The sequence below is a fragment of the Nosocomiicoccus ampullae genome (assembly GCF_001696685.1).
In the GTDB taxonomy this organism is placed as follows: Bacteria; Bacillota; Bacilli; order Staphylococcales; family Salinicoccaceae; genus Nosocomiicoccus; species Nosocomiicoccus ampullae_A.
Genome location: NZ_MBFG01000003.1, coordinates 1 through 57,671 on the forward strand (window position 1 = coordinate 1; position 57,671 = coordinate 57,671).

Below are 57,671 nucleotides of genomic sequence, written 5' to 3' on the forward strand. Positions count from 1 at the left end.
ATGTCAATTCTAAATTTTTTATGTATAACAGTTTTTTATCATAAGGATACAATTCATTAAAAAGTAATAAATCATTGAACGTATCTTTATTTTCTAATAAATATTCATACAATTTATCTATACTTATTTTGTTAGTAAGAAACTCATATTCATTTTCATCATAAATATTTTTCAAACTATATAATCCACTCTCATAATTTTTTAACAATGAATGTAATCTTTCTTCTAACTGCATTGAAATCACACCTTAGAACAATATTATTTAAATTATAGCATTTTTAATAAATTTATATCATGCTTTCGATCTTGATCTTCTAAATGTTCTGTGATATAATATTTAAACGTATTAAAGTACAGGTGATGAACATGAAAAAACTTAGAGTGGCAGAGCTTTTTGCTGGTGTTGGTGGTTTTAGGCTCGGTCTTGAAAATACAAATAATAATTTATTTGAAATAACATGGGCAAATCAGTGGGAGCCTAGCACGAAAGCGCAACATGCTTTTGAATGTTATACTCATCATTTTAAAACTGGCATCCATTCAAATGAGGATATTGCCGAAGTAACTGATGAAGAAATGGCGAGTACAAGTGCAGATATCGTTGTTGGTGGATTCCCTTGCCAAGATTATTCAGTTGCAAGATCTCTTAATGGTGAACTAGGTATTTCTGGTAAAAAGGGCGTTCTTTTTTGGGAAATTGCTCGTTTTATACAAAATACTTATCCAAAATATTTAATTTTAGAGAATGTTGATAGATTATTAAAATCTCCTTCTAAACAACGTGGACGAGATTTTGGAGTCATGCTATCAACGTTAAACGAACTTGGCTATGACGTCGAATGGCGAGTCATTAATGCTGCTGAATATGGGAATGCTCAGAGAAGAAGACGTGTATTCATATTTGGATATAGACGAAATATGTCTTATGCTGAGTCTCTCACTTCATTTTCCGATGATGATATTATTTTCAAAGAAGGTTTATATGCAAAGCAGTTCCCTGTAGAAAGTAAGCCGAATAAGAATCGCATAAATAAAACAGAACTATCTCATGATATCGTTAATGTCTCTGACACGTTTCAGTTCCAGTTTTGGAATTCAGGAATAATGAGAGATGGGCAGATTACAACAATCGACACTACCCCAATAAAAGAGACACCTGTTACATTAGGGGAGATCCTAGAAGAAAATTACGATAAAAAATATGTCATTACTGGTGATAAACTAGAGAAATTTAAATATCTTCGTGGAAGTAAAAAGATCGAACGTGTGACACCTACAGGTCATAAATATTATTATACTGAAGGTGGCATGAGTGAGACAGACGCACTAGACTTACCTGGTAGAACAATGTTAACAAGTGAGGGTTCTGTAAATAGAAGTACCCACATCGTTAAAACTAATAATGAAATTAGACAACTTACGCCGGTAGAAGCAGAAAGATTAAATGGATTTCCTGATAATTGGACAGACATGCTCCCAGAGAGAAGAAGATTCTTCATGATGGGAAATGCATTAGTGATTCCAATAATTACAAGAATTGGAAATAGAATTGAAGAAATCGAACAAGAGTTTGAAGAAGATGAGACTCAATTAGAATTATTTTAAGTTCAGCGTGAGCTGGACTTTTTTTATTTTATTAAAATTAAATAATGATAAAATATATATAAAAAATCTAATGTGGTGAGTGCTATGTTTAAGTATGAAACGATAGACGATTTAGTGAGTTACGCTAAAGAAGCAGAAGGTAAAACGTTAAAAGAAATTGATAAGAATGATATGTTTGAGAGCAAAAACATAAAAGGAAAAGTCGGAACAATTATAGAAGAAAGTTATTTCGGTTATCCATCGAACTCTGCAGCGGAAGCTGATTTTGCTGATGTCGGGGTTGAACTAAAAACAACGGGCGTTATTCGACAAAAAAGCGGTAAATTAGCTGCAAAAGAACGCCTCGTTTTAAATATAATCAATTACGAGACTGAAGCATTTAAAGACTTTTATACATCATCTTTCTGGCTTAAAAATAATAAACTATTAATTTTCTTTTATTCTTATGTTCGTAACGCAGATAACAAACCAGACTACCGAAACTTTGAGATTATAAAAACAATCCTTCATGAATTTAATGACACAGATTTGGAACTTATTAAAAAAGACTGGGAAATCATAAATAATAAAATAAAAGCGGGCCTTGCGCATGAACTATCAGAAGGTGACACTAACATCTTAGGCGCATGTACAAAAGGTGCAAGTGCTAAAAGTGTAAGATCGCAGCCATTTTCTGACATTGATGCGAAACAACGTGCATACTCTTTAAAACAAGGATACATGTCCGCACTAGTTAGACAATACATAGACAATGAAAAGTTAATCTCTTTCACTTCTGCTGAACAGCTTAAAAACAAATCATTCGAAGCTTTACTACATGATTATTTTGATGTTTATATTGGTTGGTCAACAAAAGACATCGCTAAAAGATTAGGTGTTGAATTATCCACAGCTAAAAATAAAAACGCGTTACTAATTAGTGATATTTTAGGTATAACTGGAACCAACCTAAATAAAATTGAAGAATTCTCGAAGTTAAATATTAAATTTAAAACAATCACTTATAGTAAAACTGGCACATTACCTGAAAGTATGTCATTTGAGAATTTAAACTTCGAAGAAATTTATAATGAAAACTTTGATGATTCATCTTTAAAAGAACAAATGGAATCTATTAAGTGGCTTTTTGTTGTTTTTCAAAAGGACGAAAATAATGACACAATTTTTAAAGGTATAAAACTTTGGAACGTTCCTGAAGAAATTATTGATAATCAAATACGTGATCTATACGATTATGTCAAACAACAAATGCTTGATAAGAATGTCGTTACTTACGATCAAAATGGAAAAGAGATAATAAACTTGCCGAAAACAGCTTTCAATGGAGTGTGTCACGTTAGACCAAAAGGTGCTAATAGAGCTAAAAGCATGATTACACTACCTAATGGAGAAAGCATACCAAATCAATGTTTTTGGTTTAATGCTGCTTTCATTAAAAATATTACACAAGAGCTGATATAAATTTATTCCAGCAATTATTAAATAATTGCTGGAATATTTTTTACTAAATTCTTTTCTCAACATAAAAAAAGCCGCATGCTTACGCATACGACTATTTCTTAAGTCTCTTCGCTTGTTCTTCCTTCACCGCTTCAAGCACCTCTCTATTCTCTAACAATTCAAGTCCTGTATTCGCGAGTGCTAATACCGCTTCTTCCATCGCTTTAAATCCGTCTTCAGTAATCGTTTGTTCTCTGAATTCTGGCGTATGTGCTTTTACTCCAGGACAGTTCATGCCGACGTATGGATGGAGTGCTGGTATTCTATGTGAGATGTCTCCAATGTCTGCACTTCCTGATGATTTTTCTTTTTTATTGATTGGACGATCTGTAAATTTCTTATGATGTTTTGTAAAAAGCTCTGACAGTGTGTCGTTTGGTATTAAGTTGTTGTAACTTAGCTCGTAGTTTGATATTACGACTTCTGTACCTGTTATTAGTGCTGCACCTTTCGCAACGTTTCTAATTTTTTCTACGACTTCATCTAAATAGTCTCTTTCGTTTGCACGAATGTAGAATTGTGCCGTTGCGTGTTCTGGGACGATGTTTGCTGCGTGTCCGCCGTTATTGATAATGCCGTGTATTCTCACGTCATCTTGGACATGTTCTCTGAGTGCGTTGATACCGCTAAATAGTTGAAGGACACCGTCTAATGCGTTGATTCCTTCTTCAGGGTTTCCTGCCGCGTGTGCTGCTTTTCCGTAGAAGTCAAATTGTAGCGCGTCCATTGCGAGCATGTCTCCACTTTCTGATGAGACGTCTGACGGGTGAACCATTAGTGCGACGTCCATATCGTCAAATATACCTTCTTCTGCCATCGGTACTTTTGCACCGTTCGTTTCTTCTGCTGGTGTTCCGACGACAACGACTTTTCCTCCTGTTTCATCTACATGTTTACTTAATAGAATACCTGCACCGATACTCATATTACCAATTAAGTTATGTCCACACGCATGTCCTAATCCTTTTAGTGCATCGTATTCAGCGAGATAACAAATTGTCGGACCTTCTTTTTCACTATCATAAGTTGCGATAAATGCTGTCGGACGATTGACGATGTTTGTTTCAATTAAAAAGCCATGCTTTTCTAATTCACTCGTTAATAAGCGCATCGCACGATATTCCTCATCCCCAAGTTCAGGATTTCTATACATATCAATCGCATTATGTTCTAAATCTTTTTTTATCGTTTCGTAATCTTTTAACCCAATCATGCTATAACTCCTTTACACAATCCATCAGTGTAAAATAACTATTCGCTAAGTACAACTTGCGCAATCAGTTGATCGATTTCACGGATGTTAATTTTCTTATCTAGTTTTATTTTAATTTTACCTACACGCGTCCATAACTCGAGTTCCGCATTTAAATCCATTAGTTTCCCTGCGTTTTCTGTAGACCACATGTATATTGAATTATATGGTAATGAATATACCTCTACTTTTTTACCAGTAATTCCTTGAGAATCTCTAAAAATAATTCTTTTTGATGTAAATGTAACACTATCTCTAAATGTTTTATATGCCACGATAAACTTTTCATTCGGTAGCATAATTTCTTGAACTTCTTTCGCTAAATCACATTTTTGAAACAGTGTAAAATCTGGTATTTGCATAATACATCCTCTTTTCATTTGTTAAATTTAATTAATTATACAACATAAAAAGTAACTGAGTATTTAAAACACAAATAAATGTGCGATTGTGACAAATATTGCTGCGAGTAAGTACTGAATAAGGATAATCGGCAGTACGAACTTCGCCCATTTTGTCCATTCAATTTTTGCGATTGCTAAACTCGCCATTAATACACCACTTGTCGGTGTAATTGCGTTTGATATACCGTCACCAAGTTGGAATGCGAGTACTGCTGTTTGTCTCGATACGTCTGTTAAATCAGATATCGACGACATAATTGGCATCGATAGTGCTGCTTGACCGCTTCCTGACGGTACTAAGAAGTTAAGTCCACTTTGAGTTAGTAACATTCCAAGTGCGGATAATAACGATGGTAATTCGTTAATTGAGTTCGCAACAGCGTTTAAAATCGTATCGATTGTCATACTTTCTTGAAGGATGACGAGTACCCCGTATGCAAATCCTACGACTAATGCTCCAGGAACTAAATCTTTACATCCATCGATAAAACTATCTGCAATTTCGTTGTAGTTCATTTTACCAATGATTCCTGCAATAACTCCAAATAATAGGAAGAGCGATGCGATCTCCATAATGTACCAACCAAATTTAGTCACACCGATTGCTAAAAATAGAATCGTGAGTGTAAATATGACGAGAATGATTTTTTGGCGTAACGTAAACTCTACATCCTTTAATGCGTACGTTTCTTCTTGGAAGTTCGATAAGTCGATTTCTTCTTCGTCTAGTTTACCGGCTTGTCTTAACTTAGCGACTTTTTTCGCTTTATACATCACCCATGCGATTGTGACACTAACCATCACAACCCACATAATCATACGGTAACCTTTACCAGAGAATAACGGTAACTCTGCGATACCTTGTGCGATACCAACTGTAAATGGGTTTAAAAATGCTGTAGTAAACCCGGCAACTGACCCTAATATTACAATCGATGCACCGATCATTGGGTTATACCCAAGACGAATTGCGAGCGGTACTAATATAAATAGAAACGGAATCGTCTCTTCACTCATTCCAAATGTCGCACCACCGAGTGCAAAGAGTACCATGATAATTGGAATGAGTAAGAACTTCTTGTCTTCCATCTTATAAACGAGTCGCTCTAATCCGTTTTCTACTGCCTGAGTTTTTGATAAAATCCCGAACGCGCCTCCGACGATAAATATAAAGAATATAATCGGAGCAGCGTTTTCCATTCCTTTAAATACCGCTTCAAATATTCCAAATAACGTCGCGTTTTCTGCTTCTACACTTTGATATGTACCTTCAACAACTAACGTTTGAACGTTACCATTTACTTCTTTTTCTACACGCTCAAAGCTACCTGACGGAATAATATAACTGACAGCTGTTGCAAGTATGATCAGTCCAAATAACAACGCAAACACGTTTGGGAATTCCCATTTTTTCTTTTTTATACTTTCATTATCCATAACCTTCACCTCTTAAGCTCTTTATATTTGTTAATTATACATGTCTTTTCATAAAAAACCATAATGACTGATAATAAAAAAATCCGCACATCTAAGATGCGCGGATTATATAGAATTTATTCATATAATTCGATTAACGATTTTACGTACTCATCTGCTGCGAGTAAAGCATTCGCCACGTCTTCTTTTGTATACTTTACACGCATCTCGTGAATCGTTTCGCCTTCTGCTGTTGCGAGCTCTCCAACTTTTAATAAATCTTCATATGACGCATCGCCTAAGTGTAATTCTTCGAGTGTCGTTGGTAATCCAAGTGTTTGATAGAGTGATACGTAGTTGTCGATTTCATCGATATCTCTATTTTCTAAAATAAGTTGTGTTAACGTACCGTATGCAACTTTTTCACCGTGAGTAAGTTCGTGAATTTTACCATCTAGTGCTGTGAATCCGTTATGGATTGCGTGTGCAGCTGCAAGTCCACCACTTTCAAATCCTAAACCACTTAATAGTGTGTTTGCTTCTACGACGTCTTCTAATGATTCTGTTACAACTTTCGCACGGTTTGCTGCAATCGCAAGTTCTGATTTTTCAAATAGTGTGTCGACACATTTTTCTGCGATTGCTTCTGCCGCGAGTGACGTTACTCCACCTGCCATCGTGTTACCTTTTGCTTCGATGACTGCACGTGCTTCAACGTATGTTGCGAGTGCATCTGCGATTCCTGAAGCGAGTAAACGCTCTGGAGCGTTCGCTACGACTGCTGTATCGACTAATACTAAATCTGGATTTTTATCATAGAAGATGTACTTTTCAAACGTTCCTTCGTCTGAGTAAATGACCGATAATGCAGATGTTGGTGCGTCTGTAGATGCGATTGTTGGTAATACCGCAACACTTACTGCCGCTTCATCTGCAACTGCTTTACCTGTGTCGATCGTCTTACCGCCACCAAGAGCGATGACAAAGTCACATTCTTCTTTCGTCACACGTTCAGAAATACGTTCGATTTCTGACGTCGATGCTTCACCGTTAAATAACTCACGTGTTACATTAAATCCATTTTCATTTAAATAATCGTGAAACTTTTTACCGACAATGTCATAAACAACGTCATCACATAATAGTAACGGTGCTTCACCAAGTGCTTCTAAATGTGTCTTACTATTTAGTAAGGCATCTTTTCCTTGAACGTATTTCGCTGGACTAATAAATACTTTTTCCATTCATACAACTTCCTTTCAAATTTTATAAATATCTTGATGTATATATTAATTTTTAATGTACAGTGTTTTATGAAACATCCTTTTCAATTTCAATCGTGCCGTCTTCGTTAAACACATACTCATCGTCTTTCGTTCTAAAACCGAACTTTTTATAAAAACGAATCGCGTTGATTAACGCACTACCGACAATTTTATCCGCTTCTTTTACGTACTCATCTTCTAACACGGTCTCCATAATTTTACGACCGAGCCCTTCACCACCGTGATCTGGGTGAACGTATACGAGTTTAAGTGTCGATACACCGTCAACCGGTTTTGAAATACCGCCACTTGCAATTAGATTTCCTTCTTTTTCAATAATATAAACATGTGTGTCTTTTGCTTCTTTTCTATAATAGTCTTCTTTTTGTTCATCTACCCACTGCTCGATTAACTCATCGGGATATGTTTCTGTATTTACTTCTCGCATCGTGATATTTACTAAATGCATTAATGATTCAATATCTTTATCTTCAAGTCGTCTGATTATCATCTGTCGACTCCTTTCTTATTAAACTTATAGACGTATCTCAATGTTTTTAAACCAAAAATTTTAGAAATAACTGTTTTTTGTTGACACAAAGTGAGTATGATGTGTATAGTGTATATAGAGTATATATACATTATTATTTTAGATTGGAGATGCAGCTATGAATATTCTCATTGACAATACGAGTAAAACTCCGATTTACGAACAAATTGTAAATCAAATTAAGGAGAGTATTATACACGGTGAGCTTAATGAAGGCGATGCGCTACCTTCAATGAGGAAACTTGCTAAAGATTTAAAAGTAAGTGTCATCACGACAAAACGTGCATACGAAGAGTTAGAAAACGAGGGATATACGTACTCCGTTGTTGGAAAGGGGTCATTTGTTAAAGAACAAAACCTCGAGCAAATCCGTGAAAGAAAATTAAAATTACTCGAGGAGATGATTGACGATGTCATTCAAAATAGTAAATCTGTCAATTTATCGAAAGATGAGTTGTTCGAGTTAATTAACATTTTATATGAGGAGTGATAATGATGAATCAAAATGCAATTGAACTTAAAAACGTAACTAAACACTACAAAGATTTTTCGATTGAAGATTTAAATTTAAATATTAAAAAAGGTTTTGTCACAGGATTTGTCGGACGAAACGGTGCTGGTAAATCGACGACGATTGAAATGATTATGAACTTAACACGACCAAATTCTGGTGAAGTTAAAGTATTTGGTTTAGATATGAAAGATAATGAAAAAGTGATAAAGAACAGAATTGGTTACGTCGATGCAGCTAATGATTATATGGAAAACTTTAAACTAAAAGATATTATCAAATACGTATCAAGAACGTATACAAACTGGGACGAAGAGGCGTGCATTCACTATATAGAGAAATTTAATTTACCTTTAAACAAAAAACTTAAAGACTTCTCTACAGGAATGCGTGCAAAAGCAACGATTGCGATTGCGTTATCTCATAATACAGAACTGTTTGTTATGGATGAACCAACGACAGGTCTCGACCCAGTTGTGAGAAGAGAAATTATAGAAACATTAAGAGAGATTATGGTAAATGAAGATAGAACTATTTTATTTTCAACGCATATTACCGAAGATCTTGAAAAGTTAGCAGACTACATCGTCATGATCGACGACGGTGAAATTATACTAAACACTTCTAAAAATGATTTAGCTGAGAATTACTTTATCGTTCATGGTAGTAACGACTTATTAGATAGAGATACAGAATCATATTTTACATCGATTAAAAAAGGTGACGTGAACTTTGAAGCTTTAACTCAATCACCAAAAGAAGTTGAAGCGGTGTTTGGTGACACTATAGTGATACAACCCGTAAAAATCGATGATGTCATCTACCACTTAAAGGGGGAGAAATAAATGTTAAATTATATGATCAGAGATATTAAAATTCAAAAGAATTACTTATATTTTTTACCTGTACTCATTGTATTTCTACTTTTCATGAAGACACCTGTAAATACGATTATCGCAGTTGCAATGGTATATATTCCGGTAAACGCGGTTTATTTACTCGCTAAGTCAAATATCAATCATTTTGATTTAACACTTCCTATTGCGAGAAAGGATATCGTGAATTATAGATATATCAGTACGATAGTATACGCAATTTTTGGTGGATCACTATTTGCTTTAATATTTAAAATTATCGGCTTTGACGTATCACTTCTAGACTTAGAGTTTGCCTTACAGTTAACGTTATGGCTTTCAATAGTGTTTTTCCCATTAAACTTTGCACTTACTACAGAGAAAGCTTTACTCATCTCAGTGTATGTCGTATTCTCATTATTTATGCTACAAGCAGTGTTCTTTGGATATGCGGTGGAAAACATACAACAACTAGATAAAAGCGATAATCCATTCACGCTCATGATACACCTCGGATTTGTTTTAGCTTGTGTACTCTTTGCTGTCACTTGGCTACTTAGCTTATTTATTATTAAAAGAAAGGATATTTAAATGTAGAAAGAGCTACTCTATACAATTAGAGCAGCTCTTTTACATAGACTTATTCATTGAGTACAGGGATTCTGTATGTTTTTTGTTCATAAATTTTCTCATAACTATTCATTTATGTAATTTATAGTTTAAAGTATAGTACAATGTTTTTTAGAGTATAATTGATAAGAGAACAGAAAAATTTATACAAAAAAAGACCGAAGAATAAATCTTCGGTCTTTTATAACGTGAATTAGTTTTCGCGTTTCTCTTTGATACGTGCTGCTTTACCACGTAAGCTACGTAAGTAGTATAATTTCGCACGACGTACGCTACCTTTACGAGTCACTTCGATTTTATCGATTTTTGGTGTGTGAACAGGGAATGTTCTTTCTACTCCAACACCGTAAGAGATTTTTCTTACTGTGAATGTTTCAGAAATTCCACCACCACGGCGACGAATAACTACACCTTCGAACACCTGGATTCTTTCACGTTCACCTTCAGTGATACGTACGTGTACTTTTACTGAGTCCCCAGCTCTAAACTCTGGTAAGTCAGTTTTAAGTTGTGACTTTGTAATGTCTTGTAATAATTGTTGTGACATTTAAATTCTCCTCTTCCTACCAACCATCTTATATAGCATCTATACAGCGGATCGTTGTGATTTTTCGTCCTCATAGACTTATTCATATTACCATATTTAATTGGTCGATTCAACTTATTTTTTATTTTTTAATAAATCTGGTCGTCTTTCTTTTGTGCGTTTTAACGATTCCTCTTCTCGCCACTCTTCGATTTTTTTATGATCTCCACTCAGTAATACGTCTGGTACTTTCATACCTCGATATTCTCTTGGTCTCGTGTAATGTGGATGCTCGAGCATACCTGTTGAAAAGCTGTCGTTTTCGTGACTTTCTTGTTGAATGACTCCAGGGATGAGACGAACGATGGCGTCTGTCATTGCCATCGACGCAATTTCTCCTCCCGTTAATACGTAGTCCCCGATTGAAACTTCATCAGTTGCGAGGCTTCGTATACGCTCATCATATCCTTCGTAATGTCCGTTTATAAAAACGATGTTTTCTTCAGTAGATAATTCTTCAGCAAACTGTTGATCGAACGGTCTCCCGGACGGACACATGAGTAATACGCGTGCGTTTTCTAAATGTAATGATTCAAACGCTTCGTATACTGGTTCTGGTTTTAAGACCATACCAGCACCACCACCGTACGGATAGTCGTCGACTTGATTATGTTTGTTGTTTGCGTAATCTCTAAAGTTAATCGTTTTATAACTCACGATACCTTTGTCATTTGCACGCTTTAAAATTGATGAACTTAAAATACCTTCATACATTTCAGGAAATAATGTTAAGTAGAATATGTTCATAAATCTAACAGCCCTTCAATCGGTTCTATTTCAATTCGTTTACGCTCGATATCAATGAGTTTAATAAAGTCGTCTACGTTTGGAATCATATACTTATCAGATACGACAAAGACGTCTTTACTACCAGTTGGGATAATTGACGTCACTTCTCCTAAAGTTTCGTTATTGTCTAAGTTTATTACTTCACAGCCGATAATATCTTCATAATGATATTGCCCTTCTGGTAGTTCAATATCAATCGCATCTAGTGCTTGATACACTGTGTGACCTTTTAAATGTTCTACGTCGTTTAAATTTGTAACTCCGTCGAACGTTAACATATGAAAGTTTTTATGTTTACGATAACGCGTGATTGTATATGTTTCGTTGTTAATCGTCACTGTTTTACCGACCGCAAATCGTTCGTTCGTAAAATCACTACTACTTAAAATTTTAACTTCACCACGGACACCGTGGAAATTTACTAATGTTCCAATATCAATCATCGTGATTCCTTTCCGAATAAAAAAACACACCCGTGTCGGATGTGTTTTTACTCTACGTCAACAAACACTCTTACTGACGGGTCATCATTTGCTGCTGTCATGATCGTACGCACTGCTTTAATGGCACGACCACCTTTACCAATGATTCTGCCAATGTCTTCTTCATGTGCATTAACAGTATAGACCACTTTTCTATCTTCAGTCGTCTCAGTAATCGTAAGACTCTCGGGATGACGAACGATAGGTTGTAAAATCGTTTGGAGTAGCTGTTTCATAATTATTTACCTTGTTTCGCGTTATGGAATTTTTCCATAAGACCACGTTTACTGAAAATAGAACGTACAGTGTCTGAAGGTTTTGCACCTGTTAACATCCACTCTAATGCTTTTTCATCATCTAATTTAACGTTGTCTTCTTCTTTTAATGGGTCAAAGTAACCAAGTTGCTCGATAATACGACCATCTCTTTTTACTCTTGAGTCCGCAACTACGATTCTGTAGAAAGGATTTCTTTTAGAACCCATACGAGTTAATCTGATTTTTGTTGCCATTTATATACACCTCTCATGTTCAAAATTACTTATATAATAATAACAGATGATTTTAACATTGTAAAGAGGTTTTCCTTTACAATTTTAAAAAGGTAATCCCATGCCGCCAAATGGGTTTTTACGCTTTCCTTTTTGATTTGTAAATTGCTTCATCATCTTTTTCATTTCGTTAAATTGTTTTAATAAACGGTTCACTTCTTGAAGTGATCGACCTGACCCTTTAGCGATACGACGCTTTCTTGAGATGTTTAATTTCTCAGGATTCTCGCGCTCTTCCATCGTCATTGAACGGATAATCGCTTGAACGTGGTCGATTTCTTTACCGCTCATTTTTACTTTATCTAACCCTTTAATTTTGTTCGCACCAGGAAGCATTTTGATTAGCTCATCAAGTGGTCCCATATTTTTCACTTGGTCCATTTGATCTAAAAAGTCGTCTAACGTAAACGAATTTTCTTTTAACTTTTGCTCGAGCTTTTCTTGCTCTTCCATGTCGACGTTTGCTTGCGCGCGGTCGATAATCGATAAAATATCTCCCATTCCGAGAATTCTGCTTGCCATACGCTCTGGATGGAACGGTTCTAGACCGTCTAGTTTTTCTGATACCCCGATAAATTTAATCGGTTTTTCAGTGACGCTACGAATTGAAAGTGCCGCACCACCACGAGTGTCCCCGTCTAACTTTGTGAGTGTCACTCCTGTGATGTCTAGTAAATCGTTAAACGATTCAGCGACGTTCACTGCGTCTTGACCTGTCATCGAGTCGACGACGAGCATAATTTCGTCTGGATTTGAAATTTCTTTAACGTTTTTTAATTCGTTCATTAAGTCTTCGTCGATGTGTAAACGACCGGCTGTATCGATGATGACTGTATCTAAATGTTCTTCTTTAGCGTACTGCATCGCGTTTTCTACGATTGTTTCGACTTTTTCTTTGTCTCCCATTGAATAGACTGGAATGTCTAATTGACGACCGATCGTTTGTAACTGATCGATCGCAGCTGGACGGTAAATGTCTCCCGCAACGAGTAATGGTTTTTTGTTATGTTGTTTACGTAACAGTAACGCGAGCTTACCCGCAGTCGTCGTTTTACCTGCCCCTTGTAATCCGACCATCATAATAACTGTCGGTGGTTTTTTTGCTAAATTGATTTTCGCATTTTCTCCACCCATTAACGCTGTAAGTTCTTCTTGTACGATTTTAATGACTTGTTGGCCTGGCGTTAATGATTTCATGACATCTGCACCTTCAGCACGCGCGGACACATCTTTAATAAACTGACGAACAACTTTAAAGTTAACGTCTGCTTCAAGAAGTGCTAAGCGTACTTCACGCATCATCGTTTTTATATCTTGTTCTGTGACTTTACCTTTACCTTTAATATCATCTAAGATACTTTGAAGCCTTGAACCTAATCCTTCAAATGCCACATTAATTCCTCCTAATCGAGTGATTCGAGTTCTTCTATTATATTAAGTGCTTGTTGTTTATCGTCGAGCGATGTTTTTAACGCATCGTATAATTGTTGACGTTTTAAATAACGCGCGTACATACCGAGGTTTTCTTCGTATGCTTCGAGTACTTCTGTCGTACGTTTTAAATTATCATAAACCGCTTGTCGCGTCACGTTTAACTCATCTGCGATTTCCGAAAACTGTAAGTCCATTAAATAATAGAGCTTTACGTAATCTTTTTGCTTATCCGTTAATAAGCCGTTATAAAAATCATACAGATAGTTCATACGTAACGTCTTATTCAGTTCGTTCATCTTCAACAACTTCCTCTGCATTGTCAATCATATCTGCAAATAGTCCGTAAACATAGTTTTCTGCACTAAATATTTCGAGGTCATCGATCTTTTCTCCAAGACCGACGAATTTTACTGGAATACCGAGTTCGTTTTTAATCGCTAGTACGATACCACCTTTTGCAGTACCATCAAGTTTTGTTAAGACAAGCCCTGTTAACTCTGTTACTTCGTTAAATGCTTTCGCTTGTAACATCGCATTTTGACCAGTTGTAGCGTCTAATACGAGTAGCACTTCATGTGGTGCATTTTCGTCGACTCTTTGAATGACGCGTTTCATCTTTTCGAGTTCTTTCATTAAGTTCCCTTTATTTTGTAGGCGTCCTGCTGTGTCGACAATTAAAACATCCGTCCCGCGGCGCTTTGCTGCGTTTACTGCGTCGAACACTACAGCTGCTGGATCTGAACCTTCTTGGTGTTTAATGACGTCTGCACCGACTCTTTCACCCCATACTTCAAGCTGATTAATAGCCCCAGCTCTGAATGTATCTGCGGCTGCGAGTAATACGTCTTTACCTTCAGACTTATAGCGATGTGCAAGTTTACCGATTGACGTCGTTTTACCGACACCGTTTACTCCGACGACTAAAATAATCGTTAAATCGTCTTGCATGTTCATGCTTTCGTCTAAGTCACCGTTACGTTCGTATATCTCTATCATCTTTTCAACGATGACTTCACGGAGTTCTTTTGTTTCAGTAATATTTTTAAGTTTCGCATAATCTCGTAATTCATCTGTTAACTCCATCACCGTTTCAAAACCGACGTCTGCAGTAATGAGCACTTCTTCGAGCGCTTCAAAAAAGTCCTCATCTACTTTACGGTACGTCGCCATTAACTGGTTGATTTGATCTTGGAATTTCTCACGAGATTTTTCAAGTCCTTGTTTAAATTTATAACCGACTTGTTCTTGTTCCCACTCTTCAAATTCTTCAATCGATATTAAACCGTCTCCGTCTAAATCTGCATCTTTCATTTCATCAGTGACGGGCGTTTGTTCAAACTCTTCTTTATCTGCTTTACCTGAGAATTTCTTTTTTAAACGATTAAATAAACTCACTTAGTATTCCCCCTCAACTTCTCGTTCCTCGTATGTCTTTAAGTCTACACTAATTAGCTCAGAGACACCTTTTTCTTGCATCGTCACACCGAATAATCGGTCGCTTTGCTCCATCGTCTTTTTACGGTGAGTGATTACGATACACTGGCTGTAACGTGTTAAATGTCTTAAGTAATTTGAGAATCGTAACACGTTCGCCTCATCGAGTGCCGCTTCTACTTCATCTAATATTATAAACGGACTACTTCTCACTTCTAATATACTGAATAATAAACTAATCGCTGTTAACGCGCGCTCTCCCCCACTAAGTAGCGACATGCTCGTTAGCTTTTTACCTGGAGGTTGAGCGTATATGAGTAATCCAGCATTTAAATAATCACCCGGTTCTGTTAAGCGGAGTTCTGCTTCCCCACCGCCGAACATCGTCTTAAACACTTTTTTAAAGTGTTCATTAACGTTGTGATACGTCTCTTTAAAGCGTTCAGACACTTCATAGTCCATTTCTTTAATGACGTCGAGTAACGTTTCACGTGCTTGTAACAAATCGTCTTCTTCGTGTTTTAAAAACGTATAACGTTCGTTCACGACTTCAAACTCATCAATTGCGTTTAAGTTTACGTTACCGAGTTCGTCGATACTTTTTTTATTTAACTGAATTCTTTCGCGCTTCATGTCGATGTCTGTTAAGTCCGTATATTCTTTTTCTGCACGTTCAAACGTCATTTCATACGTTTCAGATAAGTAATCGATTTTTACACTTAACATTGATTCGACGCGTTCCTTTTTACCGTGCGTTTTACGTAGCGATTCAGAAAGTTTCTCTATCGTATCTAAATGCGACTGACGTAAATTCACGTCGTGCTTTGTTTCTTCACTCACTTCGTGTATCTCTTTTTTAAGTTGTGATGAAGAGTCTTGTAACACGTCTAACTGTTCGTCGAGTTCTAAAGATAACGTCTCTAACGCTTCGATATCGATCGACTCGTAATCTGAAGTCAACATTTCAATACGTGAATCGATATCTACAATTTCACGTTTCACTTTTAAAAGCCTTTCTTCGTAATCCGTTACTTGAGAACGTTTATATCGAAGTGTCGATTCTAATTCCGCTTGTTTTGTAAGAAGCGTTTGCTTTTTACTTTCGTATTCTTTTTCAGCCGCTTCAGTATCCCCTTGAGCTTTCGTGAGTAACTGAATATCTTTTTGAAGCGAATCGAGTGTTTTTGTTTTCTCTTCTATCGCTTTTATTAACGTCGATGCTTCCATAGTTTCAGTTGTAGAATCAAACGTTTCTTTTAATAACGCAATGCGTTCATTTGTTAATTTAATGTCTTGGTTCGTTTGTTCTAGTAACTGACTCTGTTCATCGTATGATTCTTTTAACTGAATGCCTTCAGTTTCTAGCGTGTTTAGAAGAGTGTCTAATTCTTTTAGACTGTCCTTTTCTTTTGAAAGTTCTTTAGTAAGCCTGTCGACTTCTAGCGTGTACGCTTTGATTTTATCGTCGAGTGCATCTTTTTCTTTTCGTAATTTAAGTGCTGAGTTGTTGTTTTGACGGCTTCCCCCACTGACCGCACCACCCGGGTTAAAAATTTCGCCGTCTTGTGTTACGATACGCGCTTTAAAATTTAACTCTCTAGATAATCGGGCACCGTCGTCATAATTTTCGACGATAATCGTCGTACTAAATAAGTGACCGATTAGTGCGTCATATTTCGTGTCGACTAAATCCTTTAATATATGATGCTCTACTGATGTCGATTCGAGTTTAAATACAACTTCTTGAGATAAAGATCTCCTTTGTATTGTGTCGAGTGGTAAAAACGTCGCGTAACCGAGGTTTTTATCTTTTAAATAATGGATTGCACGTTTAGCATCCTGTTCAGTTTTTGTCACGACACTTTGCGTTTGACTACCGAGTGCTGCGTCAAGTGCTGTCATATACGAACTGTCGATTTCGATAAGTTCCATGACGGCACCTAATACACCTGTGAGTTTGTCTTTACGTTTTAATACAGACTTTACGCCGCGGTAATATCCGTCGTAATTTGACATCATCGACTCATACATATCACGTTTAGATGTAAGTTGTGAGATGTAACGACTCGCTGTGTCGAATTGCTCTGTTAAAGACTTTGTATGAGACTGTTCGTGGTCACGTTTTGATTTCGTTTCTTTATACGCTTCACGCTTATTTTTTAATGATGATTCAAGTGTTGAGAGTGTATCTGTTAAACTTTTATTTTTTTCATTTAACGTGTCGAGAGACTCTTTTAATTCGTTCATGCGACGGTCTAACTCTTCGCGCTTGCTTGAATCGATTGCCTCTTGTTTTTCATAGTCTTTTAACTGGTTGTCTAAAGAAGTCTTTTCGACCATGATCGCATAATACTGTTCTTTTAATGCGTCAATATCGACGTCGTTACCGTCAACAAGCGATTGTAACGAAGCGTTGATTGTATCGATTTCTGCTTTTACGTTCGACTGTTCATCTTTCGTTTCATTAAAAGATGTACGTAATGCTTCGAGATCACGTTCTAACGATTCTTGTTCTTTTAATTTATTGCTTTTTTCTTCAGTTAAACTGTCATGTTGATCTGAACGACTCGTTTTACGTTCTTTAAATAATTCGATTTTACCGATTGTTTGTTCTTTTTCTCTAGATGCTTTGACGAACGCGTCGTGAATGCTACGCTCGTTTTCAGTTAACACTTCTCGCTTGTCGCGTAAGTTATTGATCGCAACGTCGAGTAAATTGACGTGATTTCTCGCGTCTTCAATTGTACGTTCATCGTTCGAATACGTCTCTTTTAACTGATGAAGTTTTGAAGACAGCTCTTTAATATCAAACACAGTAACTTCAATGTCGCTTTGCTTCATCTCGTTTAAAAGCGCTAAATACTCAGTCGCGATGGCACTTTCTTTTTCGAGCTTTTTAACGCGTGACTCGAGTTCACTCGTAATGTCGTGAATACGGCTTAAGTTGAGTAACGTATCATCGAGTTTACGTTCTGCTTCTTTTTTACGTGTTTTATATTTCATGACGCCGGCAACTTCTTCGATAATTTCACGGCGCGTTTCTGGTTTTTGATTTAAAACGTGATCAACTTCACCTTGAGAAATAATGTTGTATGCGTTTTTACCAAGACCAGAGTCCATAAAGAGTTCTGTCACGTCTTTTAATTTTGCGCGTTCTTTATTGATATAGTAGTTACTTTCACCACTTCTAAATAGCTCACGACGAATCGTGACGTTGTCGTAGTCAAAGTCTAACACGCGGTCTTTATTGTCTAAATTCAGTTGAACGACTGCACTGTTTTGCTTACTTCGTTCTGTCGTTCCGTTAAATATAACGTCTTCCATTTTAGACCCGCGAAATTGCTTAGCGCTCGTTTCACCGAGAACGAACCTGACAGCGTCGATAATGTTACTTTTACCACTACCGTTCGGTCCAACAACCGCAGTGACGCCGTCATTAAATTCGATCGTCGTTTTATCGGCAAACGATTTAAATCCTTTAGCTTCTATACTTTTTAAAAATACCATATTATCTTTCGGCCTTTTCTTTTAAATGATAAAACGCAACTTTTGCTGCGAGTTGTTCAGACTCTTTTTTAGAGCGACCACTGCCACGCCCGATTTCTTTATCGTTTAACGTCACGTTAGAAACGAAGTTTTTGTCGTGTGACGGACCTGTCTCTTCGAGTAAGTGGTAATACACTTCTTCTTTGTATGCTTTATGAACAAACTCTTGAAGTGCTGTTTTAAAGTCTGAAATTCCGAGGTAATCATCGCGTTCAATTTTCGGGAATACATTCACACTTAAAAACTTCCACACAGCGTCGTATCCTTGATCGAGATATAACGCACCTAAAAATGCCTCGAACATATCCGAGATAATCGACGGACGCTTTTTACCGCCTGTCTTTTTTTCTCCTGGACCGAGTAATAGTAACTCTTCCATTTTTAAGTCGTTCGCAAATATTACAAGTGAAGGCTCACAAACGATATTTGCACGCAACTTTGTTAAATCTCCCTCAGGGAAATCTTTAAACGCGTCAAATATATATTCTGAGACCATCAGTTCTAATACCGCGTCACCTAAAAATTCTAGACGCTCGTTCGAATGAATTCGGTCTAAATGAATGTTATACACGAACGAACTGTGCATAAATGCTTGTAAAAATAATTTGTCATTTTCATATTGAATCTGATGTTTCTTCATAAAAGAATCGAACTTTTTAAAAAAAGAATCGACGTGTCTTTTAGAGTCTTCATCTTGTTCGATTGATTGTAGTAATTTATCCATAATCTCACCCTAATATAGTTTACTAAACTTATGCGGTTTGTTGTAGCGATATAAAAGAAAAATCCACTTTATAGAAAGTGGATTTTGTCTATCAAATTATTGGTTTTCAAGCTTCTCGATGAAATCTAAAGCATCACCAACAGTAACGATTTTCTCAGCTTCCTCATCTGGAATCTCAGTATCGAACTCATCTTCTAATTCCATTACAAGTTCCGCAATGTCTAAAGAGTCCGCACCAAGGTCATCTTTGAAAGTCGCATCTTTCGTCACTTGATCCTCATCGATACCTAATTTGTCGACAATAATGTCTTTAATTTTATCAAAATTATCCATTCCTACTTCACCTCCTTAAAATAGTGGTCGTATCTCAGTTGTAGAGATGATTCTTAATCTTTATACCCAGTGAGCAGGTTTTAAATGCGTGATTATTGTGATTTACTCGAATCGACGGTGAAACCTAATTCTCGCCGACGATAACCTCCATAGCGACGGGGAGTTTTTCATCTCGCCGACGATTCCCCGAATCGACTGCGAAATGTTTTTTCACCGTCGCAGACAGGACTTTCGTCGGTGAAATTTTTATTCGCCGACGGGAATGATTGAATCGTCGGTGAATTTCGTGTTTTCCCGATTTTCGCCGACGATACTGCCTGAATCGACTGCGAAACCTAATTCTCGCCGACGATAACCTCCATAGCGACGGGGAGTTTTTCATCTCGCCGACGATTCCCCGAATCGACTGCGAAAAACTTCTTTCACCGTCGCAGATGAGACTATCAACAGAGAAACCTACCATCCGTCGCCCGACTACAACCATCTCATCACTCATTTAAAAGAATAAAAGCCACACCCCGCGAATGTTCGTGGCCGACCTTTATTTTCGGCACTGAAACTTGTGTTTATAATAACACAGCGGTTACGCCATGTACATTCCACCGTTGACGTGAATCGTTTGGCCTGTAATATAGCGCGCACGGTCTGATGCTAAAAATGATACAGCTTCTGCGATGTCTTCGACTTGACCGAACTGTTGTAGTGGAATTTGTTCAAGCATTTTGTTCTTTAAATCGTCGCTTAATACGTCTGTCATATCACTTTCGATAAATCCTGGTGCGACTGCGTTTACTGTAATATTTTTACTTGCGAGTTCTCTTGCGACACTTTTCGTTAAACCGTCGACTCCTGCTTTACTCGCAACATAGTTTGCTTGTCCAGGGTTACCAAGGGTTCCGACGATACTTGAGATGTTGATGATACGTCCAGATTTCGCACGGATCATCATACGAGAAACGTTTTGAATGACGTTAAACGCACCCTTTAAGTTGACGTTAATAACATCGTCAAACATTTCTGGCTTCATACGCATAAGTAGCGTATCTTTTGTGATCCCTGCGTTGTTCACAACAACGTCGAGTTGACCGTACGTATCTTTAATATGTGCGATCATCTCTTTCACTTCGTCATAGTTTTGAACTTGGCACTGATAACTTTCAGCGTTGCCACCTTGTTCTTTAATCTTCTCTACAACTTCTTCTGCTTTTTCTTTATTCCCTGAATAGTTGACGATAACTGTATAGCCGTCTTCACCTAAACGTAATGCGACTGCGCGTCCGATACCTCTAGATGCGCCTGTAACTAATGCTACTTTACTCATTGTATTCATCCACCTCTTTAACTGTATCGATATGTGCTGTGTCTACTGACTTCGTAATCTTTTTAAGTAAACCTGTTTGAACTTTTTTCGGTCCAACTTCGACAGATTCAGTTACACCAAGTTCGACTGCTTTTTTAACACATTCTACGAAACGAACTGGCGACGTAATTTGTTGAATTAAATTTTGTTTAATAATTTCTTTATCAGTTTCTGGTTCTGCGGAAACGTTTTGTATAACAGGAATTTCTGCATCATTAAACGTAATATCTTTTAAGAACGTTTCGAACGAATTTTGAGCGTCTTTCATTAAGTGTGAGTGGAATGCTCCTGATACTTTTAGCGGAATGACGCGTCTCGCGCCGTGTGCTTTTGCTTCATCTATAAATAAATCGACTTTCGCTGCATCTCCAGAAATCACGATTTGGTCTGGTGCGTTTATGTTTGCTGGTGAGACTTTTTCTTCGTCATCACTGAGTGACTCACATAACGCTTCGAGCTTGTCCTTATCCATACCGATGACTGCAGCCATTTTACCGTCTTTTGCTTCACTCATTAAACGTCCGCGCATGGCGACTGCTTTTACTCCATCTTCTAAAGATAAAACACCCGCATGCACTAGAGCTGGCAATTCTCCTAAACTATGTCCGATTAAGTAATCGCCTTTAATTCCCGTTGCTTTAAGCACCGCAAGTGAATGTGCAAATAATGCGGGTTGCGTGAACGCTGTATTATTGAGTCGTTCATCGTCTTCAGAAAACATGATCTCTTTTAAATCAAAATCAACGTAGCTAAAGATCGTATCGAGTAGTTCTTTTGCTGCGTCATTATGTTCATATAAATCCTTTGCCATTTCATGATACTGTGCCCCTTGCCCCGGGAACAAAACGAGTTTACTCATCTTCGAAAATTGCCTCCTTAATTTGTTCGATCGCGTCACTATTCGCCATTGTAATCGCGTTTCGAATCGCATTTTCTATTGCGAGAGCGTCACTTGAACCGTGCGCTTTTAAAACATGTCCATTTAAACCGAGTAACGGTGCACCGCCAAATTGACGGTAATCCATTAAGTCTTTTAATTGACCTAAATCTTTTTTAACGACGAGCGCAGATAACTTATTTAACATCGAAGATAAAAAGATTTTCTTCACTTCACCGAGTAGGCTACTTGCTGTTCCTTCGATCGTTTTAAGAACGATGTTACCTGTAAATCCGTCTGTGACACCGATATCGTATTTACCAGTTAATATGTCTCTCGTCTCAAAATATCCACTATAGTTTAAGTTTGAGTCTTGAAGTAACTGGTGCGTCTCTTTAGTCAGTGGTGTTCCTTTAATATCTTCACTACCGTTATTGATGAGACCGATTGAAGGATTTTTACGTCCACGAATGTTTTCCATATAAATAGACGCCATATGCGCAAACTGTAATAAGTGCTTTGGCTTATTTTCAGAGTTTGCACCGAGATCGAGTAAGAGCATGCCTTTATTATTCGTCGTCGGAATCATCGACGCGAGCGCTGGACGCTCGATTCCTTTAATACGTCCGATGACGAATAATCCAGCCGTCAGTAAGGCACCTGTGTTGCCTGCAGATACGAAAGCATCTGCTTCCCCTTCTTTCACTGCTTTTGCCGCACGTATAATCGATGAATCTTTTTTACGACGAACTGCACGTACTGGATCGTCTTCACTTGTAATGACCTCTGTCACTTCTACGAATTTCACTCTATCGTGCGTCTCAGTCCAACTACCTGCTGTTCCGAACGCTAAGATTTGAATATCTTCATATTTCTTTAATGCTGATTTAATACCATCGACAATTGCTTCTGGTGCGTGGTCTCCACCCATCAGATCGACTGCGATTGTTTTCATTCTATTTCACCTTCATTTTCAAAATGCATGACATAATGTCCAATAAATACTGTTTCATCTTTTACATATGATTCCACTAATATAAGTGCTTCATATGGTTTAATTTTTAATACGGTCGCTTTTGCGACAATCTTATCTCCGACTTTTGCCGGTTTTAAATATTTTACGTTTGCTTCCTTTGTCAGCACCTTCTTTTTACCGAGTACTGCCACAGCAAGTGAGTTTGCTTGACCAAATAGGAAGTGTCCACGAGCGATATTATAATTTAAAAATGCGTGTTCTTTTTCAACTGTAAAAAACGAAGACGCTTGTTTGTTCACTTCAATTTGTACCAGTTCACCGATGACATCTTGAAGCGGAATACTTTTAATTTCTTCAGCATTCTTTTTAGCGACTGCTTGAACTCTGACACGCAGTTCTGGAATATTTAAAACAGAACGGTCCAGACGAATCGTTTGAATCGAAACGTTCAAATCGTTTGCGAGTGTTTCATCTGTTAAAAACGGATCCTCGTCCAATCGCCTCACAATTTCTAGACGGCGTTCATCTTTCTTTAACTTTGCCACATTATCTCCCCATTTAGTAGTTGGTGCTAAAATTAGTATATAAAATTAATAGATACTTTTCAATCTTTTACATTATTTCAGATGAAAAAAATCGTGAATTTTTTGTTGCGTTAAACTAATTGAGTGGTCGTTTACAGAAATGTGCGTTGTGTAAAATTATTTTTTATTCTTTAACGTAAAAGCGATTTGCGTAAAATTGTTTTTCATCTTTTAACGTAAATGCGAGTTGCGTAAAAAGGGTTGCCGATACGTTGACGGGTAGCATCTAATCGTCAAATAAATCGAGTTGTCGTTTACACAAAGGCGATTTGCGTTAAATTGTTTTTCATCTTTTAACGCAAAAGAGATTTGCGTAAAAAGGGTTGCCGATACGTTGACGCATTCCCTCTAATCGTCAAACTAATCGATTGTCCGTTTACACAAAAGCGATTTGCGTAAAATTGTTTTTCATCTTTTAACGCAAAAGAGATTTGCGTAAAAAGAGTTGCCGATACGTTGACGCATTCCCTCTAATCGTCAAACTAATCGATCTACCTTTAACACAAAAGCGATTTGCGTAAAATTAAGCAGGATAACCGAAGTCTTCGATGCTTCTCTTCCTGAATTCTCAGATGAAAAACCTCCGGAATCTTGAGTTGCGTTAAACTAATTGAGTGGTCGTTTACGCAAACGTGCGTTGTGTAAAGTTGTTTTTTATTCTTTAACGTAAAAGCGATTTGCGTTAAAGGGTTCGCTATTACGTTGACACAAACGCTCTAATCGTCAAACTAATCGAACTACCTTTAACACAAAAGCGATTTGCGTAAAATTAAGCAGGAAAAACCGCTTCTCCTCCCGAATTTTCCGATGAAAAACTACTCGCGTATTCCATTACGCGTAAAATAACACGACCAAGCAACCAGCAAAAACAAAAAAAGTGATTCTTACGAATCACTTTTGATTTCTGCTTGGACGATGAGTCGCTTTTCAAATAGTAACGTATCTGGGTTATAGTCTTCACACGTGATGAGCGTTAATATTTGCGGGTCGCCTTCTGATTGTTGGAGTATATCGACGCGGTCTGGTGTGACTTCAAAGATGTCGGTAATTTCGTATTCTCGTTTACCGTCTCGCGTTATAATTTCTATCGTGTCACCTTTTTCTGCTCGGTCGATATAGTTAAATCGTATCCCGGCACCTTCTACTCGGTGGCCAGCGATTGGGACGTTTTGCATGTCGAGACTATCTGTTGACTCTAACATACTGACGCCATTTCGTAGTTTTTCTTCAGTTAATTCTCCGTAATAAATCGGCTCTGAAATTCCGGCAGATTCGATTTTTATAATCCCTGCCATATCGTCTTTAATTTTAACCCCTTGTTTGTCTCCAGGTTCTATTCCAGTAATAAACTTTTCTAATATATTTACATTGACGTTGTCATCACCGTTTTCGTAGGCTTCGATGATTCTATCGTTTACGATATCTGTGAAAAATGCACGGATATCTTGCCAGAAGAATAAGACAAGTGCCGTCATGATAAGTAGTACACCTAAAATTCTAGTAAATGATCTCATATCACTGCTCCTTAAATAGTTTAATGGCTTCACTTCTCGCAACTTCTAATATTCTATAGTCGTGTACGAGATCTGCAACTTTAAATTCTGGGAGCCCACTTTGTCTCACACCAAAAAAGTCTCCCGGCCCGCGCATCTCTAAATCTCTTTCAGAAAGGACAAATCCATCTGTCGTTTCTGTCATAATATTCATGCGCATTTGTGCTTGCTCAGTTTTACCCTCACTTATTAATATACAATAACTTTGTAAATCATTTCTACCTACACGACCTCGAAGTTGATGTAACGTTGATAAACCAAATCGCTCTGCGTTAAAAATCGTCATCACTGTCGCATTTTTAACGTTGATACCAACTTCAATGACCGTCGTTGATACGAGTATCGGTGTTTCAAGCGATTCAAAGCGCGCCATCGCTTTCGCTTTCTCCTCAGGTTTCATACGCCCATGGACGAGCTCGATTTTATCTTCACCGAACGTTTCTCTAAACATATGATACACTTCTTCAGTCGTCATTAAATCGAGCACTTCTGATTCTTCGATTAACGGCGCAACGACGTAAATATTACGTCCAGCATCCATTTCTTTTTTGATAAACGCGAATACTTCGTCGATTTCTTTTTCTTTTTTCCAAAATGTTTTGATCGGCAACCTACCGGCAGGCATCGTCTTTATAAGAGAGACGTCCATATCTCCGAATGCTGTGATCGATAGCGTTCTTGGGATTGGTGTTGCTGTCATATATAATACGTTTCGACTTTTGGCTTTTTTAATTAATTTCTCTCGCTGATTTACTCCGAATCGATGCTGCTCGTCGATAATGACGAGCCCTAAATCTTTAAACACGACGTCATCTTCAAAAAGTGCATGCGTACCGATAATTAAATCGATGTCTCCATTTTTTAATGCTTCTTTTATACGACGTTTTTCACTCGGTGTCGTCGTCCCTGTTAATAACTCGATTGTAAGCTCATCGTTAAACGCTTCGACTAAACTTTCATAATGCTGGTTAGCAAGCACTTCTGTCGGCACCATAATCGCACTTTGTTTATGTGCAGTTTTAAGCGCATAGACTGAAATTCCGGCAACGATCGTCTTACCGCTTCCGACGTCCCCTTGCAGCAGACGGTGCATATTAAATTCACTAAGTAAATCTCTACAAATGTCGTTCACACTTGTCTTTTGATCTTTCGTCAATTCAAACGGTAACGTACCGATAAACCGCTTCAGCTTATCAATATCATATTTTATAATTGATTCTTTTTGTGGCACGCGTTCTTGCTTACGCTTTTCGATGATTTTTACTTGGAACATAAACAGTTCATAAAACTTCATCGTACGTCTTGCTTTTTGAAGTTCATCCATATTATCCGGAAAATGGAGATGATACAGCGTTTGTTTAATCGGCATCAGTTTATATTTTTTGATTAAATACTCCGGTAAATCTTGATTAAAAATATGTGTTCGAAACACTTCTTTTACGATATTACCAAACGTCTTATTATTCATCACTTTATTTAACGCATAGCGCATATCCATCGTATCGCCGTTCGGTTTTATAATACTTCTACCTGACATCTCTTGTTTAGGCTTATTAAATTTACCGTGGACGTTTATCGTATCTCCGACTTCGATTTGTTTTTTTAAATACGCCTGATTAAAAAACGTCACTTTTATGTAGACGTTGTTCGTTTCCATATGAAAACTCATCCGGTTTAACCCTTTTCGTAAATACGTCACCGTCGGCTCCGTTTTTACGACACCACTCACTGTAATGACTTCTTCTAACTTTACGGAATTCACGTCTGTCGGATTTTGGTCGACGTACGAATTCGGCAGATGAAAAACTACATCATTCACCGTATGAATACCAATACTATTTAATTTTTCTTCGGTCTTTTTACCGACACCTTTTAACGTTCCGATAGAAGCAGATGGCGTGATCACTTCATATAGCTCTGTCATATTATGACCCGATTAACTCTTTTTTCAGTCGTTCGCCTGTCGGAGTTGCTGCGAGTCCTCCGCGACCTGTTTCACGTAAGTGTGATGGCATCGTTAATCCGATTTTAAACATCGCTTCGACGACTTCGTCTGCTGGGATTCTAGATTCTATTCCAGCGAGTGCCATATCTGCTGCTGTTAGTGCGTTAGATGCACCAGCTGCATTACGTTTAACGCACGGTACTTCAACGAGACCTGCGACTGGATCACATACGAGGCCGAGCATATTTTTAAGTGCGATAGAAAACGCATGTGTACACATTTCTGGCGTGCCTCCAGCCATTTCAGTGACTGCTGCAGCCGCCATTGCTGACGCACTCCCGACTTCTGCTTGGCATCCACCTGCAGCACCTGAAATACTCGCATTGTTCGCGACGACCATTCCAAATGCACCTGCTGTAAATAGAAACTTTACCATCTCTTCACGCGTTGTTTCTGGATATTTTTCTTTCATCGCAAATAATACACCTGGAACGACACCCGCAGACCCTGCAGTTGGTGTTGCACAAATTTGCCCCATCGCAGCGTTCACTTCATTTGTAGAAACAGCGTTCATAATCGCGTGTAGTGTTAAATTTCCACTTAACCCGCGACCCGATTCGATATAGCGTCTCATTTTTACTGCGTCTCCGCCTGTTAGACCAGTCGTACTTTCTACACCTTCAAGCCCTTCTTTTACTGCATTTTCCATCGTGTCTAAGTTGTATTCCATCTGCTTATAAATATCGTCATAGGATAGTCCTGATGTTTCCATTTCTTGAGCGATCATAATATCTGCGATTGATTTTTGTTCAGTTTCTGATCTAGAAATCAGTTGGTTAATACTATTAAACTCTTGCATCTATTACGCCTCTTTTCCTTTTAATTCTATGACACGCTCGACACCTTCTACTTGTTCAATTCTCTTCACTGTCGATTCATCACATTTTGAATCGATTTCTATCGTCATAAGCGCAGTTTGACCGACTTCTTTACGCGATACGTTCATCGTTCCGATGTTGAGTGCTTCATCTTTTAAAATACTTGTAACGTTCGCAATCGTCCCGAAGCTATCTTTATGAAATACGAGTAGCGAATGTAAATTACCAGATAAAGAAATCGGATAGTCGTTAATAGAGACGACTTGAATCATCCCACCACCAATTGACACAGCTTCAACCATTAACGTGTCGTCTCCTTTAAATAAGTGGAGAATAGCTGTATTCGGGTGACTCTTTTCTTCTGGCATCTCTATGATTTTGACGTGCATATTTGCTTTTTCGGCTTCTTCGTAAGCGTTTTTAATTCTTGAATCTTCAGTACTAAACCCGAGCACTCCTCCGATTAATGCGACGTCTGTTTTATGACCTTTATATGTTTCTTTAAATGAACCGTATAAGTATATATCGACTTTGTCTGGCTGTTGTTTAAATAAATTACGTGCTGTTTGTCCAATTTTAACTGATCCAGCCGTATGAGAACTTGATGGACCAATCATCACAGGCCCGATAATATCAAACACACTATTATATTTCATAATTTCACCTCTTATTAAAAAACCACATCGATATTATCGATGTGGCTATATTGATTACTCTACAGAAATTAAATAACTGTATACCGGTTGTTTACCGTCGTGAATTTCAAATTCAACGTCATGCGATTCTTCAAACTGTTCAGCGAGTGCTTCAACGAGTGCTTCATCGCTTCCTTCACCTGTAAAGATCGTTACGATTTCTGAATCGTCATCGATCATTGTTTCAAGTAAGTTTTCGAGTGTAACTTTGACGTCTTTATTACATGAGATAATTTTCCCATCGACGATACCCATATGTTCGTCTTTTTTAATTTCAACGTCATCGATTTTCGTATCTCTTACTGCATACGTCACTTGACCTGTTTTCACTTGGTTCATCGTGTCGATCATCGTCTCTTTGTTTTCTTCGAGACTTGCATCTCCATTAAACGTAAACATTGCAGACACACATTCAGGAATCGAACGTGTTGGAATTACAACAGCCTCGACATCTAATAGTTCAGCTGCTTGTTCTGCTGCCATGATGATATTTTTATTGTTCGGCATGATGATAACTTCTTCGACGTCGTCATCTTTAATAATATTGACGATGTCTTCAGTTGATGGGTTCATCGTTTGACCACCGCTAATTAAGTGTGTAACACCGATACTCTTAAGGAGGGTATCAATACCTTCCCCACTTGATACTGCGATAATTGCCGTTTTAATTTTTTCTTTTTTCTTTTTCGCTTCACGTTTAGCTTCTAACGCTCTAAACTGTTCGCGCATGTTTTCGATTTTAATCTTAATGATTTCACCGTACTCTGCACCGTATGATAGTGCTTCACCTGGATGGTCTGTGTGTACGTGAACTTTTACGATTTCATCATCGTTAATAACGAGTAATGAGTCACCGAACTTATCCATATCGTTTCTAAATGATGTTTCTTCGAATGGTTTTTTATCTTTACCGAAACGTACCATGAATTCTGTACAAAAGCCGAATTCGATATCGTCGACTGACATAAACTCATCAAATTCGTGTTCATCGTTTACGAACTCTTCTGTATTGACAGGCTCTCCTGAAGTGCTTGACGTCTCTTCTACGTCTTCACCTTTTAACGCTTTTAAAAATCCTTCATAAACGTATACGAGTCCTTGTCCACCTGAGTCGACAACGCCCACTTCTTTTAGAACTGATAATAGATCTGGTGTACGTTTTAAAGATTCTTTCGCTTCTTCTAAAACAGCTTCCATAATTTTAACGATATCTGTTTCGTTTTTAGCGACTTCTTCTGCTTTAGCGCCTGAGTCTTTAGCAACTGTTAAAATCGTACCTTCAACAGGTTTCATAACTGCTTTATATGCAGTTTTCACACCTGCTTGGAATGCTTCACTAAATGCATGATGATCGATTTCTGCTAACTCTTCGACGTGTTTAGAAAACCCTCTAAATAATTGAGATAAAATAACGCCTGAGTTTCCTCTTGCGCCCATTAATAACCCTTTAGAGAAATGTTTCCCAACTTCACCGACGTGGTTGCTCGTTAAGTTTTCTACTTCAGAAGCACCCGATACAATAGATAACTTCATATTCGTTCCTGTGTCTCCATCCGGTACTGGGAAGACATTCAGTGAATCAACATATTCCGCATGCTTTTTTAAATTTTTCGCACCATTTAAAATCATCTTGCGAAAGAGTTGTCCATCTATTTTATTCATTTTTAAAAATCCTCCCTAACTACTCATCCGAATCAATGATTCTGACACCTTGAACATGAATATTCACAGAATCAATTTTTAGTCCTAATGTTTTTTCTAACGTATACTTAACTGTAGATTGTACGTTCGATGCAACTTCGGAAATCTTCACACCGTAAAGTACAATAATATATAAATCAATTTTTAAATTTTCGTTTTCATTATCTACGACGACACCGCGTGCGTAGTTCTCTTTACCAAGTAATTCCGCAAAGCCATCTCTAAATGTTTTCGATGCCATACCAACAACGCCGTAACTTTCACTTACGACGCCACCAGCGATATTTGCGATTACATCTGTAGACACTTCAATCGTGCCAAGTTCATTATTAATTTTTAGTGACATAAACTCACTCCTAATTCATCATTTTATTATAGATTTAAACACACTATTTGACAACCCCTGTTCAAATCCGCATGATTAAATACAACGATATTATATTTGTTATTGTGTTTTAAACGATATTCATGTATTATATTATAGTATTCGCAGATAAGAATTATCAATTAAAAACAATGAAGGGGTGGGACGAATGGCTAAAGTATGTTACGTTACAGGTCGTCGTGCTAGATCAGGTAACAACCGTTCTCACGCACTAAACGCAAGTAAAAGAACTTTTGGTGCTAACTTACACAAAGTAAGAATTTTAGTAGATGGCAAACCTAAACGTGTTTGGGTTTCAGCTAGAGCGTTAAAATCTGGTAAAGTACAACGCGTATAATTAAAATAATAAAAGAGATTTGTGCGATAGAATCGTACAAATCTCTTTTTTTGTGTATACACATGCAAGATTTTGGGTTGGATCTGTGACTTTGGTCGGAGTAGGTTTTTAATCTTCTATATTAGTTGGATTTTTGGTTTAATTTTACCCAAATCCAATTTGTGTTAAAAGCGTTGTGCGTTCGTTGACAATTAAAGTTTTTGCGTGCAATTATCTAGGCACCCTTTGACGTATTCGAGAGTTGTGTAAAATTAAATTTATTTCGTTTACGCAACGGGCGTTTCCGTTAAAGGCACCTTCGTTAATTTAACAAGATTAAAAACCGAGTCGCTATTAAGCAGTTTTTATGCTGGAAAAGTGACGGTGGCAGGACTGTTTTCTGTTTAATTTAACGCAAATCTGATTTGTGTTAAAAGCGTTGTGCGTTCGTTGACAATTAAAGTTTTTGCGTGCAATTATCTAGGCACCCTTTGACGTATTCGAGAGTTGTGTAAAATTAAATTTATTTCGTTTACGCAACGGGCGTTTCCGTTAAAGATACCCTCGTTAATTTAACAAGATGAAAAACCGAGCTGCTGTTAAGCAGTTTTTATGCTGGAAAAGTGACGGTGGCAGGACTGTTTTCTGTTTAATTTTACGCAAATCCAATTTGTGTTAAAAGCGTTGTGCGTTCGTTTACAATTAGAGATCTTGCGTAAAATTATCGAGGTACCCTTTGACGTATTTCGCACTTGTGTAAAATTAAATTTATTTCGTTTACGCAACGGGCGTTTCCGTTAAAGGCACCTTCGTTAATTTAACAAGATGAAAAACCGAGTCGCTATTAAGCAGTTTTTATGCTGGAAAAGTGACGGTGGCAGGACTGTTTTCTGTTTAATTTTACGCAAATCCGATTTGTGTTAAAAGCGTTGTGCCTTCGTTGACAATTAGAGTTTTTGTGTAAAATTAACAACTCACCCTTTGACGTATTCGAGAGTTGTGTAAAATTAAATTTATTTCGTTTACACAAAAACTTTTTCCATCAACACCTTAGCCAATTTGTTAACAATTACCCCAACCCCAGCGCAACCCCAACACCCATGCAACCTCTCACCCGAACTATCTGTTTCACTAAATGAAAAAAGACGAACTAATATTTTAAGTTCGTCTTATCTAAAGAAACTCATGATATATATGACGATCATCGCGACAAATATCGCTGGGATCATGTTTCCGACACGTGTTTTTGTGATGTTCATCATGTTTAAACCGATCGCAAAGATAATGACTCCTCCAGTTGCGCTGACTTGTTTTGTCATCGTTTTTAATACGTCTTCTGGTATGAAGTGCGCAAATCCTTTTGCGCCGAGTGTAATGAGTCCTTCATATAAAAATGTAGGAATACCAGCAATGATGACGCCGAGTCCATATGTCGTTGTCATAACGAGTGCGATAAAGAAATCCATAAATGATTTCGTGTATAAGACTGTATTGTCACCGCGCATCCCTGCGTCTAGTGCTCCGACGATTGACATCGCTCCGATTATAAATATCATCGTTCCAGAGACGAGTCCTTGCGAGATGTTTCCTGCGTTTTTATCGCCTAGCTTAAATTCCAGCCAGTGCCCAATACCGTTTAGTTTGTCTTCTAGCTTTAAGTACTCACCGATCGTCACACCGACGATTAAACTTAACAACGTGACAATAACGTCTGTCGATGAGGAAATCATCTGAATTCCAAGCGCAATAATAACGAGTCCTTGTGCTTTTAAAATTGAATCTTTCACATGTTCGGGGATAAAAGTAAATATTAACCCGAGTGAACCACCGATAATAATGGCGAGCCCGTTGACGAGTGCACCAAGTAATATCATACTTTCATCTCCTAACTTCTGTCGTTTGAATAAATCGCGATTACTGGTTGATTCGTTTCAACCGTCGCAACGTCACTTGCAAATTCATTAGATACTGTTAAGGTACTTCCAATAGACGTAGTGACTTCTCCATCATACTTAAATCCGTCTAATTTTAAAACTGTGTCGTTAAAAATTGGTATAAAAGAAATATATTGATACCCGAGATGTTTTAGTTCACGACAACCTTCGACTTTAAATATAATATTTAAATCATTGATTAGCCTGACGTCGACATCTTTAAATTTCTCATTTAAAAGTAGCTGAATGTTCATTAACTCATGATCAATACGGTCACCTAATGCACCGTATACGTCGATTTTTTTGTAACCTTTATCGACAAGATCAAATAACGCAAGCTCGCTATCCGTATAATCCTTTTCACTATTGACTGCATGGATTTTAAGTTTTGATTCAATGAAGTCTCGTTCTTTATCATTTACTGAATCGTAATCACCGTAACAAAATTTCGGTGTAATACCAAGTTTAAGTAACTGATACACTCCGCGGTCGACCCCGACATAATCTCCAGAAATTTTTGGAACGCTCACTTCTCTCATCACTACGTTAGCTTTCATATATTAACCTCTAAGTTTATCAATCGTCTCTTTTGTATTATCTGCTTTAAATAAGTACGATCCACTCACGAGTAAATCTGCACCCGCTTCACGGCACACGCGTGCGGTTTCATCGTTCACTCCGCCGTCTACTTCAATTAAATAGTCATAATTTTCCCTCGTACGAATAGAATCGAGTTCTGCAATCTTTTTAACACCAGATTCGATAAACGACTGCCCACCAAATCCTGGATTCACTGTCATGACGAGAACGAAGTCTACGATGTCTAACAGATACTTAACATCTCTCACTGGCGTTTGTGGGTTTAAAACGATGCCTGCTTTCATGTTGTTGTTTTGGATATGCGTGATTAAGCGATGTGCGTGCGGCGTTGCTTCAATATGAAACGATAAATAATCAACACCCATATCGCGAAACTCTTCGACGAACTGCTCTGGATCTTCTGTCATTAAGTGAACGTCTAGTGGAATATTCGTTTTTTTACTAATCGCTTCACAAACAGGAATACCGTATGAAATATTCGGCACAAATTGTCCATCCATAATATCTAAATGGAAAATATCCGCACCTGCTTCTTCCATTCTCTTCATTTCACTTTCTAAATTTAAAAAATCACTCGCTAGTAATGATGGTAATACTTTAACCATTAATATCTCTCCTTGTAATTCGTCATTTCTTCGTATATTTGTAAGTAACTGTTGTAGCGACTTTCTTTTATATCACCATTATTCACAGCATCTTTTACGGCGCATTTCGGTTCGTTAATATGGACGCATCCTCTAAATTTACAGTCGTCTAGAAAAACGTTAAATTCTTTAAAATAAAAACGTAAGTCCTCTTTGTCGATATGTGTAAAATCAATCGTAGAAAATCCTGGAGTGTCTGCGATCTGACCGTTATTTTTATCGATCAGTTCAACATGACGTGTCGTATGTTTTCCGCGATTTAGCTTTTCACTAATTTCATTTGTTTCTAAGTTTAAGTTTGGAAGTAACGTATTTAATAACGTACTTTTCCCGACACCCGTTTGTCCAGCAAGGACCGATAAATTATCTGGGAATATATCTTTTAATGATTCATTTACCGTGTCTTTTTCTGTAAAGTACACGTCATACATATCATATGTTTCTTTTATTTTTTTGATTAATTCTTCATCGTCATTTAAATCGTTTTTAGTAACGATTAAAATTGGCGTAATATGATTAGATTCACTATATGCTAAAAATCGGTCTGTTAAATAAAAACTAAAGTCCGGATTTTTTATGCTCACTGTAATGAGTAGTTGATCGACGTTAGCAACTTGCGGACGGACTAAACAATTTTTACGTGGATGTATATGAGTAATCGTTCCTTCTTTTACGTTGTCCGCTTCAAAATCGACAATATCTCCAACTAACGGACTCTCTTTACGTTTACGGAATATTCCACGCGCTCTCGTTTGATATACTATGCCGTCACTTTTAACGTAATAAAAACCGGCAAGCGCTTTTACAATTTTACCTGTTTGCATAATGCCTCCTAAAATTTTCATCTAAATAAATTATAACAAACGTTTATATTTAAGAAACATAAAAAATCCCTCTAAACATTTTTGTTTAGAGGGAAATATATTAGAAACGATCCACTTTTTCTCTAACGTTGTTGATGACCATACCGCTGTTGATGTAACCAGGGATACTGTTTAAGTCGATTGTTAAGTCTTGCTCTGGAACGTCCCAAGTGATTTCGTTTGCGAAGTATTTCATAGTTTCTTCCATGATGATGATTGTGATCCACTCACCTGCACAACGGTGGTTAGTCCAGTAGTCTCCACCACCTTGTGGAATCATATCAAATGGTGATCCGTCCCAGTCTTTAAAGCGCTCTGGAATGAATTTGTTTGGTTGATCCCATAACTCTTCACTGTGTAGTGTACCGTATACATCGATAACGAGACGTTGGTCTTTAGGAATCGTTACACCTTTATGTTCCACTTCTACTTTCGTTTTACCAGGTAAGAATGGAACGAATGGGTAGAATCTTCTTACTTCTTGAGCGAACATGTACGGATAATCTTCTACCGTGCTCATTTTACGAATTGCTTCTGGGTGTTCGTAAAGTGCAAGTACACCGTATGATACGAAACGGTTAATTGCAATTAATGGACGGAACGTGTTCATGAGGTCGATACCTGCAAGACGTGAATCCATTTGATTACCTTCATAGTCTCTCCAGTGTGCTAACTCATATAATGATGAGCCTTTTGGAGGATTAATTTCACCGTTACGTGTTTTAATGATTTGATCTTCTAACCAGTCTTCAACACGTTTACGCGCATCTTTAGATGATTTGTAACCTTTGAACGCATTACCGAGACCTTTGAATGAGTCGATCATGATATCCATGTCTTCTGCGATTCTTTCGATTTCTTCTTCTGGAGCAGTTACTCCCGCCCAGCGCATACCAATACGTGTTAATAGAACGATAGATTCGTGGTAAACGTTAACGTCTCCCATCGCTTCCATACGCGCTGTGTTAGCTTTCCAGTAGTTACGTGTTAATTTACGTACATACTCTAAGTTTCCTTCAGTCATTAATGACATGAATAGCGCTTTTCTGTCGATATGTTGTTTACCAGTTGTCGTGTGGATCGCACCTTTACCGAATAAAGTGTTTACAACACGCTTAGGTAAACCACCTTCACGTTCGATTTTGTCGTTATCGTAGAATAGTTCTGCCCCTTCTTTTCCACTTAAAACGACGTAGCTTTTACCACCGAGTGCACGTGTTTCAAACACTTCTGCACCTAGGCGTTCTCTTTGATTTGTAGTATAAAGGTAGCCTTGTTTAAATACTTTTAACGTATTATCTAGACCTTTATCTCTTTTAATTTTTGCCATTGTTTTCATCCTCCAAATTGAAGTCTTCCTTTTTATTATAAATAACATTTTTTATAAACGCCAATATTTCAATAAATTTATTTAATCATTTTTGATTTTTTCTTCTAACACTTTTTTACCATCGACTTCGATACGATAACCACCTGATTCACCTTCTTCTAGGACGAGGTTAATCGTGTACGGTGTGTCTTCAAAGATCACAAACTCTTCCTCGACGTCATCGATGTTTCGTGTTTTATCTTCGATATAGACTTTTACTTTTTTCGTTCTTTCTTTCTTGTCTTTATCTTTAGAAGTATCCTCTCCAAATGGAATCGTCACTTTAAATTGATATTCTTTTGCTTCTTTTGGCGCTTTACCTTTAGACACTGTTAAATTAATTGGAGAGCCTGGTAAAAACGCACCGTAACTTGGGTCTTGAGACACTACGATCCCTTCGCCGTATTCGTCACTATGGATTTCATTCACACTGTTAATTATAAATCCGTTGCCTTCGAGTACTTGTTTCGCTTCCTCGAACGGTCTTCCGACGAAGTTCTCTATTTCTATCGGTTCAGGACCTTGAGATACCGTTAACGTAATCGATTCTTCTTTTGGAATAATTTTTGTGCCTGGTTTTATCGATTGTTCGATAACTTTATTTTTATCGATTTCACTTGAATATTCCTCTTCGATATTAACAGAATTAAATCCGAGTTCTTCTAATTTCTTTTTAACGTCATCGATTGATTTTTTCGTAAAGTCTTCCATTTCATATGGTGGTTCACCGTCAGACACATTTAAGTCGATCGTGTCACCTTCTTTTAAGATAGCACCGGATTTTGGAGACGTATTAATGACGTGATCTTTTTCAATCTTTTCGTTATGTTCACGTGTAATATCACCGATCACGAGGCCTGCTTCTTCGAATTTTTGAACTGCTTCGTCAACATGCATACCTTGAACGTCTTCGACCGTGACTTCTTTCGGTGTTGATTTTAAGAATAACGCCCCTAGCACACTTCCACCGATTAAAAGAAGTAATAAAATAACGATAATCGGCCATATACGACGTTGCTTTTTAGTCTCTTCTTTTGGTGGCTCTGTCTGTTCTGGCTTTTTGTTCTTAGGTTTTACCGGAACTGGTGCAACAGGTGCTACTTTCACTTTGTCCTTATCGACTTTTTTAGGTTCATTATTCGCTTTATACGCATGTGTCATATTTTTGTAGTCAAGTAAATCACGAATTACTTCTGACGCGTCACTATAACGGTCGTTCGGTTCCTTTTCGGTACACTTATAGACGATGTTTTTAAGTCCTAGTGGTACACCTTCACGCTTATCGTCGATGTTTGGCATTGGTGACTGTATATGTTGAAGCGCTACGGATACTTGAGTTTCAGCTTGGAACGGTAATTCTCCCGTAATCATTTCGTATAACATGATTCCAAAGCTGTAAAGGTCCGCACGTTCATCCGCATGCTTTCCTTTTGCTTGTTCTGGTGCAATGTACTGAACAGAACCCATCACTTGGTTCGTTTCAGTAAGTCTTGTTTCAGATAAAGCTTTCGCGATACCAAAGTCCGTAATTTCTAACTGACCATCTTCATCGATTAAAATATTTTGCGGCTTAATATCTCTATGGATAATTCCACGGTTATGCGCGTGTTCGATACCACGAAGCGTCATAAGTGACAGTTCTACGATTTTATCATATGGTAGCGGCTTATTTTCATCGATATATTGTTTTAAGTTCGGACCTTTAATGTATTCCGTGACAAGTACGTGGTATTCACTCGTATCATCGACGTCGATCACTGTAACGATGTTTGGGTGGTTTAATCGTGTTGTGTTTTGTACTTCACGCTGGAAGCGTTGCATCATCTTTTCTTTGTTATACGGATCTGATTTTATCAATTTTACGACGACTTCACGGTCTAATATAATATCATCGGCCAAATAAACTGAACTCATCCCACCGCCTAAATATTTTTTAAGGCGATAACGATCTGAAATGATGTTTCCTTCCATTACTATTCACCCGCCTTTAAGTCGACGACGATAACGCTGATGTTATCTTTCGAGTCATTTTTTTCAGCTTTAGCTACAATTTCATCTGCTTTACTTTCGTTTTCATATACAATTTTATGAATCGTTTCATCGTCCACGACATCTGTCACGCCGTCACTCGTTAAAACGATATAATCATACAGATGATTTTTTAAACGGAATAAATCCGGCTGAATGAGTCTTGTTGTACCGAGTGCTTTCGTTACGATATTTTTTTGAGGATGAGATTTTGCTTCTTCTTTTGTAATTTCACCTGAACTGACGAGCATATTAACAAACGTATGGTCGTTTGTGATTTGGCGTATTTCTAACTTTTTAAGTGCATACGCTCTAGAATCTCCGACGTTAAATACGTAAATCATTTCATCTAAAAATGCTGCTAAAACGAGTGTTGTTCCCATATTTTTAGACTCCGTATTTTCGTTTGAATAGTCATATAACTCGCGGTTCGTTTGAATAATTAAATCTCTTAAAAAATCTTTGCCGTCGTCTGGTTTAAAGTAGTTCGTCTCTTCGAACGCTTCTTTAATTTTAGAAGCGACAAATTTTGAAGCGACTTCACCATGCTCATGGCCACCCATACCGTCGGCAATTAACGCGATTTTTTGACCGGTTTTATTTTGAAATACGTAGGCCGTATCTTCGTTTAAATTACGGTAACTCCCACAAATACTTTTCTCATAAAATTTCATAGCTGTCCTCCCTCACAGTTTCTTAAATTTAGCGATAAAGAAACCGTCTGTATTCAGTTCATGGGGGAGAATTTGACGCATGTTTCCTTTAAATTTAAACGGTGGAATTTCAAATTCGTCAAATTCTATATCCGTCGACTGTTTTTTAAACGTATATGCGACGTTTTCATTTTCCATTTGATGCAGTGTACATGTCGAGTAAACGAGTGTACCGCCACGTTTTAAATACTGTTTGACGTGATTTAAAATCGATAGTTGAATGTCAACAAGTGTGTTGATATCTTCTTCACGGACGTTGTACTTAATTTCAGGTTTACGTTTTAAAACACCGAGCCCTGAACACGGTGCATCTACGATTATTTTATCGTACATCGTATCATAATCGTCTTTCGTTGCATCTTTTAGCATTACATTTAAATTCGTATGTTTTAAACGTTTGCTTTCATTTTTGATTAATGTCAGTTTATGTTCAAATACGTCTGAAAAATCGACGTGTCCATTCATATTTTCTAGTGCGTGGAATCCTTTCCCGCCAGGCGCACTACATGCATCGAGTATCGCTTCCTTTCCAGTTGGATCTAATGCATAATTGACACACATCGAACTCGCATCTTGAATACCAAATAATCCATCTTTATAGGCTTTCGTTTCCGTTAGCCCTCCACCATAAACGATGACTGCATTTTCATGAATAGAGCTTTTCTTAGCAGTCACTCCTTCGTCTTGTAGCTGTTTAATTAGTGCCTCACGCGTCGTTTGTTTCCTGTTTACACGTACGTACATGTTTGGTCTCTCAAGTAGACTTTTTGCGATATTTTCAGTGTTTTCGACTGAATGATGTTTTAATAGATGTCTGACGATCCACTTCGGTAGTGAATACTCGATTGATAGCCTCGTCGCGTCGTTCTTAATATCGCTGATTTTTGGTTTTTCTTCACGTAAGAAACTACGTAAAATACCGTTAATTTGACGTGAACTCTGTAGTCCACCACGCTCTTTAGCAATTTCAACCGCTTCATTGATCACTGCGTAACTCGGTATTTTATCGAGATATTCTAATTGATATAGACTGATGACGAGTAAATCGCGTTGCCAACGTTTTATTTTCGTTTGTATGAGTGGGCGTAAATAATATTCGAGCGTTAATTTCCTCGAAATCGAACCGTACAAAATCTCTGTGAGTAACGCACGGTCTTTTTGTGATAATTCGTTTTCCTCGATGATTCGATTTAAAACGATATTTGAATACCCACCGTCATGAATGACGTTTGAATACGCATCGAGTGCTAATTCTCTTACTGTCATACGTCTTCACCGAGCATATCACCAATTAAATGACTATTATTACGAATATATTGACCTGCGTTTATACGTTTACCACCTGCAGGTTGGACTTCTGTAATTTCTAAGTCAAAATCATTTGTCGCAACTAAAAATCCGTCTTTCGTTTCTTTTACAATCGTCCCTGGCTTTTCTGTCGACTGTTTTTCTGTCAATTTCGATAAATATAACTTCAGTCGTTTACCATTTAACAATGTATAACTTCCCGGGAACGGGTTTAAACCCCGGATATGGTTAAACACTTCTCTAGACGGACGGTCGAACGTAACGAACTCATCTTCTTTTTCGATGTTTGGACTAAACGTTTTTAATGCGTCGTCTTGAGGCGTACGTGAATTTGTTTCGTTTAAAATATTTGGTAACTCATTTATCAGTAATTCCGTACCAATTTCACTTAAACGGTCGTGAAGCGTAGCGACTGTGTCACTATCTTCGATGACTGTTTCTTGCTGCGCGATGATGTCTCCCGCGTCTAACGCTTTTGCCATATACATTAATGTGACGCCAGTTTTTTCATCGCCTTCAATTATCGAACGGTGAATCGGTGCGCCCCCTCTATGTCTAGGTAAGAGTGACGCGTGAACGTTAACACACCCGAGTTTTGGTATGTTTAACACGTCTTCACTTAACAGCTGACCGTATGCGGCTGTAACAATAATATCTGGGTCGTATGATTTTATTTTTTCAATCGATGAAGTACTACCGATAGCCTCCGGTTGGAATACTTCTATGCCAAGCGTTGCCGCTTCTTTTGCGACTGCAGGAGGCGTTAAAATTTGTTTTCTGCCGACCTTTTTATCGGGCTGAGATACGACGAGATCAACTTCGAACGTCTCGTGTAGCGCTCTTAAAATGGGAACAGAGAAATCTGGCGTTCCCATAAAAATTATATTTGCCATAGTTTCACCTACATAATATATTCTGGATCAACATCGATTCTTAACGATGTTTGTGTCTTTTGATATTCCTTACTATACTTATTATCCAGTTCATGGAGTACTTTAAACAGTTCTGGCTCACTTTTATATTTTAATATTATTTGGAACCTATATTTGTTTTGGATTCTCTCGATTGGAGATGGACTCGGTCCAATTAAAATCGAACGATTCGACACGTCTTTTTGAATGACTGTATGAATGTCACTCGCTGCTTTAATGACGCGGTCTTGATACTCGCTTGAAATTGTAAATAATACGTGGAAGTAATACGGGCTATACCGTGCGAGTTTTCGATATTCCATTTCTCTTAAGTAAAACGAACGATAGTCATTTTCTTTTGCGAATTGGATCGCGTAATGATCTTCGTTATACGTTTGGAATATCACTTCTCCTTCAACGTCTCCGCGTCCTGCGCGCCCGGATACTTGAGTGAGGAGTTGAAACGTACGTTCATTTGCTCTAAAATCCGGTAGATTTAAAATCGTATCTGCATTTAACACTCCGACGAGTGTGACGTTTTTAAAATCTAACCCTTTCGCAATCATCTGTGTGCCGAGTAGTATCGGAATATTTTCTTTTTCGAACGTGCTTAATAGCTTTTCGTGTGCACCTTTGTTACGCGTCGTGTCGATATCCATTCGTACGACGTCGACGTTATACGTATCGCGTAATATTTCTTCTATCTTTTGTGTTCCTGTCCCGCGAAGACTTAAATCGTGTTCACCACACGCTCCGCATTTTGTTGGCATCGGCTCTTCGTATGCACAGTAATGACACATCAGTGAATTGTTAGATTTATGATACGTTAAGCTGATGTCACAGTTTGGGCACATCGGAACGTGACCACAGTTTTGACAGACTAAAAAGTTCGCATATCCTCTTCGATTGAGTAGCAGGATCATTTGTTCATCTTTACTTATTCGGTCTCGAATTTTCATGTCGAGTTTACGTGAAATGATTGACGTGTTGCCGTCTTCTCGCTCTTTAACCATACTGACGATTTCTGGAGTTGGAACGGTTTGTTCCGTCGGTCTTTCTGTAAGTTCAAGTCTCTGATACACGCCGACTTCACTTCGGGCGTATGACTCGATACTCGGTGTTGCAGATCCAAGTATTAACGGACAGTTATAATACTCCGCGCGCCACTTAGCAACGAGTCGTGCGTGATAATACGGGCGTTCGTTTTGTTTATAAGTCGACTCGTGTTCTTCATCGATAATAATACACCCGACGTTTTGAAATGCCGCAAACACGTTACTTCGTGCGCCAATAGAAATTCGAGCACGCCCTTCACGTATTTTACGCCACTCATCATATCGTTCACCGTGACTTAACATCGAGTGAATCACTGCAACGTCGTCACCAAATCTCGATTTAAAACGCTGCACCATTTGTGGAGTAAGTGCAATTTCTGGGACCATCATAATCGCATTTTCACCGCGATTTAATACTTCTTCGATTACTTGTAAATACACTTCTGTCTTTCCGCTTCCAGTGATTCCATGTAATAAAAACGTTTCGTGTTCATCGTTATCAATCGATTTTTTAATCGTGTCAAACGCGTGTTGTTGTTCAGGCGTTAGTATCTTTTTATCGTCTTGATAAAATACTCGCCCTTCATATGGATCGCGCTCGACTAATATATCGATTTTTTTACAAAAGCCGTTATCGACGAGTGCGTTAATGACTCCTATAGAGTATCCTTCTTCTTCGATTTGTTCATACGTTAACGGACCACGGTCTTCGACGAGTTCGAGTAACTCGATTTGTTTCACTGCTCGACTCGATGGTTTTATATCTAAATAATTTGATTCAATCCCTCGACGTGTCTTCTTTTTCGTATGCTGAGAAAATTCTTTTTCTTCAATAATTTCTTTAGAGTTAATAAACGGCATTAATTGTTTTAAGTCGTTCATATCGAGCAGTTTGACGTCGATTTTTTCATCGTCAAACTTTTTAAATGTTTCTCTAGCAATTGTGGACGCGTCATTACTTAGTTTTAATACAGATCTCGATTTCATTTTTAACGCTGCAGGGAGTATTGCTTCAATGACTTTTATATGTCGTTCGACGTAATAATCTGCGAGCTTTTTACTTAAATGAATGAGTTCTTTCGTAAGTACTGGGTAGACGTCCATAACTTTTTGAATTGGTTTAATTTTCGAAGGATCTAAGTCTGTCTCATTTTTTACCTCGACGACAAATCCTTGAATCATTCTCGGTCCAAATGAAACGAATACTCTAGATCCTGGTTGTATTTTATCTTCTAAGTGTTCAGGAATTTTATACGTAAAGAGACGATCGACGTTCTTATTGCTAATCGCGACGATGACTGATGCGTACATTATAGGTCCACTCGCTTTACGATTTCGTCGACGATTTTGTCTGCGATTTCTTGTTTCGTCCCGTAGTTTAACTGTGTTTTATCACCTGTTTTAAAGAACATCGTAATCTCGTTAAAGTCACTATTCATACCGATTGACGAGTTCGATACGTCGTTTAAACAAATCGCGTCAATTTGCTTTTTCTTTAGTTTTTTTAGCGCATTTTCTTCGACGTTATCCGTCTCAGCAGCAAATCCGACGACGTACATATCGTCCGTATTGTGCCCGACATATTTTAAAATATCTGTCGTTTCTTTTAACTCAATAGCGTCAAGTGCATCTGTCTCTTTTTTAAGCTTTTTTGTCGCTACGTGTTTTGGTGTGTAATCAGATACTGCTGCAGAAAATATACCGATATCGTTGTCTAAATTATTTTTGACCGCTTCAAACATTTCTTCTGTCGATTCAACTCGAATGACATTGACACCGCTCGGCGGGTCAATACTGACTGGCCCACTCACGATTGTTACAGTCGCACCTCGATTTTTAAACGCTTCAGCGATACTGTAACCCATCTTTCCACTCGAATAGTTCGTTAAATATCTAACGCTATCTATTCTCTCTCTTGTCGGGCCTGCTGTTACTAATACGCGTTTTCCTTTTAAATCTTCATTTAAAGATAAAATACGATTCATCTCCGCGATGACCGTTTCAATACTCGCTAGTCTACCGTCGGCATTATATCCACATGCTAAAAAGCCAGTTTCGCTATCGACAAAATGATAACCGTCTTTTTTTAAGATGTCGATATTACGTCGCGTCGCCGGATGATTTAACATATTAACGTTCATTGCCGGCATAATCATGACGGGTTTCGTATTTGCCGCGAGGACGTTCGTTAACATATTGTCGTATATCCCGTTTGCGAGTTTACCAATCGTATTTGCCGTTGCGGGTAACACTAAAATAATGTCTGCCCATTCACCAAGTTTAATATGCGCAATTTCAGCTGGATTTTCTTCTTTAAATGTATCCGTATATACGTGATTTCGACCAATCGCTTGAAATGCGAGTGGTGAGACGAATTGTAACGTATTTTCTGTTAAAACAACTTTAACGTTATGACCGAGTTGCGTGAGTTTGCTCGTTGCATCAATTGCTTTATAACTCGCGATTCCACCAGTTACTCCGAGTAAAATATTTGCCATAAGATCACCTCTAATAGTAAAGAAAAGCTGACAACATACATTGTCAGCTTCACATTAGTCCTTACGTGTTACGTGTTTATCTGCGATTTCTTCGAGTGCCATACCGACAGTCTTTTTAGACCTATATCCTGTGTCTCCACCGAACACCGCATATTCAGGATGGTCTTGTAATTCTCTTGCACGTTTTGCCGCCATAATGACGATCATATATTTTGAATTTTCGTTTTCTTTTAATTCATGAAGTGACGGGTATAACATTACTCCTCTACCTCCAACAGTAATTTTCTTAAATGTCTTTCTACTTTTGAGCGTCTTAAATGATTTGCTTCTACAATGCATCGAATTTTTCGTTTTGCTTCTTCGATAGAATCATTGACGACAACAAAGTCATATAAATTCATAAGTGTTAATTCTCTTTTTGCTTCGCTAATACGGTGTTCGATAATCTCGTTAGAGTCTGTGCCACGACCGATAAGACGCGACTCTAACTGTTCGATTGACGGTGGTGCTAAAAAGATAAATAGCGCTTCAGGGAATTTATCGCGCACTTGTTTTGCACCTTCAACCTCGATTTCTAAAAATACATCGTGGCCTTGTTCCATCGTTTGATGAACAAAATCAACCGGTGTCCCGTAATAATTTCCAACGTATTCCGCATATTCAATAAATTTATCTTGTTCAATTAATTGCTCAAATTCTTCACGCGATTTAAAGAAGTAGTCGACACCGTCCACTTCCCCTTCACGTTTATCACGTGTCGTCATTGAAATTGAGTATTTAAAGTTCGTTTCTTCATCTTCAAACAATGCTTTACGCACTGTCCCTTTTCCGACCCCAGAAGGCCCAGAAAGAACAATCAGCAATCCTTTATCGTTTGTCATTCGCAGTAAACCTTTCATTAAAGTGATTATTCTTAACTTTACCATAATCATGAGATAATTTCACTATAAGTTAGACGGTGTTATAATAGATAAAGTACATTTTCTGAAAGATAGGAGTGCAATAATCATGGCACTTGACGGAAATTTTATACATGAACTCATGAACGAATTTACTCCACTAAAAGGTGGACGTATTAATAAAATTCATCAAATCGATCCGTATACAATTATATTAAAAATACGTGCAGAACGTAAAACACAAACACTTTTAGTGAGTTGCCACCCAAGTTTAGCACGTATTCATTTTACAAATGAATCTTACGAAACACCGTTTGAACCGCCGATGTTTTTACGCATGTTACGTCGTGATTTAGAGTCTGGAATTATTAGAGATATTAAGCAAATCGGTAATGACCGCCGCATTCATATGAGGGTTACGAATCGCGACGAAATCGGTGACGAAATCGAACGAGAGCTCATCATTGAAATTATGGGTAGACACTCGAACATCATTTTAACGGATGAACATAAACAAATCATTTTTGCGATGAAGCACATATCGATCTCTGAAAACGAGCGCCCGATTCAACCAGGGATACAGTACGAGGCACCGCCAACGAAAAAGAAGTTAAATCCTAGAACTGAAGAAATTAACGACTTACCAAAATATATTGACTTTAACGGTGGGAAACTGAATCGACAAATTTTAAATAACGTCGAAGGTGTGAGTTTACAATTTATTGAAGAAGCTGAGCACCGTGTAAAGTTCTGGAACATCAAAAATATCGTGAGTGGTATTGAAGAGACACTGAGTGCTTTATCTTTAAATCCAACATTGTACATCGGTAATAGAGATGCGTTTTACTATAGTGAACTCGAGACTTTAAATCATCAATATGATGAAAAAATCCACTTCGATACGCTCTCAGAATTACTCGATGAATTTTATCATTCAAGATATATTAAACAAAATATAAAACGACAAGCGAACGATTACTTGTATGTCATCGAGCAAAATTATGACAAAACGAAGCGTAAAATCGAAAAGTTAAATGAAGATATCGAAGAGTCTCACCGTAAAGAGGACTATCAAAAGTACGGTGAATTGCTGACGGCATACATGCACGAGTTACAACCGTATAGCGAGGAAGCGAAAGTCTTCGATTACTATGAAAATAAAGAAATTACGATTCCGCTAAAAGTGCACTTATCACCTGCGGATAATGCACAAAGATATTATCACTTATACAATAAGATGAAAAACCGAGAAATTGAAGCGGAAAAGCAACTCGAAATTGCGAAGATGGATTTAAATTATCTCGAGACGTTACTACATCAAATGGAGAGTATTTCAACTACCGAAGAGGTCGAAGATATCCGTGAGGAACTGATGTCAGAAGGAATCATCAAAGAGAAGAAGCGCAGAAAGCGTAAGAAGAAGCATGCGGTTCATCTTAATAAATATAAAACGTCAAACGGTTTAACGGTCCTCGTCGGTAAAAATAATACGCAAAATGATTATTTAACAAACCGTCATGCGAGTAAAAATCATCTGTGGTTCCACGTCAAAGATATGCCAGGAAGTCACGTCGTCATTATGCATGTTGCCGACGAGATCACTGAAGACGATATAATGGAAGCTGCGAAAATCGCTGCGTATCACTCAAAAGGAAAAGAATCACAATCAGTCCCAGTCGATTACACAGAAATCCGACATGTCAAAAACATCCCAGGCACAAAACCCGGGTTCGTCACGTACACCGATCAAAAAACAGTGTACGTCACACCGGTAGAACGAGAAATCCGTCTAATGGAAGACTCGGAGTAGATGATTATCTGTCTGAGTGGAGGATCGGGTGCTTTATCGTCTGAGATATGAAGCACCGATTGTCGATTGAGGGATTTGCGTCGGTGAGATTGGATTTTCGCCGACAATTCGGATTATCGTCGGCGAATGGATTTTTTCACCGTCGCAGAACGGACTTTCGTCGGCGAATTTTTTATTCACCGACGGGAAAGACAGTATCGTCGGCGAAAAACCCGAAACTCAAAATTTCACCGACGATTCGACCGTTACCGTCGGCGAACTGAATTTTCACCGACGATTTCCTTATTAACGACGGTTAACTTTTCATTTCACCGACGATTCAGCTTATCGACGGCGAGACCGATCTTTCACCGACGATTCCCGCATCCAAACGTACGAAATCACATCAACCCCCCATCAATACGCACCAAAACCCACAAAAAAGAAGAACTCGGCGCAATCGCCGAGTTCTTTCATTTTATAAGTTATCTCTAAAGTTTTTAACGACTTCGATGTCCGCTTCACTGAGTCTGTTTGTTTCTTCGCATAGTTCAAGCATTTCATCGATTGTGCTTAAACTTCTGTATTCTAATCCTGCTGCTTCAAAGTTTTCTTTTAGTACGTCTAGTTCATAACTAAATACACTCATCACGGATATGACTTCAGCGCCTGCTTCTTTTAAAGCGTCTGCTGCTTTTAGGCTAGAACCACCTGTTGAGAATAGGTCTTCAATCAAGATCACTTTTTTACCTTCGACGTCGCCGCCTTCGATTTGTTTTCCTGCACCGTGCTTTTTCTTTTCACCGCGCACGTACACCATCGGTAAGTCGAGACCTGCTGCTAAAAATGCTGCGTGCGGAATGCCAGCTGTTGCTGTACCGGCGATAACTTCAACGTCGCTATAGTTTTCTTTAATCTTTTCAATGAATAACGTAATAAGTTCTTTTCTCTCTTTCGGGAATCCTATCGTTTTACGGTTATCACAATAGATTGGAGATTTAATGCCACTTGCCCATGTAAATGGATCGTTCGGTTGAATTTTAACCGCTTCGATATCTAATAAAATTTCTGATACACGTTTACTCATTATTTCCCCTCCCACATTGCTTTGATTTTATGATAACTTTCAACTGGATTATCTGACTGAGTAATCGGGCGACCTACTACGATATAGTTTGAACCGAGTCGTCTCGCTTCGTCTGGTGTTACGATACGTACTTGGTCGTCTGTTTGACTCTCTTTTAGACGAATCCCCGGTGTAATTGTTAAAAAGTCTGGACCAATTTTTTCGTGTAGCATTTGACTTTCTAATGGAGATGAAACAACTCCATCTAAACCAGCGTCGTATGTGAGTTGTGCTAAGTTTAGCACTGAATCTCTTAACGATAATTTTGACTGAAGTTCGTGTTCAACCATATGTTCGTTCGTACTCGTTAACTCAGTAACCGCAATACAAATTCCGTCTGGATTATATTCTTTAAAGCTTTCGTTTGCACGTCTCATCATTTCACTTCCACCGCGTGCATGTACGTTTACCATCTGTACGTCTAAACGTCCAAGTCCTGCCATCGTACGTGACACAGTGTTCGGGATATCATGAAGTTTTAAATCTAAAAACAAATCATGTCCCATCGCGCGAATTTCTTTAAGGACGTTATGCCCTTCAAGCATATATAATTCCATTCCAACTTTAACGTATAGTTTTTCATCGAATTGTTTTAAGAAGTTTTCGACCTCTTCATAACGATTAAAGTCAAGTGCAATAATTGGTGTATTCATTGTATCCTCCTAGAGCGTTCTCCCTTTTAAGTCGTGTATATGTTTAATGTTGTGTTCTTTTAAGTATGCTTCAAGTCCGTCTATTAATTTCGGACAAGTCATCGGATCTGTGAAGTTTGCTGTACCAACTGCGACCGCATCTGCTCCGACTGAAATATAGTCGATGACGTCTTGCACGTCCGTGACGCCACCCATCGCGATGACCGGCATATCTGGTAATGCTTTTTTCACTTGGTATACCATGTTTAACGCAACCGGTTTAATTGCTGGGCCAGATAAACCACCCGTAATATTACTAATAATCGGTTGGCCATTATTATCAAGTCTCATACCGACGAGTGTGTTAATCATCGTAAGACCATCACATACATCTTTAACTGCCATCGCCATATCGACGATTGACGTGACGTTTGGTGAAAGTTTAACGTATACCGGCACTTCTGACACTTCGTATACTGCTTTAGTTAAGTTATACGCCATCTCAGGGTTCGTACCGAACTGGATTCCACCTGCTTTAACGTTTGGACAACTAATGTTTAACTCTAAAGCATGCACGTTTTTCGCTTTTGAAATACGTTTTGCAACTTCCACATAGTCTTCGATTGTCGTTCCAGCTACGTTAGCGATTAGCGGTACATCGAACTGTTCTAAATATTTAAGTTCATGTTCTAATACGTGATCTAAGCCTGGATTTTGTAGTCCAATCGCATTTAACATGCCTGAATCTGTTTCAGCTACTCTCGGTGTTGGATTCCCTTTACGTGGTTCAACTGTTGTCGCTTTAATCATAATCGCGCCGAGTTTAGAAAGGTCATAAAACTGACTGTACTCTTCGCCAAAACTAAAGCAACCAGAAGCTGGCATAATCGGATTTTTTAAAGAGAGACCTGGTAATTCTACGTTTAAACTCATAAAATGATCTCTCCTTTTTTAAATACTGGACCGTCGACACATAATTTTACTTGCGTGCCGTCTTCTTTATCAGCAACACATGCGTAACATGCACCAAATCCACATCCCATACGCTCTTCTAATGAAATGTATCCATCCATATCTAACGTGTCACTTAACACTTTTAACATCACTTTTGGTCCACAAGAATAAAATTTATCGAACTTTGTATCTAACGTGTCGATGACGTCTGTGACAAAACCTTTTGTTCCGTAGCTACCATCGACTGTTGCGATATATGTGTCTCCGTAACGGCTAAATTCTTCTTCATAAAAGACTTCACGTTTAGAACTAAAGCCTAATACGTGTGTCGTTTTTACGCCGCGTTTATGTAATTGCTTTGTTAACTCAAGTAGTGGTGGTACACCAATACCTCCACCGACGATTAATACGTGATTCGCCTCTTCTACTGGGAAACCATTTCCAAGAGGTGCTAACACATCTACGTTGTCTCCAGCTTTTAATTTCGATAATTCTGTAGTCCCTTTTCCACCAGCACGATATACAATTGTAAAAGTCTCATTGACAGCATCAACGTCCGATATAGATATCGGACGTCTCAGCATAAACGCCGAAGTCTCGTTTACACGAATATGTGCAAACTGACCTGGCGTTTTCATTTTACTTGTAATCGGGCCATGGATCACCATTTTGTATATGTTATGTGCAATTTCTTCTTGAGATTTTACACTGAGTAAGTGATTCATGTCGACACTCCTATTATTTTTCGTAGACGATTTTACCGTCGCAAATTGTCATGAAAATATCTGACTCTAATTCCTCACCAATAAATGGTGAGTTGCTTGCTTTAGATACGAATCCATCTTCAGTAATCGTCACGTTATCCTCTAAATCAATCACTGTTAAGTCAGCAGCTTTTCCTTCTTTAATCTCACCGCTATCTAAGTTAAAGACGTTACTTGGTTTAACTGTCATGAAATCTACAAGTTGTTGTAACGTGAATACACCTGTTTTAACGAGCTTCGTATAGAGTAATTGGAACGCATGTTCAATGCCGACAATTCCAAATGGAGCTTTCGCAACACCAGCTGCTTTTTCATCTTTATGATGAGGTGCATGGTCTGTTGCGATAAAGTCAATCGTACCGTCGAGCAGGCCTTCAATTAATGCTTCACGGTCATCGCTACCACGAAGTGGTGGGTTCATTTTGAAGTTTGGATCGAGTTCAGTAAAGTCACTTTCATCTAACACTAAGTGGTGTGGTGTCACTTCTGCTGTCACTTTAATGCCTGCACGTTTTGCGTCGCGAATGACACGAACTGATTCTTTTGTTGAAACGTGACATACGTGGTAATGGCACCCTGCTGCTTCAGCAAGTAATACGTCACGTGCAATTTGTGTTGACTCTGCAAGGCTTGGAATTCCTTCGACGCCGAGCCTTTCTGATACGTCACCTTCATGAACCGCACCAGTCCCTGCAAGTGAGTTATCTTCAGTATGTGCAACGATCGGCATATTAATCGCTGCTGCTTTTTTCATAGCTTCATACATAACTTTTGCTGTTTGGACACCGACACCGTCATCAGTAAATGCGAATGCACCGTGTGCTTTTAACCCGTCAAAGTCGACGAGCTTTTCTCCGCTTAACCCTTCAGTAATCGATACGTAAGGTAATACGCGAATGACTGCGTCACGCTCGATAATTTCGTTTACTTTGTCGAGTGTTTCAACGCTATCGATAATCGGATTTGTATTTGGCATCGGACATACTGTCGTAAATCCTCCACGTGCTGCTGCTAAAGATCCTGTTTTAATCGTTTCTTTATGTTCAAATCCTGGTTCTCTAAAGTGAACGTGAACATCGACGAGTCCTGGTGTTAATAACTTACCGTTTAAGTCGATTACGTCGTGACCTTCTTGCTCGATTGAATCCGCAATTTTTGTGATAATACCGTCTTCGATTAATACATCTTTTGTGATGAAGTCATTATCTAACAATAACTTCGCTTGTGTTAAAAGCACTAGATTTCTCTCCTTCAAGAACTCTTTCTAAAATACTCATTCTGATAAATACACCGTTTGCCATTTGTTCGAAGATAACACTCTTATCTCCTTCTACACATTCGTCAGTAATTTCTACACCGCGGTTCATTGGTGCTGGGTGCATTAAGATTGCATCATCTTTCATGCGTCGAACGCGTGCTTGGTTAATACCGTATCTTTGGTTGTACTCGATGTTTGATAATAACATTTTTCTGTCGTGACGTTCGTTTTGTACACGTAACATCATGACGACGTCACATACTTCAATCGCTTCGTCTAATTCCATGTAAGGCACTCCAAGTGAGTGATCTTGGTACTCTTCTGGACCTGAGAAGTAAACTTCTGCGCCCATTTTACGAAGTGCTGTTGCGTTTGATTTCGCTACGCGTGAATGGATGATGTCTCCAACGATTACGATTTTTAACCCGTGGATTCTACCGTGGTGTTCGTAAATTGTCATCATATCGAGTAGAGATTGTGATGGGTGACTTCCGCTTCCGTCTCCACCGTTTACGATTGGAATGTTAATGCCTTCTAATTGCTCGTAGTACTTATTATCAGGGTGTCTAATGACAAGTGCATCTACACCGATTGCTTCAAGTGTTTTACAAGTGTCGTATAACGATTCACCTTTTTGAACTGCTGATTGTGACACTTCAAAAGGAATTGCGTGCATACCAAGTCTAAATTCAGCCATTTCAAAGCTTGATTTTGTACGTGTTGACGTTTCAAAGAATAAGTTACATACCGTTTTGTCTGTGTCGAATTTTTTGTAGTCGCCTTTTTTGATTTCTTGTGCGCGTGTAATAATTTCGTAAATCTCTCTTGGTGATACGTTGTCCATTGATAATAAGTTTTTCATAGTATATGCCTCCGGTTTTAAGATTATTGTAGGAGTAGTTTTAGATTAAGAAATTGAAACCGAGTTTTCACCGTCGATTTCCTCGATTTTAACGACGACTTCTTCTTCTTTTCGTGTCGGAATGTTTTTACCGACGAAGTCTGGTCGTATCGGTAACTCTCTATGACCTCGGTCAACGAGTACTGCGAGTGAAATCGTCTTTGGTCTATGGTGGAACATAATTGCGTCTATTGCTGCTCGAATCGTTCGACCAGTTTGCATGACATCATCGACTAAGACGACGTGCTTATCATTTAAATCACTGTCAGTGTCTAACCCTTCAGTGTTTTCACTTCTCGCTGTGTCATCTCTAAAATTTTTAATGTCAATCGTACCGCCTGCAACCGCTTCTCCTTCGATTGTTTCAATCTTGTCTCGCATTCGGTTTGCAAGGTGCTCACCGCGTCTACGAATACCGAGTAGTACGACGTCACTACTTCCTTTATACCTCTCGAGTATTTCGTGTGACATTCTCGTTAAACTTCTATTGATTCCTTGTTCATCTAAAACAGTTCTTGCCATTTGGCATCCTCCTAATAATCATAAAAAAATACTCATGCCAAAGACATGAGTATACGCGTCAGTAAACTCGCACATAGTGCGAGTATTATATATATACGTTTCATCATGTCTTTTTGGCCTCACGGGACCAATTTTAAAGACACATAAGTATTTAATTATGTTGCTTATTATAATAGTCTTATTTAAACTATTTGTCAACATAATCCATTAACTTTTTTCTAAACGTAATTCTTCTAATACTGTTTTAAATTGTACTGGTAATTCAGATGAAAAACTCAGTCGCTCTTTCGAAACGGGATGCGTAAAGCCAATAGTTTTCGCATGTAGTAATTGTCCATCTGTATCGAATTTTGTCTTTCTTCCGTATACGGGATCTCCAACGATTGGATACCCAATATAATCCATATGAACACGAATTTGGTGTGTACGACCCGTCTCTAAAATCGCTTCGATTAACGTGTATCCATTAAAACGTTCTAATACGTTAAAATGCGTCACCGCATCTTTTCCATCGTCGACGACAGCCATTTGTTGACGCTTTTCTTTGTTACGTCCTATCGGTGCGTCAATTGTTCCTTTGTTATGTGGAATTTCACCGTGAACGAGTGCAACGTATCGTCGGTCGACAGTTTTATCTTTTAACTGTTCACTTAAATCGCGATGTGCAACATCGTCTTTAGCAACCATTAACAGTCCACTCGTATCTTTATCGATTCTATGAACGATACCTGGGCGATACTCTCCATTAATGCCTGAAAGTGAATCGAGTGCATACATTAAACCGTTGACGAGCGTATTACTTTTATGTCCAGCTGACGGATGAACAACCATCCCGGACGGTTTATAGACGACTGCGACACTATCATCTTCATATACGATATTTAAATTTAAATCTTCAGGTGTAATATCGACATCTTCTACTTCACGCTCAAACACTTCAATCACGTCACCGAGTTTTACCTTATAGTTCGGTTTCACTTCGTCACCATTGACGATAATATTACCTTCTTTTAAACGGTTCTGAATTTCAGTACGAGAACTATTTTCGACGTAATCAAGTAGTAGTTTGTCGATTCGTACGTTGACATCTTTTTCTTCGGTTTTAATTTTCACTTTGTTCACCACGCTCTGTAAAGAATTGAAATAGCATGAGTATGACTCCAATTGTTAAACTTGAATCTGCAACATTAAATATCGGGAAGTCATATGAGAAAATCATCGTATCGATCATATCGACCACTTCTTGAAATAATACACGGTCGATAAAATTCCCTAATGCTCCTGCAATTAGCATTGTCAGTGATATTTGTAATAGTAAATCATCCGTCGCTTCTTTTTTATAAAAATATACCAACATAATAATGACGAATACGGTAATGATGTAGAAGAGCCACATTTTACCTTGTAACATGCCCCACGCTGCGCCACTATTTCTATGTGACGTGATCGATAAGAAGTTTTGGATGATTGGTATCGATTCCCCGTAGTCCATAAATTTAACTACGAGGAATTTTGTAATTTGGTCAAGCGCCAATATACCGATACCGAAAATACTCATCGGAATAATTCGATAGTTTTTCATCGTCTCACCTAGTTTTCTCCAACAACAGTACGGCAACGATCACAAATATCATCTTTACCGCTCACGAGGTTTGCGTCTGTTTTATAGTTCCAGCAACGTGCACATTTTTCACCTTCAGCATGCTCTACTTTAACTGTCGTGTTTTGATATGCTGTACCGTCTGTTAACTCATCGACGATTTCAACTTGCGAAACGATAAAGAGCTGTGTGAACTCTGAATTGATGCTGTCTTTTGTTAATCCTTCAGGTAATGTTAACGTCACTTTCGCATCGAGTGATTTACCGATGACTTTTTCGTTACGTGCCACTTCTAACGCTTTATAAACGTCATCACGTACCTCCATAATTTGTGCCCACTGTTCTAATACTTTCTCATCGACATCTTCTTTGTCGCTAAAGTGTGTTAAGTGGATACTTTCAGCTGTACGGTGTGGTGTATGGTCGTAAATATCTTCTGCAGTGTGAACGAGCACTGGTGCTAACACTTTTGTTAAATCTTCTAAAATACGGTGTAACACTGTTTGTACACTACGTCTTACTAAAGAATCTTCTTTTTCGATATATAAAATATCTTTTGCATAATCTAAGTAGAAGTTTGATAAGTCTACGTTGATGAAGTTCTGTAATGACTGGTAAATCGTAATGTAGTTATATGCGTCGTAGTTGTCTCTCGTTTCGTTATAAAACTTACTAAATTTGTTGTACATATATTTATCGACGTCGTATAAATCGTCATATGCAACTTTGTCTGTTTCAACGTTAAAGTCGCTTAAGTTTCCGAGTAGGAATCTCATCGTGTTACGGATTTTACGGTATACGTCTGACACTTGTTTTAAAATGTCGTCAGAAATACGTATGTCTTCTTCAAAGTCACTTGAGAATGCCCATAGACGAATGATGTCTGCACCCATTTGGTTCATAATTTTCGTTGGATCTACAACGTTACCGAGTGATTTCGACATCTTCTTACCTTCTCCGTCCATGACGAATCCGTGTGATAATAACTCTTTGTATGGTGATACTCCGCGCGTTGCGACACTTGTAATAAGTGAAGAGTTGAACCAACCTCTATATTGGTCAGAACCTTCAAAGTATAAGTCTGATGGATACGTTAAGTAATCTCTATAATCGAGTACCCCTCTATGTGTTGACCCAGAGTCGAACCACACGTCCATAATATCTGTTTCTTTTTCAAACGTACCGTTTGGAGAACCTTCGTGCGTAAATCCTTCTGGTAATAAGTCTTTTGCATCCCATTCAAACCAAACGTTACTTCCGTGTGTTTCAAATAGAGTTGCAACGTGTTCCATTACTTCAGGGTCGACGATTGCTTCACCATTTTCAGCATAGAAGAATGGAAGTGGTACACCCCAAACACGTTGACGTGAAATGACCCAGTCTCCGCGGTTTTTAATCATGTTATACATACGTTCTCTATTCCACTCAACTTGGAATTTCGTGTTGTTAAGTGCTTCTAGAATTTCTTCACGTACGTTTTCGATTGACGCAAACCATTGTGGTGTTGCACGGAAGATTACCGGTGTTTTAGAACGCCAGTCATGTGGATACGAGTGCGTAATGAACTGTAGTTTAACTAATGCGCCTGCTTTATCTAAGTCTTCACCGATTACTTTGTTTGCATCGTCATAGTATAACCCTTCATATTTGCCCGCTTCTTCAGTAAATACACCTTTGTTATTTACTGGAGATAAAATTTCAAGATCATATTTTTGTGCAACTTTATAGTCGTCATCCCCGTGACCAGGTGCTGTATGGACAAGTCCAGTACCGCCGTCAGTCGTTACGTGATCTCCTAAAATAACGAGACTCATACGATCAAATAATGGGTGTTTTGCTTCGACGCGTTCGATTTCAGAACCTTTAAATTCTTTCGTACGAGTAACTTTTTCTTTCTCCCACTCAACAACTTCTAAATACGTGTCAAGTAATTCTTCAGCAATAACGTACGCTTCACCTTCATAATCAAACTGTACATAATTCAATTCAGGATGAACAGCGATTGCTAAGTTTGAGGGAATCGTCCACGGAGTTGTCGTCCAAATGACTAAGTTTACGCCTTTTTCAATTACGTCATTACCGTTTTCTACTTTGAACGTCACGTAAATTGACGGTGAACGCTTGTCTTTATATTCAAGTTCCGCTTCAGCTAAACTCGATTCTGATAC

Annotated in this window: 57 protein-coding genes (1 of these 57 running past the window's edge); 7 read left to right on the top strand and 50 right to left on the bottom strand. The window is 38.1% G+C overall.

Annotated features, from left to right (window positions below; translation table 11 throughout):
• On the bottom strand, window positions 1-235 hold a 235-nt coding region (locus BBS29_RS02620), incomplete at its 3' end, for a hypothetical protein (RefSeq protein WP_218836831.1).
• Between the two features lie 131 nt (window positions 236-366).
• Here BBS29_RS02620 and dcm point away from each other — a divergent pair.
• Both dcm and BBS29_RS02630 read left to right on the top strand, forming a co-directional pair.
• Window positions 367-1,605 (top strand): DNA (cytosine-5-)-methyltransferase, encoded by a 1,239-nt coding sequence (gene dcm / locus BBS29_RS02625; RefSeq protein WP_068128786.1) that lies wholly within the window; start codon window positions 367-369, stop codon window positions 1,603-1,605.
• Window positions 1,606-1,689: 84 nt separating this feature from the next.
• A complete protein-coding gene (locus tag BBS29_RS02630; protein WP_068128789.1) occupies window positions 1,690-3,066 on the top strand; it encodes a Sau3AI family type II restriction endonuclease in 1,377 nt (458 codons plus the stop codon).
• A 91-nt stretch (window positions 3,067-3,157) separates the two neighbouring features.
• Here the strand turns inward: BBS29_RS02630 and BBS29_RS02635 are convergent, their stop codons facing one another.
• From BBS29_RS02635 to BBS29_RS02655, 5 genes are all read right to left on the bottom strand, one after another.
• The gene (locus tag BBS29_RS02635) at window positions 3,158-4,318 is read right to left on the bottom strand and encodes a M20 family metallopeptidase (RefSeq protein ID WP_068128791.1); all 1,161 of its coding nucleotides are present in this window, start codon (window positions 4,316-4,318) and stop codon (window positions 3,158-3,160) included.
• 38 nt (window positions 4,319-4,356) lie between these two features.
• On the bottom strand, window positions 4,357-4,719 hold the full coding sequence (locus tag BBS29_RS02640; RefSeq protein WP_068128793.1) for a PH domain-containing protein: 363 nt from the start codon (window positions 4,717-4,719) through the stop codon (window positions 4,357-4,359).
• A 63-nt stretch (window positions 4,720-4,782) separates the two neighbouring features.
• Window positions 4,783-6,198 (bottom strand): YfcC family protein, encoded by a 1,416-nt coding sequence (locus BBS29_RS02645; protein WP_068128794.1) that lies wholly within the window; start codon window positions 6,196-6,198, stop codon window positions 4,783-4,785.
• Between the two features lie 116 nt (window positions 6,199-6,314).
• Complete coding sequence (locus BBS29_RS02650) at window positions 6,315-7,421, bottom strand: glycerol dehydrogenase (RefSeq protein ID WP_068128796.1); 1,107 nt, start codon at window positions 7,419-7,421, stop codon at window positions 6,315-6,317.
• 67 nt (window positions 7,422-7,488) lie between these two features.
• Entirely contained in the window at window positions 7,489-7,953 is a 465-nt protein-coding gene (locus tag BBS29_RS02655) for a GNAT family N-acetyltransferase (protein WP_068128798.1), read from the bottom strand.
• Between the two features lie 157 nt (window positions 7,954-8,110).
• Between BBS29_RS02655 and BBS29_RS02660 the strand changes: the two genes are divergently transcribed.
• The 3 genes from BBS29_RS02660 to BBS29_RS02670 are packed head-to-tail and all read left to right on the top strand — an operon-like array spanning window position 8,111 to window position 9,948.
• Entirely contained in the window at window positions 8,111-8,482 is a 372-nt protein-coding gene (locus tag BBS29_RS02660; RefSeq protein ID WP_068128799.1) for a GntR family transcriptional regulator, read from the top strand.
• A gap of 2 nt (window positions 8,483-8,484) precedes the next feature.
• Entirely contained in the window at window positions 8,485-9,348 is an 864-nt protein-coding gene (locus BBS29_RS02665) for an ABC transporter ATP-binding protein (protein WP_257009076.1), read from the top strand.
• Window positions 9,349-9,948: an ABC-2 transporter permease gene (locus BBS29_RS02670; protein WP_068128802.1), complete on the top strand. Its 600-nt coding sequence runs from the start codon at window positions 9,349-9,351 to the stop codon at window positions 9,946-9,948. It begins immediately after the preceding gene.
• A gap of 232 nt (window positions 9,949-10,180) precedes the next feature.
• On the opposite strand, the gene rplS is transcribed toward BBS29_RS02670, so the two are convergent.
• The 21 genes from rplS to BBS29_RS02775 all read right to left on the bottom strand — a co-directional run bounded on the left by rplS (window position 10,181) and on the right by BBS29_RS02775 (window position 30,780).
• Window positions 10,181-10,534, bottom strand: coding sequence for a 50S ribosomal protein L19 (gene rplS / locus BBS29_RS02675; RefSeq protein ID WP_040929189.1), 354 nt, complete (start codon window positions 10,532-10,534; stop codon window positions 10,181-10,183).
• Window positions 10,535-10,648: 114 nt separating this feature from the next.
• Complete coding sequence (gene trmD / locus BBS29_RS02680) at window positions 10,649-11,320, bottom strand: tRNA (guanosine(37)-N1)-methyltransferase TrmD (protein ID WP_068128804.1); 672 nt, start codon at window positions 11,318-11,320, stop codon at window positions 10,649-10,651.
• Window positions 11,317-11,805, bottom strand: a complete 489-nt coding sequence (gene rimM / locus BBS29_RS02685; RefSeq protein ID WP_068128805.1) for a ribosome maturation factor RimM — start codon at window positions 11,803-11,805, stop codon at window positions 11,317-11,319. Before rimM ends, trmD begins: the two co-directional genes overlap by 4 nt.
• A gap of 47 nt (window positions 11,806-11,852) precedes the next feature.
• Window positions 11,853-12,080, bottom strand: a complete 228-nt coding sequence (locus tag BBS29_RS02690) for a KH domain-containing protein (RefSeq protein ID WP_040929192.1) — start codon at window positions 12,078-12,080, stop codon at window positions 11,853-11,855.
• Between the two features lie 2 nt (window positions 12,081-12,082).
• Entirely contained in the window at window positions 12,083-12,355 is a 273-nt protein-coding gene (rpsP, locus tag BBS29_RS02695; protein WP_040929193.1) for a 30S ribosomal protein S16, read from the bottom strand.
• Between the two features lie 84 nt (window positions 12,356-12,439).
• On the bottom strand, window positions 12,440-13,786 hold the full coding sequence (gene ffh / locus BBS29_RS02700; protein ID WP_068128807.1) for a signal recognition particle protein: 1,347 nt from the start codon (window positions 13,784-13,786) through the stop codon (window positions 12,440-12,442).
• Between the two features lie 11 nt (window positions 13,787-13,797).
• Window positions 13,798-14,130, bottom strand: a complete 333-nt coding sequence (locus BBS29_RS02705) for a putative DNA-binding protein (protein ID WP_143861251.1) — start codon at window positions 14,128-14,130, stop codon at window positions 13,798-13,800.
• On the bottom strand, window positions 14,108-15,223 hold the full coding sequence (ftsY, locus tag BBS29_RS02710) for a signal recognition particle-docking protein FtsY (protein WP_068128810.1): 1,116 nt from the start codon (window positions 15,221-15,223) through the stop codon (window positions 14,108-14,110). Before ftsY ends, BBS29_RS02705 begins: the two co-directional genes overlap by 23 nt.
• Entirely contained in the window at window positions 15,224-18,769 is a 3,546-nt protein-coding gene (smc, locus tag BBS29_RS02715) for a chromosome segregation protein SMC (protein WP_068128812.1), read from the bottom strand.
• A 1-nt stretch (window position 18,770) separates the two neighbouring features.
• On the bottom strand, window positions 18,771-19,532 hold the full coding sequence (rnc, locus tag BBS29_RS02720; protein ID WP_083286891.1) for a ribonuclease III: 762 nt from the start codon (window positions 19,530-19,532) through the stop codon (window positions 18,771-18,773).
• Window positions 19,533-19,628: 96 nt separating this feature from the next.
• Window positions 19,629-19,865 carry an acyl carrier protein gene (locus BBS29_RS02725; protein WP_040929198.1) on the bottom strand — a complete coding sequence of 79 codons (237 nt, stop codon included), beginning with the start codon at window positions 19,863-19,865 and terminating at the stop codon, window positions 19,629-19,631.
• A gap of 583 nt (window positions 19,866-20,448) precedes the next feature.
• Complete coding sequence (gene fabG, locus BBS29_RS02730) at window positions 20,449-21,186, bottom strand: 3-oxoacyl-[acyl-carrier-protein] reductase (protein ID WP_068128813.1); 738 nt, start codon at window positions 21,184-21,186, stop codon at window positions 20,449-20,451.
• Complete coding sequence (gene fabD, locus BBS29_RS02735; protein WP_068128815.1) at window positions 21,179-22,084, bottom strand: ACP S-malonyltransferase; 906 nt, start codon at window positions 22,082-22,084, stop codon at window positions 21,179-21,181. Before fabD ends, fabG begins: the two co-directional genes overlap by 8 nt.
• Window positions 22,077-23,057, bottom strand: a complete 981-nt coding sequence (plsX, locus tag BBS29_RS02740) for a phosphate acyltransferase PlsX (RefSeq protein ID WP_068128817.1) — start codon at window positions 23,055-23,057, stop codon at window positions 22,077-22,079. The genes fabD and plsX overlap by 8 nt, the downstream gene beginning before the upstream one ends.
• A complete protein-coding gene (gene fapR, locus BBS29_RS02745; RefSeq protein ID WP_068128819.1) occupies window positions 23,054-23,623 on the bottom strand; it encodes a transcription factor FapR in 570 nt (189 codons plus the stop codon). The genes plsX and fapR overlap by 4 nt, the downstream gene beginning before the upstream one ends.
• 923 nt (window positions 23,624-24,546) lie before the next feature.
• Entirely contained in the window at window positions 24,547-25,176 is a 630-nt protein-coding gene (locus tag BBS29_RS02750; protein WP_040929204.1) for a sortase, read from the bottom strand.
• Window position 25,177: 1 nt separating this feature from the next.
• On the bottom strand, window positions 25,178-27,139 hold the full coding sequence (gene recG / locus BBS29_RS02755) for an ATP-dependent DNA helicase RecG (protein WP_068128821.1): 1,962 nt from the start codon (window positions 27,137-27,139) through the stop codon (window positions 25,178-25,180).
• A gap of 1 nt (window position 27,140) precedes the next feature.
• Window positions 27,141-28,019: an L-serine ammonia-lyase, iron-sulfur-dependent, subunit alpha gene (gene sdaAA, locus BBS29_RS02760; protein ID WP_068128822.1), complete on the bottom strand. Its 879-nt coding sequence runs from the start codon at window positions 28,017-28,019 to the stop codon at window positions 27,141-27,143.
• Between the two features lie 3 nt (window positions 28,020-28,022).
• Window positions 28,023-28,694, bottom strand: a complete 672-nt coding sequence (gene sdaAB / locus BBS29_RS02765) for an L-serine ammonia-lyase, iron-sulfur-dependent subunit beta (protein ID WP_068128824.1) — start codon at window positions 28,692-28,694, stop codon at window positions 28,023-28,025.
• Window positions 28,695-28,748: 54 nt separating this feature from the next.
• The gene (locus BBS29_RS02770) at window positions 28,749-30,395 is read right to left on the bottom strand and encodes a DAK2 domain-containing protein (protein ID WP_068128827.1); all 1,647 of its coding nucleotides are present in this window, start codon (window positions 30,393-30,395) and stop codon (window positions 28,749-28,751) included.
• Between the two features lie 19 nt (window positions 30,396-30,414).
• Window positions 30,415-30,780, bottom strand: a complete 366-nt coding sequence (locus tag BBS29_RS02775) for an Asp23/Gls24 family envelope stress response protein (RefSeq protein ID WP_040929209.1) — start codon at window positions 30,778-30,780, stop codon at window positions 30,415-30,417.
• A gap of 187 nt (window positions 30,781-30,967) precedes the next feature.
• Here BBS29_RS02775 and rpmB point away from each other — a divergent pair, with 187 nt between their 5' ends.
• Complete coding sequence (rpmB, locus tag BBS29_RS02780) at window positions 30,968-31,156, top strand: 50S ribosomal protein L28 (protein ID WP_040929210.1); 189 nt, start codon at window positions 30,968-30,970, stop codon at window positions 31,154-31,156.
• A 1,148-nt stretch (window positions 31,157-32,304) separates the two neighbouring features.
• Here the strand turns inward: rpmB and BBS29_RS02785 are convergent.
• The 13 genes from BBS29_RS02785 to gmk form a co-directional block, all read right to left on the bottom strand.
• Window positions 32,305-33,009: a DUF554 domain-containing protein gene (locus BBS29_RS02785; protein WP_068128829.1), complete on the bottom strand. Its 705-nt coding sequence runs from the start codon at window positions 33,007-33,009 to the stop codon at window positions 32,305-32,307.
• Between the two features lie 11 nt (window positions 33,010-33,020).
• Window positions 33,021-33,626 carry a thiamine diphosphokinase gene (locus tag BBS29_RS02790; protein WP_068128830.1) on the bottom strand — a complete coding sequence of 202 codons (606 nt, stop codon included), beginning with the start codon at window positions 33,624-33,626 and terminating at the stop codon, window positions 33,021-33,023.
• A 3-nt stretch (window positions 33,627-33,629) separates the two neighbouring features.
• On the bottom strand, window positions 33,630-34,274 hold the full coding sequence (gene rpe, locus BBS29_RS02795; protein ID WP_068128832.1) for a ribulose-phosphate 3-epimerase: 645 nt from the start codon (window positions 34,272-34,274) through the stop codon (window positions 33,630-33,632).
• Window positions 34,274-35,137, bottom strand: a complete 864-nt coding sequence (rsgA, locus tag BBS29_RS02800; protein WP_068128834.1) for a ribosome small subunit-dependent GTPase A — start codon at window positions 35,135-35,137, stop codon at window positions 34,274-34,276. Before rsgA ends, rpe begins: the two co-directional genes overlap by 1 nt.
• 100 nt (window positions 35,138-35,237) lie before the next feature.
• Entirely contained in the window at window positions 35,238-36,506 is a 1,269-nt protein-coding gene (locus BBS29_RS02805; protein ID WP_068128836.1) for a cytochrome P450, read from the bottom strand.
• An 81-nt stretch (window positions 36,507-36,587) separates the two neighbouring features.
• A complete protein-coding gene (gene pknB, locus BBS29_RS02810; RefSeq protein WP_068128838.1) occupies window positions 36,588-38,516 on the bottom strand; it encodes a Stk1 family PASTA domain-containing Ser/Thr kinase in 1,929 nt (642 codons plus the stop codon).
• Window positions 38,517-38,518: 2 nt separating this feature from the next.
• The gene (locus BBS29_RS02815; protein ID WP_068128840.1) at window positions 38,519-39,247 is read right to left on the bottom strand and encodes a Stp1/IreP family PP2C-type Ser/Thr phosphatase; all 729 of its coding nucleotides are present in this window, start codon (window positions 39,245-39,247) and stop codon (window positions 38,519-38,521) included.
• 12 nt (window positions 39,248-39,259) lie between these two features.
• The gene (gene rsmB, locus BBS29_RS02820; RefSeq protein ID WP_068128843.1) at window positions 39,260-40,552 is read right to left on the bottom strand and encodes a 16S rRNA (cytosine(967)-C(5))-methyltransferase RsmB; all 1,293 of its coding nucleotides are present in this window, start codon (window positions 40,550-40,552) and stop codon (window positions 39,260-39,262) included.
• Window positions 40,549-41,487 (bottom strand): methionyl-tRNA formyltransferase, encoded by a 939-nt coding sequence (gene fmt, locus BBS29_RS02825; RefSeq protein WP_068128845.1) that lies wholly within the window; start codon window positions 41,485-41,487, stop codon window positions 40,549-40,551. The genes rsmB and fmt overlap by 4 nt, the downstream gene beginning before the upstream one ends.
• An 8-nt stretch (window positions 41,488-41,495) precedes the next feature.
• Window positions 41,496-43,871 carry a primosomal protein N' gene (gene priA / locus BBS29_RS02830; RefSeq protein ID WP_068128847.1) on the bottom strand — a complete coding sequence of 792 codons (2,376 nt, stop codon included), beginning with the start codon at window positions 43,869-43,871 and terminating at the stop codon, window positions 41,496-41,498.
• Window positions 43,871-45,058 (bottom strand): bifunctional phosphopantothenoylcysteine decarboxylase/phosphopantothenate--cysteine ligase CoaBC, encoded by a 1,188-nt coding sequence (gene coaBC / locus BBS29_RS02835; RefSeq protein ID WP_068128848.1) that lies wholly within the window; start codon window positions 45,056-45,058, stop codon window positions 43,871-43,873. The genes priA and coaBC overlap by 1 nt, the downstream gene beginning before the upstream one ends.
• A gap of 54 nt (window positions 45,059-45,112) precedes the next feature.
• On the bottom strand, window positions 45,113-45,316 hold the full coding sequence (gene rpoZ / locus BBS29_RS02840) for a DNA-directed RNA polymerase subunit omega (protein ID WP_068128850.1): 204 nt from the start codon (window positions 45,314-45,316) through the stop codon (window positions 45,113-45,115).
• Window positions 45,316-45,939 carry a guanylate kinase gene (gmk, locus tag BBS29_RS02845; protein WP_068128972.1) on the bottom strand — a complete coding sequence of 208 codons (624 nt, stop codon included), beginning with the start codon at window positions 45,937-45,939 and terminating at the stop codon, window positions 45,316-45,318. Before gmk ends, rpoZ begins: the two co-directional genes overlap by 1 nt.
• Window positions 45,940-46,066: 127 nt before the next feature.
• On the opposite strand from gmk, the gene BBS29_RS02850 reads away from it, so the two are divergent.
• Window positions 46,067-47,767 (top strand): Rqc2 family fibronectin-binding protein, encoded by a 1,701-nt coding sequence (locus BBS29_RS02850; protein WP_068128853.1) that lies wholly within the window; start codon window positions 46,067-46,069, stop codon window positions 47,765-47,767.
• Between the two features lie 457 nt (window positions 47,768-48,224).
• Here the strand turns inward: BBS29_RS02850 and pyrE are convergent, their stop codons facing one another.
• From pyrE to ileS, 10 genes are all read right to left on the bottom strand, one after another.
• Window positions 48,225-48,833 carry an orotate phosphoribosyltransferase gene (pyrE, locus tag BBS29_RS02855; RefSeq protein ID WP_068128856.1) on the bottom strand — a complete coding sequence of 203 codons (609 nt, stop codon included), beginning with the start codon at window positions 48,831-48,833 and terminating at the stop codon, window positions 48,225-48,227.
• On the bottom strand, window positions 48,833-49,525 hold the full coding sequence (gene pyrF, locus BBS29_RS02860; RefSeq protein ID WP_068128858.1) for an orotidine-5'-phosphate decarboxylase: 693 nt from the start codon (window positions 49,523-49,525) through the stop codon (window positions 48,833-48,835). The genes pyrE and pyrF overlap by 1 nt, the downstream gene beginning before the upstream one ends.
• A 9-nt stretch (window positions 49,526-49,534) precedes the next feature.
• On the bottom strand, window positions 49,535-50,437 hold the full coding sequence (locus BBS29_RS02865; protein ID WP_068128860.1) for a dihydroorotate dehydrogenase: 903 nt from the start codon (window positions 50,435-50,437) through the stop codon (window positions 49,535-49,537).
• Window positions 50,434-51,183 (bottom strand): dihydroorotate dehydrogenase electron transfer subunit, encoded by a 750-nt coding sequence (locus BBS29_RS02870; protein WP_068128862.1) that lies wholly within the window; start codon window positions 51,181-51,183, stop codon window positions 50,434-50,436. The genes BBS29_RS02865 and BBS29_RS02870 overlap by 4 nt, the downstream gene beginning before the upstream one ends.
• Window positions 51,184-51,196: 13 nt before the next feature.
• Window positions 51,197-52,459, bottom strand: a complete 1,263-nt coding sequence (locus BBS29_RS02875) for a dihydroorotase (RefSeq protein ID WP_068128864.1) — start codon at window positions 52,457-52,459, stop codon at window positions 51,197-51,199.
• Window positions 52,425-53,342: an aspartate carbamoyltransferase catalytic subunit gene (locus BBS29_RS02880; protein ID WP_068128866.1), complete on the bottom strand. Its 918-nt coding sequence runs from the start codon at window positions 53,340-53,342 to the stop codon at window positions 52,425-52,427. The genes BBS29_RS02875 and BBS29_RS02880 overlap by 35 nt, the downstream gene beginning before the upstream one ends.
• 45 nt (window positions 53,343-53,387) lie before the next feature.
• Window positions 53,388-53,903, bottom strand: coding sequence for a bifunctional pyr operon transcriptional regulator/uracil phosphoribosyltransferase PyrR (pyrR, locus tag BBS29_RS02885; RefSeq protein ID WP_040929229.1), 516 nt, complete (start codon window positions 53,901-53,903; stop codon window positions 53,388-53,390).
• Window positions 53,904-54,110: 207 nt separating this feature from the next.
• Window positions 54,111-55,025: an RluA family pseudouridine synthase gene (locus BBS29_RS02890; RefSeq protein ID WP_068128974.1), complete on the bottom strand. Its 915-nt coding sequence runs from the start codon at window positions 55,023-55,025 to the stop codon at window positions 54,111-54,113.
• On the bottom strand, window positions 55,006-55,485 hold the full coding sequence (gene lspA, locus BBS29_RS02895; protein ID WP_068128868.1) for a signal peptidase II: 480 nt from the start codon (window positions 55,483-55,485) through the stop codon (window positions 55,006-55,008). The genes BBS29_RS02890 and lspA overlap by 20 nt, the downstream gene beginning before the upstream one ends.
• A gap of 8 nt (window positions 55,486-55,493) precedes the next feature.
• A protein-coding gene (gene ileS / locus BBS29_RS02900; RefSeq protein ID WP_068128870.1) for an isoleucine--tRNA ligase crosses the window boundary here: on the bottom strand, window positions 55,494-57,671 show its 3' portion. It continues 561 nt past the right edge of the window; 2,178 of the gene's 2,739 nt are visible here — the last part of the coding sequence; the start codon falls outside the window, past its right edge — the gene reads right to left on this strand; the stop codon is at window positions 55,494-55,496.

Excerpts from the sequence above, each read along its gene's own strand:
- dcm (WP_068128786.1), top strand. The coding sequence starts at position 367 with ATGAAAAAACTTAGAGTGGCAGAGCTTTTTGCTGGTGTTGGTGGTTTT.
- BBS29_RS02630 (WP_068128789.1), top strand. The coding sequence starts at position 1,690 with ATGTTTAAGTATGAAACGATAGACGATTTAGTGAGTTACGCTAAAGAA.
- BBS29_RS02635 (WP_068128791.1), bottom strand. The coding sequence starts at position 4,318 with ATGATTGGGTTAAAAGATTACGAAACGATAAAAAAAGATTTAGAACAT.
- BBS29_RS02640 (WP_068128793.1), bottom strand. The coding sequence starts at position 4,719 with ATGCAAATACCAGATTTTACACTGTTTCAAAAATGTGATTTAGCGAAA.
- BBS29_RS02645 (WP_068128794.1), bottom strand. The coding sequence starts at position 6,198 with ATGGATAATGAAAGTATAAAAAAGAAAAAATGGGAATTCCCAAACGTG.
- BBS29_RS02650 (WP_068128796.1), bottom strand. The coding sequence starts at position 7,421 with ATGGAAAAAGTATTTATTAGTCCAGCGAAATACGTTCAAGGAAAAGAT.
- BBS29_RS02655 (WP_068128798.1), bottom strand. The coding sequence starts at position 7,953 with ATGATAATCAGACGACTTGAAGATAAAGATATTGAATCATTAATGCAT.
- BBS29_RS02660 (WP_068128799.1), top strand. The coding sequence starts at position 8,111 with ATGAATATTCTCATTGACAATACGAGTAAAACTCCGATTTACGAACAA.
- BBS29_RS02665 (WP_257009076.1), top strand. The coding sequence starts at position 8,485 with ATGATGAATCAAAATGCAATTGAACTTAAAAACGTAACTAAACACTAC.
- BBS29_RS02670 (WP_068128802.1), top strand. The coding sequence starts at position 9,349 with ATGTTAAATTATATGATCAGAGATATTAAAATTCAAAAGAATTACTTA.
- rplS (WP_040929189.1), bottom strand. The coding sequence starts at position 10,534 with ATGTCACAACAATTATTACAAGACATTACAAAGTCACAACTTAAAACT.
- trmD (WP_068128804.1), bottom strand. The coding sequence starts at position 11,320 with ATGAACATATTCTACTTAACATTATTTCCTGAAATGTATGAAGGTATT.
- rimM (WP_068128805.1), bottom strand. The coding sequence starts at position 11,805 with ATGATTGATATTGGAACATTAGTAAATTTCCACGGTGTCCGTGGTGAA.
- BBS29_RS02690 (WP_040929192.1), bottom strand. The coding sequence starts at position 12,080 with ATGAAACAGCTACTCCAAACGATTTTACAACCTATCGTTCGTCATCCC.
- rpsP (WP_040929193.1), bottom strand. The coding sequence starts at position 12,355 with ATGGCAACAAAAATCAGATTAACTCGTATGGGTTCTAAAAGAAATCCT.
- smc (WP_068128812.1), bottom strand. The coding sequence starts at position 18,769 with ATGGTATTTTTAAAAAGTATAGAAGCTAAAGGATTTAAATCGTTTGCC.
- rnc (WP_083286891.1), bottom strand. The coding sequence starts at position 19,532 with ATGGATAAATTACTACAATCAATCGAACAAGATGAAGACTCTAAAAGA.
- BBS29_RS02725 (WP_040929198.1), bottom strand. The coding sequence starts at position 19,865 with ATGGATAATTTTGATAAAATTAAAGACATTATTGTCGACAAATTAGGT.
- fabG (WP_068128813.1), bottom strand. The coding sequence starts at position 21,186 with ATGAGTAAAGTAGCATTAGTTACAGGCGCATCTAGAGGTATCGGACGC.
- fabD (WP_068128815.1), bottom strand. The coding sequence starts at position 22,084 with ATGAGTAAACTCGTTTTGTTCCCGGGGCAAGGGGCACAGTATCATGAA.
- plsX (WP_068128817.1), bottom strand. The coding sequence starts at position 23,057 with ATGAAAACAATCGCAGTCGATCTGATGGGTGGAGACCACGCACCAGAA.
- BBS29_RS02750 (WP_040929204.1), bottom strand. The coding sequence starts at position 25,176 with ATGAGATCATTTACTAGAATTTTAGGTGTACTACTTATCATGACGGCA.
- recG (WP_068128821.1), bottom strand. The coding sequence starts at position 27,139 with ATGACAGAGCTATATGAAGTGATCACGCCATCTGCTTCTATCGGAACG.
- sdaAA (WP_068128822.1), bottom strand. The coding sequence starts at position 28,019 with ATGCAAGAGTTTAATAGTATTAACCAACTGATTTCTAGATCAGAAACT.
- sdaAB (WP_068128824.1), bottom strand. The coding sequence starts at position 28,694 with ATGAAATATAATAGTGTGTTTGATATTATCGGGCCTGTGATGATTGGT.
- BBS29_RS02770 (WP_068128827.1), bottom strand. The coding sequence starts at position 30,395 with ATGAATAAAATAGATGGACAACTCTTTCGCAAGATGATTTTAAATGGT.
- BBS29_RS02775 (WP_040929209.1), bottom strand. The coding sequence starts at position 30,780 with ATGTCACTAAAAATTAATAATGAACTTGGCACGATTGAAGTGTCTACA.
- rpmB (WP_040929210.1), top strand. The coding sequence starts at position 30,968 with ATGGCTAAAGTATGTTACGTTACAGGTCGTCGTGCTAGATCAGGTAAC.
- BBS29_RS02785 (WP_068128829.1), bottom strand. The coding sequence starts at position 33,009 with ATGATATTACTTGGTGCACTCGTCAACGGGCTCGCCATTATTATCGGT.
- BBS29_RS02790 (WP_068128830.1), bottom strand. The coding sequence starts at position 33,626 with ATGAAAGCTAACGTAGTGATGAGAGAAGTGAGCGTTCCAAAAATTTCT.
- rpe (WP_068128832.1), bottom strand. The coding sequence starts at position 34,274 with ATGGTTAAAGTATTACCATCATTACTAGCGAGTGATTTTTTAAATTTA.
- rsgA (WP_068128834.1), bottom strand. The coding sequence starts at position 35,137 with ATGCAAACAGGTAAAATTGTAAAAGCGCTTGCCGGTTTTTATTACGTT.
- BBS29_RS02805 (WP_068128836.1), bottom strand. The coding sequence starts at position 36,506 with ATGGCAAAAATTAAAAGAGATAAAGGTCTAGATAATACGTTAAAAGTA.
- pknB (WP_068128838.1), bottom strand. The coding sequence starts at position 38,516 with ATGGAAGGAAACATCATTTCAGATCGTTATCGCCTTAAAAAATATTTA.
- BBS29_RS02815 (WP_068128840.1), bottom strand. The coding sequence starts at position 39,247 with ATGAAATTTTATGAGAAAAGTATTTGTGGGAGTTACCGTAATTTAAAC.
- rsmB (WP_068128843.1), bottom strand. The coding sequence starts at position 40,552 with ATGACAGTAAGAGAATTAGCACTCGATGCGTATTCAAACGTCATTCAT.
- fmt (WP_068128845.1), bottom strand. The coding sequence starts at position 41,487 with ATGGCAAATATAATTTTTATGGGAACGCCAGATTTCTCTGTTCCCATT.
- priA (WP_068128847.1), bottom strand. The coding sequence starts at position 43,871 with ATGTACGCATCAGTCATCGTCGCGATTAGCAATAAGAACGTCGATCGT.
- coaBC (WP_068128848.1), bottom strand. The coding sequence starts at position 45,058 with ATGGCAAATATTTTACTCGGAGTAACTGGTGGAATCGCGAGTTATAAA.
- rpoZ (WP_068128850.1), bottom strand. The coding sequence starts at position 45,316 with ATGTTATACCCGTCACTTCATGAATTAAAAGAAAACGAAAATTCAAAA.
- gmk (WP_068128972.1), bottom strand. The coding sequence starts at position 45,939 with ATGACAAACGATAAAGGATTGCTGATTGTTCTTTCTGGGCCTTCTGGG.
- BBS29_RS02850 (WP_068128853.1), top strand. The coding sequence starts at position 46,067 with ATGGCACTTGACGGAAATTTTATACATGAACTCATGAACGAATTTACT.
- pyrE (WP_068128856.1), bottom strand. The coding sequence starts at position 48,833 with ATGAGTAAACGTGTATCAGAAATTTTATTAGATATCGAAGCGGTTAAA.
- pyrF (WP_068128858.1), bottom strand. The coding sequence starts at position 49,525 with ATGAATACACCAATTATTGCACTTGACTTTAATCGTTATGAAGAGGTC.
- BBS29_RS02865 (WP_068128860.1), bottom strand. The coding sequence starts at position 50,437 with ATGAGTTTAAACGTAGAATTACCAGGTCTCTCTTTAAAAAATCCGATT.
- BBS29_RS02870 (WP_068128862.1), bottom strand. The coding sequence starts at position 51,183 with ATGAATCACTTACTCAGTGTAAAATCTCAAGAAGAAATTGCACATAAC.
- BBS29_RS02880 (WP_068128866.1), bottom strand. The coding sequence starts at position 53,342 with ATGAAAAACTTATTATCAATGGACAACGTATCACCAAGAGAGATTTAC.
- pyrR (WP_040929229.1), bottom strand. The coding sequence starts at position 53,903 with ATGGCAAGAACTGTTTTAGATGAACAAGGAATCAATAGAAGTTTAACG.
- lspA (WP_068128868.1), bottom strand. The coding sequence starts at position 55,485 with ATGAAAAACTATCGAATTATTCCGATGAGTATTTTCGGTATCGGTATA.